The following is a 56,345-nucleotide window of genomic DNA, read 5'->3' on the forward strand; positions in this document are numbered from 1 at the left end:
ACCGACGCCCGGGTGCGCCTGGCGCATCACGGCGGCGGACTGAGGGAAAGTGATAAGCGTCACAGCTTGCACAGCGTCGTGTCCTGACCTCCACAGGTGGATGCCGCGCGGCGGGCCCCACTAGAGGAGGAACAATGGCTGAAGAGCAGCCGGTTTCACACGCTGCGCACCCGGAACAGGTGGACTTCCGGGACGTCCAGAGCTCGCCTGAGTTCCAGGAACTGCGCAAGCGCCAGCGCAGCTTTATTTTCCCCATGGCCGTGGTTTTCCTGGTCTGGTACTTCGCGTACGTCCTGCTGGCCGACTACGCCCACGAATTTATGTCGACTCCGGTGATCGGGAACATCAACATGGGCCTGATCCTCGGCCTGCTGCAGTTTGTGAGCACGTTCGGCATCACCATGTGGTACGTCAGCTACGCCAACCGCAAGATGGACCCCCTTGCGGCGGATCTCCGCCGTGACCTTGAGGCCCACGGAGTAAGCCGCCCGGAGGAGACGAAGTGAACAGCCTGCACATTTCCGCCGCCACTGATGTCACGGCCGAGTCCATTAAGGACACCGGCCTGCTCAACATGATCATCTTCGGTGTCTTCGTGGCAGTCACCCTCGTGGTGGTGCTCCGCGCGAGCCGCAACAACAAGACGGCGGCCGACTACTACGCCGCCGGCCGGTCCTTCACCGGACCGCAGAACGGCACCGCCATTGCCGGCGACTACCTCTCGGCGGCGTCCTTCCTCGGCATTGTCGGGGCCATCGCCGTGAACGGCTATGACGGCTTCCTGTACTCCATCGGCTTCCTCGTCGCCTGGCTCGTCGCCCTGCTGCTGGTTGCTGAAATGCTCCGCAACACCGGCAAGTTCACCATGGCCGACGTGCTCTCCTTCCGGCTCAAGCAGCGTCCGGTCCGCATTGCGGCAGCCATCACCACCCTGGCGGTCTGCTTCTTCTACCTTCTGGCGCAGATGGCCGGCGCAGGCGGGCTGGTCTCCCTGCTGATGGGCATCGACAGCAAGATCGGGCAGTCCCTGGTGATTACCGTCGTCGGCGCCCTGATGATCATTTATGTATTGATCGGCGGCATGAAGGGCACCACCTGGGTGCAGATCATCAAAGCCTTCCTGCTGATTGCAGGCGCAGCCATCATGACCGTCTGGGTCCTGGCCCTGCACAACTTCAACCTCTCGGACCTGCTGGGGGCAGCCGTCGAGACCACCGGCAATCCCGCCATCCTGGATCCGGGGCTGCAGTACGGCAAGTCGGACACCTCCAAGCTGGACTTCGTCTCCCTCGGACTGGCTTTGGTGCTGGGCACCGCCGCCCTGCCGCACGTGCTGATGCGTTTCTACACGGTTCCCACCGCCAAGGAAGCCCGCCGGTCCGTTGTCTGGGCCATCTGGCTGATCGGCATCTTCTACCTGTTCACCCTGGTCCTGGGCTACGGCGCCGCGGCACTGATCGGTTCCGAAGCCATCGCCAGCGCTCCCGGCGGAGTGAACTCGGCAGCACCGCTGCTCGCCTTCGCACTGGGCGGACCGGTGCTGCTGGGGCTGATTTCCGCCGTCGCCTTCGCCACCATCCTCGCGGTGGTCGCAGGCCTGACCATCACGGCAGCGGCGTCCTTCGCCCACGACATCTACGCCAACGTCATCCGTAAGGGTGAGGTGGACGCAGACGGAGAAGTGAAGGTAGCCCGCACCACGGTGGTGGTGATCGGCATCATCTCGATCCTGGGCGGCATCGGCGCACAGGGGCAGAACGTCGCCTTCCTGGTGGCCCTCGCCTTCGCAGTGGCAGCCAGTGCCAACCTGCCCACGATCGTGTACTCGCTCTACTGGCGGAAGTTCTCCACACAGGGTGCACTGTGGAGCATGTACGGCGGCCTCGCGTCGGCAATCCTGCTCATTGCGTTCTCGCCGGTGGTTTCCGGTGCGGAAACCTCGATGATCTCCGGGGTGGACTTCCACTGGTTCCCGCTCAACAACCCGGGCATCGTGTCCATCCCGCTGGCCTTCTTCCTGGGCTGGCTGGGCACCGTGCTGGATAAGAACACCGAATCCGCCATCAAGCAGGCGGAGATGGAAGTCCGGTCCCTGACCGGCGTCGGCGCCGAAAAGGCCGTCGACCACTAAGGGGCAGTAGCCTCAGCCAAGGCAGGTTCCGCTCAGGCGGAGCCTGCCTTTGCTGTTGCCGGGGTCCGGTCCGGGCGTACAGGGTCCGACGACGGCGGCGAGGGCAGCCCCGCACCCCGGCGCAGCAGGGGAGCAGCGCGCAGGGGAATGAGTTCGCCCATGGCCAGGTTGGTGTCACAGCGCTCCACCCCCGCAATGGCGAGGACCTGCTTGTTGATGCGGAACAGGTCTTCGGCGTCCGCAGCCACCACACGCAGCAGGATATCGGCGTCTCCGGTGAGGCCGTGGGCTTCGACAACCTCGGGCAGCCCGGCGAGGTCTTCGGTGATCCGCGCCAGGCTCGGCTGGTGGACATGGACATGCACAAACGCCATCAGGGGGTAGCCCAGGGCGGCAGCGCTGATCCGGCGCTCGAACGGCAGGAACGCCCCCTTGCGTTCCAGCCCGGCGAGCCGCGCCTGGACCGTATTGCGGGAGAGTCCGAGTGTCGCGGCCAGGGCCACCGCCGTACGTGTGGAATCCTCCGCCAGGGCAAGCAGGAGGCGAAGGTCGGTGGCGTCGAGGGGCTGCATAGTGCGCAACGCTAGCACGGCGTTAGAACCGTTTATAGGGCAGGATGCTCGGTCTTTGGAGGAATGGTTGTGCCAAGTGTTGAGTGTGAGTAGGGTCACATGTACCCGGGCAATGGAGCCCGGAGTCGGCCCCGCCACCCCTGGGGCCCAAACACGGAAGGATGCGTATCCAAGTGTCCCTGCATACCCCGGTGCGGCACCCGGAAAACTCCGGCAGTTTCCCCACCGACCCGTACGTACAGCTCGTCACTCCCGACGGCCTCCGCACCCCGGACCCCCTGTATGACCGCTGGATCGAGGACATCGACGGAGCCCGGCTGCAGGAGCTCTACATCGACATGGCTGTGATCCGCCGCATCGATACCGAAGCAACGGCCCTGCAGCGCCAGGGCGAGCTGGGGCTGTGGCCTCCGCTGCTCGGCCAGGAGGCCGCACAGATCGGCTCCGTGCGTTCCCTGCGTTCCTCCGACTTCGTTTTCCCCAGCTACCGGGAGAACGGCGTGGCCTACTGCCGCGGAGTGGAGCCCGGGGACCTGATGAAGGTCTGGCGCGGCAACGCCGGCGCCGGCTGGGATCCGTATCAGGTGAACATGGCACCCACACAGGTCATTATCGGCGCCCAGGCCCTGCACGCCGCCGGGTACGCCATGGGCATCACCCGCGACGGTACCGACGACGCCGTGATCAGCTACTTCGGCGACGGCGCCACCAGCCAGGGCGATGTCAACGAGGCCATGGTGTTTGCCGCGAGCTTCAACTCCCCGGTCATTTTCTTCTGCACGAACAACCAGTGGGCCATCTCCGAACCGGTGACCCTGCAGGCGCAGGTACCCATCGCCAACCGCGCCCCGGGCTTCGGCATTCCGTCCATCCGCGTGGACGGCAACGACGTACTTGCGGTCATGGCCGCCACCCGGGAGGCCCTGGACCGGGCCCGCTCCGGCAACGGACCGACCTTCATTGAAGCGGTTACCTATCGGATGGGTCCGCACACCACGGCCGATGATCCCACGCGCTACCGGGACTCCGCCGAACTGGAACGGTGGCGGTTAAAGGATCCGCTGACCCGGCTGCAGGCACTGCTGGTCTCTATGGATCTGTTCACCGAGGAGTTCGCCGCCGAAGCCGCCCGCCGCGCCGACGACGTGGCTGCCGAGCTGCGCGCCGCGTGCCTCGGGATGCCGGATCCGCTGCCTGCGGACGTTTTTGCCCATGTCTATTCCGAGCCCCACTCCTGGCTGGACCGCCAGCAGGAGCAGTACTCGCGCTATCTCAGCGGTTTCGCTGGCGAGGAGAACCGTTAATGACCAGCATGACTTTCGGGCGGGCAATCAATGCCGGCCTGCGCCGGGCGATGGAGCAGGATCCCCGCGTCCTCATTATGGGTGAGGACGTCGGCAAGCTCGGCGGCGTTTTCCGGATCACCGACGGACTCCAGAAGGACTTTGGTCCGCTGCGGGTGGTAGACACCCCGCTCGCCGAGTCCGGGATCATGGGTACAGCCGTGGGACTGGCGTTCCGCGGCTACCGCCCCGTAGTGGAGATCCAGTTCGACGGCTTCATCTACCCGGCGTTCGACCAGATTGTGTCCCAGGTGGCGAAGATGCACTACCGGTCCCGCGGAACGGTGAAGCTGCCGCTGACCATCAGGGTGCCCTTCGGCGGCGGCATCGGTTCCCCTGAACACCACTCCGAATCACCGGAAGCGTACTTCACCCACACCTCGGGGCTGCGCGTGATCAGCGTGTCCAACCCGCAGGATGCCTACACAATGATCCAGCAGGCCATCGCTTCCGATGATCCGGTGCTCTACTTCGAACCGAAGCGCCGCTACCACGTCAAGGGCGAGGTGGACGAAGCAGCGGCCCCGCAGCTTCCCATGGGCTCCGCGCGGGTGGTCAGCGAGGGGAGCGACGTGACCCTGGTGGCGTACGGACCGCTGGTTCCCACCGCACGCGACGCCGCCGTGGCTGCCTCGGATGAAGGCGTGTCCGTGGAAGTCATTGACCTGCGCTCCCTGGCACCGATCGACTTCGCCACGGTGGAGGCCTCCGTGCGGAAGACCGGCCGGCTGGTGATCACCCATGAAGCTGCCCAGTCCGGCGGCGTGGGAGCCGAGATCGCCGCGAGCATCACAGAACGCTGCTTCGAGTACCTGGAGCATGCACCGGTCCGGGTGACCGGCTTCGACATCCCGTATCCGCCCGCCCGGCTGGAATCCCATCACCTGCCGGACCTCGACCGCATCCTTGACGGTGTCGACTGCGTGCTGGACCGGCCCAGTTCCCTGGCCGGCGTCGTTTCCGGATCGGCGGCGAGCTGATGCTGCGCGAATTCCGCCTCCCGGACCTGGGGGAGGGGCTCACCGAGTCCGAGATCCTGAACTGGCACGTCGGCGTGGGGGACATCGTTGAGTTGAACCAGGTGATCGCCGATGTGGAGACCGCCAAGGCCGTGGTTGAACTGCCGTCGCCGTACGCCGGCATCGTGGCGCAGCTGCACGAACCGGCGGGGACCGTGGTGGAGGTCGGTTCTCCGATTGTGTCGTTCGAGGTCGCGGTGCCGGCCGGCGCAGACACGGGTGCGCCCGAGGCCGGCGCCGGACCCGTGTCTGCGAAACGGGAGCCGACTCTGGTGGGCTACGGAGCGGTACCCGACTCCGGGGGACGCCCGGCACGGCGGCGCCGCGGGCAGGCTCCCGCCGCGGATCCCGTCCCTGCCTCGGTCCCTGCTGTTGTGGCTACAGATTCCGCACCTGCAGCGGCGCCTGCACCCACGCCTGCACCGGTGCGTGAACGTCCGCGGTCCACTCCGCCGGTCCGCAAGCTGGCCCGGGATATGGGAGTGGATCTCACCCAGGTGCAGGGATCCGGTCCGGGCGGGATCGTGGTGCGTACCGACGTCGTCCGTGCTGCTTCACCGGCCGCCGAAACGATGCAAACGTCCGCACCTGACGCCGCTGCCGCGCCTGCCCCGCCGCCACCTGCGGGACGGGAGGAGCGGACAGCGATCTCCGGCATGCGGAAGCATACTGCCGCCGCCATGGTGGCCAGCGCCTTCACGGCTCCCCATGCCACGGTGTTCCTTACCGTGGATGTCACTCCCACCATGGAACTCCTGAAACGGCTCCGGCAGCAGCCGGCCTTCGAGGGCCTGAAGCTGTCCCCGCTGACACTGGCAGCCAAGGCAGTGTGCCTGGGGCTGCGACGCTTCCCGTCGCTGAATTCGCGGTGGGATGAGTCGGCGCGGGAAATCATCCGCTTCAACTATGTGAACCTCGGCATCGCCGCGGCGACCCCGCGCGGGCTGATGGTTCCCAATATCAAGGACGCCCAGGCGCTGAGCCTGAACGGCCTCGCTGCGGCCGTGACGGCGCTGGCGCAGACCGCGCGGGACGGGAAAACGCCGCCGGCGGACCTGACCGGCGGAACCATCTCCATCTCCAACGTGGGGGTGTTCGGCGTCGACGCCGGAACGCCCATCCTGAACCCGGGAGAAGCGGGCATCCTGGCGCTGGGAGCGGTTCGGCGGCAGCCCTGGGAGTACGACGGGGCCATCGCCCTTCGCTCGGTGATGACGCTGAGCCTCTCCTTCGACCACCGGCTGGTGGACGGCGAGCAGGGAGCCGGGTTCCTGAGTGAAGTGGGAGCGGTCCTGGCCGATCCCGCGCTGGCACTGGCCATGGCCTAAGCCGGCGTACTCCTCGGGGAAGGCCGGCTCAGGCCCGTCTTCCCCGGGGAGCAGTCAGGCCGGTCCCGGAACAACGCTCCGATAACGAAATCCCGGCAGCGGTTCACCGGCCCGGAGGGACTGTTAGCGTCGTCCGCATGAGAAAACGACATTTGCCAACCGTCGCTGCAGCCCTCGTCTCGGGTGTCCTTCTGGCCGGCTGTATGGGTCAGGACCAACAGACCCAGCAGGAGCCGGCAGCATCCGGGGAAGCCAGTGCAACTGCCGCTCCTGTTACCGGTACCTACACGGGGACGCAGACCTTCGAGCTGGGCACTCCGCCGGCGGAAGCAACGGAGATCGCCGTGGAGATCACCTGCCTGGATGCGGGCACCCTTACCCTGCCCAGCGGCGCGGAAGTCACGTGCCGGGATTCCAACGAGCAGATGACGACAGGCATCTGGTCGTTTCCACTGGTCCCGGGACAGCACACCGTCGAGGTTCAGGCGAGCGAGCCAGCCATCAGCTACGAAGTGAAAATCGCCTACACATAGTCAGCTGCCGCTGCCGCCCCGGAGAAATCCGGGGCGGCTCTCAGCGTGCTGCGGCCGGGACCGGCAGCACACAGCCCTAGCGAAGTTCGAGCTCAAGTTCCTTCACCACGGCACCGCGGGCATTGGCAAAGCCCTGCGTTTCGCCGATGACCGTAAAGCCGTACTTTTCCAGAATGCGGATGGAACTGACATTGTCCGCCACTGCCCGGGCGCGGATCGGCCGTTCGGCGAACTCCTCCAGGAACAGGCCCACCGCCGCGGTGGTAATGCCCTGCCCCCAGCGTGCCTTGTCGATCCAGTAGCTGATCTCGGGGATGTCGCCGTCCCGGTACGCCAGAATGCTGCCTGCTACCTCGCCGTCGGCCACAATGGTGCGCACCGTAACGGTCGGATCATTGAGGATGCTCTGCCAGTGATGGTCGAAGACGCCGCGGTCTGCTGGATTCTTGGCGCTGAACGCGGCCATATGGTTGGCGCTCGGGTCCAGCTGGTGGGAGAAGAACTCCTCCAGGTCGGCGGGAACTACGGCACGAAGCTCAATCACGGCAGGTCTTTCTGCTCGGGGGTGGAGTGCGGCCCGCCGGAAGGAACCGGCGGGCAGATAAGTTACTGGGCGTTCAAGGCCGCCCACGCCATTCTATCGAGCAGCGTACGCAGCCTTGCCGTTTCACGGGCGCTGATGCGGCCGTGGACGGTATGGGACGTGGAATTGATCAGGCCGAAGACCCCCTGCGCCCGGTGGCGCAGCAACGGAAGGTCGGAAGCGGAATGCAGGGCGGAAAGTGCATCCACCCAGACCTCCACGTACTGCCGCTGCAGGGAGCGTACCCGCCGCTCGTCGGTTTCGGGCAGGCTGCCCAGATCCCGGTCCTGGACCCGGATCACGTCCGCCTGCCGAAGTGCGAAGTCAACCTGGAATTCGACCAGGCCGCGCAGGGCTTTTTCCGGTGTCGCGGATTCGGCGACCACGGCCTTTCCGCCCTCCAGCAGGTCCTCGCTGACTCCGATCAACAGGGCGGACAGCACTGCCGGTTTGCCGCTGAAGTGCCGGTAGACCGCCGGTCCGCTGACCCCCGCTGCCGCCCCCAGCTCCTCAATGGAAACCCCGTTGTAGCCGCGCTCGGCAAACAGGGCTGCAGCGGCGTCGAGCATTACGGCCCGACGCGAAGCCTTCGCCTGGCTGCGTCCCGTCATCCGCACCGTTTCCGGAGCTGTTTCGTTTTTTGCTACGTCCATTCCCACCCTCCCGATTGGACTGCGCATATATATTCCCATTGTGGTGGACAGGTGAGTTAATAACCAATAACCTGACTTGGGTTAGGGGTTATTAACCCAGCTTAGTACGGGGTTATCCCTCGCTGCTGCTGCAGAAAGACGTCAATGGAGACACTGAAATCCGGGCTGGACACAGCCTCGGCCGCCTTTGCACAAAATACGGCTGCCCAGCAGGCGCTGGCACAGGAGCTGCGCGGACGGCTGGCGGAGGCCGCCGTGGGCGGACCGCTGCGCTCCCGCGAGCGGCACACCGCCCGTGGAAAGCTGCTGCCGCGGGAGCGGGTTGACCGGCTCCTGGACGAGGGCAGCCCGTTCCTCGAGGTGGCGCCGCTGGCCGCAGCGGATATGTACGACGGCGAGTGCCCCGGAGCGGGACTGATCGCCGGCATCGGCCTGGTGCAGGGCCGTCAGGTGATGATCCTGTCCAATGACGCCACGGTCAAGGGCGGCACCTACTATCCGATGACCGTTAAAAAGCACCTGCGGGCGCAGGAAATCGCCCTGGAAAACCGGCTGCCGTGCATTTACCTGGTGGACTCCGGCGGAGCTTTCCTGCCCCGGCAGGACGAGGTTTTTCCCGACCGGGAGCATTTCGGCAGGATTTTCTTCAATCAGGCGCAAATGTCCGCACGGAAAATTCCGCAGATTGCCGCCGTCCTGGGTTCCTGCACCGCCGGCGGCGCCTATGTCCCGGCCATGAGCGATGAAACGGTCATAGTGCGCAACCAGGGCACGATCTTCCTGGGCGGTCCGCCGCTGGTGAAGGCCGCCATCGGAGAGATCGTGACCGCGGAGGAACTCGGCGGCGGAGACGTCCATTCGCGCACCAGCGGCGTCACCGACCACCTGGCCGAAAACGATGCCCACGCCCTGGAAATAGTGCGCAGCATCGTGGAGACCTTTCCGCAGCAGGAACCGGCGGAGGACATTGCCGGGACCCGCGCGCCCGCCGAGGACCCGGAGGAAATCTATGGCGTGGTCCCCACTGATCTGCAGACGCCCTACGACGTCCGCGAACTCATCGCCCGCCTGGTGGACGCCAGCGAGTTCCATGAGTTCAAGAAGGAGTACGGCCCCACCCTGGTCACCGGTTTTGCGCGGCTGCACGGCCACCGGATCGGCATCGTCGCCAACAACGGCGTGCTGTTCAGCGAATCCGCGCTCAAGGGTGCGCACTTCATTGAACTGTGCGACCAGCGCGGCATCCCGCTGGTCTTCCTGCAGAACATCTCCGGGTTCATGGTGGGCCGGGACTACGAGGCCGGCGGCATCGCGAAGAACGGCGCCAAGATGGTGACCGCGGTGGCCACCTGCCGGGTACCCAAACTCACCGTCGTGGTGGGCGGGTCCTTCGGTGCCGGCAACTACTCCATGTGCGGCCGGGCGTACTCGCCGCGCTTTATGTGGATGTGGCCGGCGGCCCGGATCTCGGTGATGGGCGGCGCCCAGGCGTCCTCGGTGCTGGCCACGGTGAAGCGGGACCAGCTCGAGGGCCGCGGCGAGCAGTGGCCTGCCGAGGACGAGGAAGCCTTTAAGGCGCCCATCCGGGAAACCTACGAAACCCAGGGCAGCCCCTACTACTCCACGGCCCGACTCTGGGATGACGGCATCATCGACCCCCTCGATACCCGCACCGTCCTGGGCCTGGCCCTGGACGTCTGCGCCAACGCACCCCTGCCGGAGACCTCCTTCGGCCTGTTCCGGATGTGAGCGACCATGACTACGCAGCCCCCTAACGCCGCACCGCTTTTCGACACCGTGCTGGTCGCCAACCGCGGCGAAATCGCCTGCCGGGTGATCCGCACCCTGCGCACACTCGGGATCCGCTCGGTGGCGGTCTACAGCGACGACGACGCCGGCGCCCGCCACGTGCGTGAAGCCGACCTCGCGGTCCGGCTGGGCCCGGCGCCCGCCCGGGACAGCTACCTGTCCGTGGAGGCCGTGCTCGCGGCCTGCCACAGCACCGGGGCGCAGGCCGTGCATCCCGGGTACGGATTCCTGAGTGAAAACGCCGAGTTTGCCTCGGCCCTCGCGGACGCCGGAATCACCTTCATCGGCCCGCCCGTCCGTTCCCTCGATGTGATGGGGGACAAGATCCGGGCCAAGAACCATGTTCAGGCACACGGCGTGCCGGTGGTTCCCGGCATCGCGGAGCCGGGCCTGGACGATGCCCGGCTGCTGGCGGCAGCGGCCGACGTCGGCTATCCGATCCTGATCAAGCCCTCCGCCGGCGGCGGCGGCAAGGGCATGCAGGCCGTCCAGGTGCCCGGGGACCTGCCGGCGGCGCTGCAGACCGCGCGGCGGGTGGCTGCCTCGGCCTTCGGGGACGACACCCTGTTCCTGGAACGGCTGGTCTCCTCACCCCGGCACATCGAGGTGCAGATCCTCGCGGATACCCACGGGAACGTGGTCCATCTGGGGGAGCGGGAGTGTTCCCTGCAACGGCGGCACCAGAAAGTCATCGAGGAAGCACCCTCTGTGCTGCTGGACGCGGCCACCCGGGAGCGCATCGGGGAGGCAGCCTGCAACGCCGCCCGGTCCGTGGACTACACCGGCGCCGGAACCGTGGAGTTCCTGGTATCCGACGCCGCTCCGGACGAGTTCTTCTTTATGGAAATGAACACGCGCCTGCAGGTGGAACATCCGGTGACCGAAATGGTCACCGGAGTGGACCTGGTGGCGGAACAGCTCCGCATCGCCGCCGGCCATCCGCTGTCCCTCAAGCAGGAGGACGTCACCCTCACCGGGCATGCAGTGGAAGCCCGGATCTACGCAGAGGACCCGGAGCGGGACTTCCTGCCGACGTCGGGCTCGGTGCAGTGGCTGCAAGAACCCGGCGGCGAGGGCATCCGCGTGGACTCCTCCCTGCTGCCCGGCCTGGCCGTGTCCTCCAGCTACGACCCGATGCTGGCCAAGGTCATCGCCTGGGGACCGGACCGCGCCGCCGCGCTCGCCCGCCTGGACACGGCGCTCGCCGGTACTGCGGTGCTGGGCATCGGCATCAACGTGGAATACCTCCGGCTGCTGCTGGCCGATCCCGATGTCCGAGCGGGACGGCTGGACACCACCCTGATCGAGCGGCGGCTGCCCGGGCTGAAGTTCCGGTCCCCGCAGGCACCCGAGATCGCGGCCGCCGCCCTGCTCTATCTGCTGGGCCTGGCGGTCCCGGCGTCGGGGTCGCCCTGGCGGCGGGCGGACGGCTGGCGGATCGGCGGCAGCGGAGCGGAGGCAGGCAGCGGCAACGCCGGCGCGCCCCTGCACCTGGTGTTCGCCGCCCCGGCGTCCGACGGCGGCGACGTCGACGTGAGCGTGACGGGAACCGCACGGGACGCAACGGTACGGATCGGCGGGACGGTATACGCTGCCGGACTGACGGCCGGCGCCGACGCCCGGACCGGCGGACGCGTCAGCGTTTCCCTGGACGGGGTGCTGCACACCTTCACGGGAGCCGCCGAACCGGACACCGGCGCGTTCTGGCTGGCCGGAGGCAGCGCGGGGGAGCTGTTCACGGTGCGCCTGCGCCTGCGGAGCCGCCGCGAACAGCTGGACCGCCAGCTGGCCGCAGCCGGCCGCGAAGCCGGCGACGTGGACCCCGCGGTCCGCTCGCCGATGCCCGGCACCGTGGTCGCCGTGGCCGTGGCGGACGGTGACCGGGTACTCGCCGGTGCCCCGCTGCTCAGCGTGGAAGCCATGAAGATGGAACACCAGCTGCGCGCTCCGATGGCCGGCATCGTCTCCCTGAGTCTCCGCCCCGGGGATCTGGTCAAGGCCGACCAGGTCCTGGCCGTGCTCACACCGGAACCGGTATCCGGTTCCCTCCCGAACCCGCACGATGACCCGCCCGCACAGAACCAAGGAGCAGACCATGCCCGACTTTGACCTCAGCGAGGAATACCAGGACCTCTCGGACACCGTGCGGGACTTCGCCGACGAAGTCATTGCCCCCGTGTCCGCCCAGCACGACGCGGAGCACAGCTTCCCCTACAAGGTCATTGCCCAGATGGGGGAGATGGGACTGTTCGGCCTGCCCTTCCCGGAGGAGTACGGCGGCATGGGCGGGGACTACTTCGCCCTGGCCCTCGCGCTGGAGCAGATTGCCCGGGTGGACCAGTCCGTGGCCATCACCCTGGAAGCCGGAGTCTCCCTCGGCGCCATGCCCGTGTACCGGTTCGGCAATGAAGAGCAGAAGCAGCAGTGGCTGCCCCTGCTGGCCAGCGGCGAGGCGCTCGCAGGGTTCGGCCTGACCGAACGCGAGGCGGGGTCCGACGCCGGCGGCACCAAGACCACCGCGCGGCTGGAGGACGGGCAGTGGGTCATCAACGGCAGCAAGGAGTTCATCACCAACTCCGGCACCGACATCACCCGCCTGGTGACGGTCACCGCCGTGACGGATACCGTCACGGAGCCGGACGGTTCCGTCCGGAAGCTCATTTCCACCATCCTCGTGCCCACCGGAACACCGGGCTTCACGGCGGAAAAACCCTACAACAAGGTGGGCTGGAACGCCTCGGACACCCATCCGCTGACGCTGACCGACGTCCGGGTGCCCGAGGCGAACCTGCTGGGGGCCCGAGGCCGGGGCTTTGCGAACTTCCTGCAGATCCTGGACGAGGGGCGCATCGCCATTGCCGCCCTCGCCACCGGTGCCGCCCAGGGGTGCGTGGATGAATCCCTCCGCTACGCCAAGGAACGCGAGGCCTTCGGGGCGGCTATCGGCACCTACCAGTCGATCTCCTTCAAGATCGCCCGCATGCAGGCCCGGGCCCACACCGCCCGGCTGGCCTACTACGACGCGGCGTCCCGGATGCTTGCCGGCCGCCCGTTCAAGACCCAGGCGGCCATCGCCAAGATGGTGGCCGGCGAAGCAGCCATGGACAACGCCCGCGACGCCACGCAGATCTTCGGCGGCTACGGCTTCATCAACGACTTCCCCGTAGCCCGGCATTACCGCGATTCCAAGATCCTCGAAATCGGCGAAGGCACTACTGAGGTGCAGTTGATGCTGATTGCCCGCAGTATGGGCCTGTGACAACCGCCCATGTCTTTGCCGACCGACTGTGAACGGATAATCCCATGATCAATAAGGTGTACCCCGGTGCGGCCGAGGCCGTCGCCGACATTCCCGACGGCGCTTCCCTGGCTGTGGGCGGTTTCGGCCTCTGCGGCATACCGGTGGCGCTGATCGACGCGCTGCATGAGCAGGGCACCACGGACCTGGAAACGGTGAGCAACAACTGCGGCGTGGATGACTGGGGCCTCGGCCGCCTCCTGGCGGACCACCGGATCCGGCGCACCACCAGCTCCTACGTGGGCGAAAACAAGGAATTTGCCCGCCAGTTCCTGTCCGGGGAACTCGAAGTAGTGCTGACCCCGCAGGGCACCCTGGCCGAGAAGCTGCGTGCCGGGGGCGCCGGCATCCCGGCCTTCTTCACCCCGGCCGGGGTGGGCACCCAGGTGTCCGAGGGCGGCCTGCCACAGAAGTACGACGCCGAGGGCGGCGTGGCGCTGGCCTCCGAAGCCAAGGAGATCCGCAGCTTCTCCGGCGCTGACTATGTGCTGGAGGAATCTCTCACCCCCGACTTCGCCCTGGTCCATGCGGCAAAAGGGGACCGGCACGGAAACCTGGTCTTCCATGCCACCGCCATGAACTTCAATCCGCTCTGCGCCATGGCCGGGCGGATCACCATTGCAGAGGTCGAGGAACTGGTGGAACCCGGTGAACTGGACCCCGAACACATCCACGTTCCGGGGATCTTTGTCCAGCGGGTGGTGCTGGCCTCCGACGGTGAGAAGCGCATAGAGAAGCGGACCGTCACGGCCGCCGAAAGCAGAAGCACCAACGGAAGCAAGGAGTCCTGAGATGGCATTGACCCGCCAGGAACTGGCCGCCCGGGTAGCCCGCGAGCTGCAGGACGGCCAATACGTGAACCTCGGCATCGGCATGCCCACGCTGATTCCCAACTACATCCCCGAGGGCGTGGAAGTGGTGCTCCATTCCGAGAACGGAATCCTCGGCGTCGGGCCGTACCCCACCGAGGACCAGCTGGACCCGGACCTGATCAACGCCGGGAAGGAAACCGTCACCGTGAACAGCGGTGCGTCCTTCTTTGATTCCGGTGCCTCCTTCGGGATGGTGCGCGGCGGGCATGTGGACGTGGCGGTGCTGGGCGCCATGGAAGTGGCGGCCAACGGCGACCTGGCCAACTGGATGGTGCCCGGGAAGATGGTCAAGGGCATGGGCGGGGCCATGGACCTGGTGTTCGGAGCCAAGCGCGTGATTGTCATGATGGAGCATCTGGACCGGGCGGGACGGCCCAAGATCGTGCGGGAATGTTCCCTGCCGCTGACCGGAAAGGGCTGCGTGGACCTGATCGTCACCGACCTGGCCGTGATCGAGGTGGGGCCGGAGGGGCTGGTCCTGCGCGAGACCGCCCCCGGCGTCAGCGTCGAGGACGTGCTCGCCGGAACCGATGCGCCGCTGGAGGTTTCCCTTGACGTATGAGGAGCCCGGCGCCGGAACGGACGAGCCGGCGATGGCTCCCCGGGTCATTGAGCAGCGAGGCCTCTGGTACGAGGAGTTCCAGCCCGGGGCCGTCTACCGGCACCGGCCCGGACGCACCGTCACCGAGGCGGACAACGTCCTGTTCACCACCCTGACCATGAACACCCAGGGCCTGCACCTGGATGCCGCCTACAGTGAAGCCTCTGAGTTTGGGCAGCGGCTGGTGAACTCCATGTTCACCCTGGCCACCATGGTCGGCCAGTCGGTGGCGCAGCTGACGCAGGGCACCCTGGTGGCACAGCTGGGGCTGGGGGAGATTAGCTTTCCGCATCCCCTCTTCCACGGCGACACCCTCTATACCGAGACCGAAGTGGTGGATAGGAGGCTCTCCTCCTCCCGGCCCGGGCAGGGAATCGTCACGCTGGCCCATACCGGCAGAAACCAGCGCGGCGACGTCGTGGCCCGGTGCAGCCGGACGGCTTTGATGTGGACCGCGGAGGGATACGCCGCGCAGGAGGCAGGCACCGGGACACGGTAGGTTGGATCGGCAAGCAAACGGAAGATACCGAGGAGTACAGCCATGACCACCTTCCCCATGGGACCAGCACTGCTTTTCTGCCCGGGGGACCGGCCGGAGCGCTTCGGCAAGGCGGCGGAGCGGGCGGATGCCGTCATCCTCGATCTGGAGGATGCCGTTGCTCCCCGGGACAAGGAAGCGGCCCGGAAGAACCTCATCGCCGCGGAGCTGGATCCCGAACGCACCATCGTCCGGGTCAACCCCCTCGGGACCGAGGACTTTGAGCTCGATCTGGCAGCCCTGGCACAGACGCCGTACCGTACCGTGATGCTCGCCAAGACAGAGGACGGACCCGCCGTCGCCCGGGCGCTCGCCGGCTTCACCGTCGTCGCGCTGCTGGAAACGGCGCTGGGCGTGGTTCGGGCTGCGGAAATTGCCTCCACGGAGAACGTGGCGGCCCTGATGTGGGGCGCCGAGGACCTGCTGGCCTCGCTCGGCGGAGAATCCAGCCGCCACCAGGACGGGACCTACCGCAGCGTTGCCGTGCAGGCCCGGTCCACGGTGCTGCTGGCCGCCGGCGCCTTCGGCAAGGGAGCCATCGACTCGATCTACGGCAACATCCCGGATACCGAGGGACTGGAAGTCGAAGCGCGCGACGCCGTCGCGTCCGGTTTCGCGGCCAAGGCCTGCATCCATCCCGGTCAGGTCGCTGCCGTGCGCGCTGCCTATGCGCCGGACCCGGCTGATGTCACCTACGCCGAGCAGGTGCTGGCCGAGGCCCGGCACCACGGGGGAGTGTTTAACTTCCGCGGGCAGATGATCGACGGTCCGCTGCTGAAGCAGGCCGAGCAGACGCTGCGCCGCGCGCAGGGCTGACTTCCGGGGCTGCCTTTATTGCCGCCGGGGAATCATCCGCCCGTGACGGCCGCTACTCTTTCATCATGCGCATAGTCACAGCGGGAGCCCACGGAAGAATCGCACGCGAACTCGGACGTCTGCTCGCGGCCGACGGACACGACGTTGCCGGCCTGATCCGCAACCCGGACCAGGCGGCGGATCTGGAGGCGGACGGCGTCGCACCGGTGGTGCTGGACCTGGAGAACAGCACCCTGGAGGACGTCGTGCAGGTGCTCACCGGTGCGGACGCGGCCGTCTTTGCCGCCGGCGCCGGACCGGGAAGCGGCGCCGCGCGCAAGGACACCGTGGACCGGGCCGCCGCCGTGCTGCTGGCGGACGCCGCCGAACAGGCGGGTGCAGGCCGGTTCCTGCAGGTTTCCTCCGGGGGCCTGGACGCCGTCCGCGGCGGTGCCCGTCCGGAGTCAATGGACGAGGTGATGTACGCCTACCTGGTGGCCAAGCTCGCCGCCGAAGAAGACCTGATGGCGCGCAGCCAGTTGGACTGGACGATTGTCCGCCCGGGCATCCTGACCAACGATGCACCCGAGGGCAGAGTGGAACTCGCGCCGGAGGTGGAGCGCGCAACCATCCCGCGCGCCGACGTCGCCGCCGTACTGGCCGAGCTGCTGAAAACCGGCAACGGCGTGCACCAGGCCCTGGGCCTGGTCTCCGGGACCACTCCCATCCCCGAGGCTGTGCAGGCACTGCCGGCAGCCGGCTAGTTCCGGACACGCCGCCGGTCCGGCACTGCCCGCCGCTGCCCGGCTGCGGGATACTGGAGGCATGCCTTCCGAACCGATCTCCTCTGACCACGACTACGTCCGCGCCCGCCGGCCTGGTGCGGACCACCTGCCCCGGCGCGTGGTCCTGCTCGGCTCCACCGGATCGATCGGGACGCAGGCCATCGACGTCGCCGACGATGCGCCGGAGCGGTTCCGCATCGTGGCGCTGGCCGCAGGAGGCTCCAACCCGGAGTTGCTGGCACGCCAGGCCGTACACACCCGGGCCGAAGCGGTAGGCTGCGCAGCCATCGACCTGCCCACCCTGCACCGGCACATCTCCGACGCAGCCGCTGCGGCCGGGATCACCGGATATGCCCCTGAACTGTTTGTCGGGAAGTCCGCAGCTACCGCTATTGCCGCCTGGACCGAAGCCGACGTGGTCCTCAACGGCATCACCGGATCGATCGGACTCGAACCCACGCTGGCTGCCCTGGCTGCCGGGCACCTGCTGGCCCTGGCGAACAAGGAATCCCTGATCGTCGGCGGGGAGCTGGTGAAGCGTGCTGCGGCTCCCGGGCAGCTCGTTCCCGTGGACTCCGAACACTCGGCGCTGGCACAGGCGCTGCGCTCGGGCACGCATGCCGAAGTGGACCGGCTCGTCGTCACTGCGTCCGGCGGCCCGTTCCGCGGACGAAAGCGCTCCGAGCTGGCCGATGTCACGCCCGAGCAGGCGCTGGCGCACCCCACCTGGAACATGGGCCGCGTGATCACCACCAACTCGGCCAGCATGGTCAACAAGGCCCTCGAAGTCATCGAGGCGCACCTGCTCTTCGACATCCCGCTGGACCGGATCGACGTCGTCGTCCATCCGCAGTCCATGGTGCATTCCATGGTCCAGTTCGTGGACGGCTCCACCCTTGCCCAGGTCTCCCCGCCGGACATGCGGCTCCCGATTGCCTTGGGCATGGGCTGGCCGCACCGCGTCCCCGGCGCCGCACAGCCCTGCGACTGGACCCGGGCCACGGAATGGACCTTCGAACCCCTGGATGAGGAAGCCTTCCCCGCCGTCGCCCTGGCCAAGCAGGCAGCCGCTGCCGGCGGCACGAAGATGGCCGTCTACAACGCCGCCAACGAGGAAGCCGTGGATGCGTTCCACGACGGACTCATCAGATTCACAGACATCGTTGATACGATCGCCGCCGTACTTGACCAGGCCCCGGACTCGGGGCCGCTCACGCTCCAGTCGCTGCTGGCGGCCGAAGAGTGGGCACGTGCCGCCGCGCGGAAGCGTTGCGGACGATGACCTGCCCCGCAGCTGCAGTTGAAATGAAGGAAGCCCGTTGACCATTCTGCTTTTCATTCTTGGTGTGCTGTTTGTGGCGGTCGGCATCGCTGCCTCCATCGCCCTGCACGAGGTAGGCCACCTGCTGCCGGCCAAGGCCTTCAAGGTGCGGGTCACCCAGTACATGATCGGGTTCGGACCCACCGTCTTCTCCCGGACCCGGGGCGAAACCGAATACGGGTTCAAGGCACTGCCCCTGGGCGGCTACGTGTCCATGGTCGGGATGTTCCCGCCCAATAAGGAGCACGACGGCGAGGTACGCCGCTCCAGCACCGGGATGTTCCAGCAGCTCGCCGCCGAAGCGCGGCAGGCCGAGACCGACCGCCTGGTCGAGGGCGACGAGGACCGGGTCTTCTATCGGCTTCCCGTGTACAAACGCATCATCATCATGCTCGGCGGGCCGTTCATGAACCTGCTGATCGGCGTCGTGCTTTTTGCGGTCCTGCTCATGGGCTTCGGCACCGCCCAGAGCACCACCACGCTGGCCGAGGTCAACAAGTGCGTGATCACCGCGGAGCAGCAGGCCTCCACGGGCCAGACCGACTGCACGGAGGCCGATCCGGCCGCACCCGCGTATGAGGCCGGCCTGCTTCCCGGTGACACCATCACGAAGTTCGACGGCCGGGACGTGACCTCCTGGGAAGAGCTGACGGGCTGGATCCGTGAGGCGGCGGGCAAGACGGTTCCCCTCACCTACGAGCGGGACGGCGTGGAGGCCTCGACCAGCATCACGCCGCTGCTCACCGAACGCCCGGTGGTGGGCGACGACGGCGCGGCCAAGACCGACGCCGACGGAAACTACCTCACGCAGGAAGTGGGCTTCATCGGCGTCGGCGCCGAGCAGGAACTGGTGAACCAGCCGGCCAGCGCCGTGCTGCCGACCGTGGGGGACAACCTGGTCAACATTGCCGGCGTGGTGGTCAACCTTCCCCAGCGGCTGGTCGACGTTGCCCAGGCGGCGTTCTCCTCCGAGCCCCGGGACCCGAACGGACCCATGAGCGTGGTGGGCGTAGGCCGCATCGCCGGGGAAATCTCCGCGGAGGAAGCCATTCCGCTGACGGACCGGGTGGCAACGCTGATCGGCCTGGTTGCCAGCGTCAACCTCGCACTGTTCGTCTTCAACCTCATTCCGCTGCTGCCCCTGGACGGCGGACACGTTGCCGGGGCCCTGTGGGAGGGACTGCGGCGCCGCGTGGCGAAGCTGTTCCACCGCCCGGACCCGGGCCCCTTCGACATGGCGAAACTGCTTCCGCTGACGTACGCCGTGGCGGTGCTGCTCATGGGGATGGGTGCGCTGCTGATCTACGCGGACATCGTGAAGCCGGTCAGCCTGTTCAACTAGGGTTGCGGGTGCTTCCGACTGTCCCCGGTGCTTTCGGGCGTGGTTCCGTTACGGTGCCCGGAACGGCGGCAACGAAATCCCTTGCTCGCAGAGCTCGCCGGGATATTAAAGCCGCCTTATCCGGGCACCTTGCACGGGTGCGGTCCCGGATGCCCGCCTAATCAGGGGCATGCACGGTTGCTTCCCTCTTAGGCCTAGTCGGGCGCCTGCGCGGCGCAGTCCCCGGGTACCCGCCTAGCCCAATGTTCGGCGTGGCAGGATGGCAGGCATGATCTCCGGGGGAGAAGCAGAGACAACGACCTTCCGTACGAGGATGCCGGCACGGTACCGGCTGATCGTGGGGGTGCTGGGCTTCGCCGCCGCGGGCGGGACCGTCCTCGCCACGCTGGATGCCGGACCGGTGCCGGTTGTGGTGGGCCTGCTGATGGCCGTGGCCTTCGCCGCCGTCGTGCAGATGGCGGCCCGGATCCGGGTGGGGCCCGAAAGCGTCCAGATCCGCGTCGCCGCGGTGTTCGCCACCGAGATTCCGTTTCGGGACATAAGACGCGCCTCAGCAGGACCGGTCACTGGGCTGGGAGAGGGGATGGGACTCCGGATTCTCCCGGACGCCACAGGCTACCTGGTGGGCGGACCGTCAGTTCGGATCGAATGCGGGCGGAGCGCCGTGCTGGTGTCCTGCCGCGAACCCGAACGGCTCCTGTCCTGCCTGGCCCGTCAGGGCGTACCCACTCCGTAGGCATCCCGGCCAGCACCCGCTGCCCGGATGCTCCAGGCGGGGGAAACAGCAGAGGGTCCCACCGGCTGGGACAGGTGGGCACTCCTGGGGTCCCATCCACCACAGCAGCACCACGTGGTGGGATGCTGTGTCGGCCCGGGTGCTGCAGACAGGGGAAACAGCAGAGGGTCCCACCGGCTGGGACAGGTGCGCACTCCTGGGGTCCCATCCACCACAGCAGCACCACGTGGTGGGATGCTGTGCTGTGCGCGGTCGGCACGCCGCACGGTTGCAATCGAAATTGAACCCATATCTGGTTGCAATCTGATTTGCATACGCTTACGGTTGCAAGATGTTCGTCCTCACAATCGACCAACGCAACAGCCAGGGCAGCGGAGACAAGGTGCCACAGCTCCTCTCGTCCCTGGCGGACCTGCCGATGCTGCTGGCCTTCGAGCGGTCGGTAGGCGATGAAGTCCAGGGTGTCTGCGACTCGGCCCAGACCGCCGTCGACGCCGTACTCCAGGTTCTGCGGGACGGGAACTGGTATGTGGGGGTGGGCGTCGGGCCCGTCCATGAACCGCTGCCGCTCAGTCCCCGGGAAGCAGGGGGTCCCGCCTTCGTCGCGGCACGGCAGGCAGTGGACCGGGCCAAGAAAAGCGGCGACCGGCCGCCCATCGCGGTGGAGGGATCGCCGGGCGCTACCGACGCGGAAGCGGTCCTGGTCCTGCTTGGACGTCTGATTGCCGAACGGACGGACGCCGAATGGCGGATTCTGCAACACGTCGACCCCGGTAAATGGGGCTCCCAGACGGCAGCCGCCCGTAAGCTCGGCATCAGCTCACAGGCGGTGAGCAAGGCGGCCCGGCGGGCCGGCTGGCAGGAGGAATGGGCCGCACGGCCGGCTGCGGCGGTACTGCTGGAGCGTGCGGATGACCTCGCACGCGGACAGGGAAGCGGACAGGGAAACAGTTCAACGAAGGACGGATAAATGACGATTGTGTGGGTCGTGACCGGACTCCTGGCCGCCGCGCTGCTCGGCTGGCCGGTGACCGCCGGCGTGCTGCGCCTGGCCAGTGCCGTCCAGAACCCGCCGCCCCCGCCACCGACTGCCGTTCTGCGCGGCGGTCTGGCCATCGGCATGCTGGAGCGCCTCGCCGTCGCCGCCGCCGTCCTGGCCGATGAACCGGTGGCCATTGCGTACGTCGTCGCCGTGAAAGGCCTGGGCCGGTACGCCGAACTCAAGGAAACCCCGGCTGCGGCAGAGCGCTTCATCATCGGCACCCTGGCCTCAATGCTGTGGGCGGTGGCGGTAGCCGTTCCCGTCCGGCTGCTCCTGTTGTAATCAACGGCGCCCGGGCCGGGCTTACGGCAGCAGTCCGGGCATCCCGTAGGCTTGGAGGCATGAGTATTTTTGCAGTTGAGTATGTCTACGACGCCGATTCAGCCGAACTCCGCGACCAGCACCGTCCCGCGCACCGCCAGTGGCTGCAACAGCTCGTGGACGAGGGGCATGTCCTGTCGGCGGGAGCCTTCGTGGACGGCGCGGGTGCGCTGCTCCTGTTCGTCGCAGAGGATGAAGCCGGCCTGCTCGCTCTGCTGAAGCAGGATCCGTTCGCCGTCGTCGGCGCCATCTCCGGCATGAAGACCACAGCCTGGAAGCCGGCCCTCGGAGCGTTCTCCGACCTCGCGTAACCGTACGTTCTAAGCCCACAGTGATATTCACCCGCCTCCAGCAGTCTCTGCCCGGGCCGGGGTGATAATAGGAAGGGCGCGTTTCATTAGCGCGCGCTTCACAGCCTAATACCTGCCGTTTCGGCACATGGAGGACGTTTTGACCTCGGTCAACCTTGGAATGCCAGCTGCACCGCCGCCCACGCTTGCGCCCCGGCGCAAGACCCGCCAGATCAAAGTGGGATCCGTTGGAGTTGGCTCGGACTCGCCGATCAGCGTTCAGTCCATGACCACCACCCCCACCACGGACATTAACGCCACACTGCAGCAGATTGCCGAACTGACGGCGTCCGGCTGCGACATTGTGCGCGTAGCCTGCCCCAGTGCCGACGATGCCGCCGCGCTGCCGATCATCGCGAAGAAGTCCCAGATCCCCGTGATCGCGGACATCCACTTCCAGCCGAAGTATGTCTTTGCCGCGATCGACGCCGGCTGTGCAGCCGTGCGGGTGAACCCCGGAAACATCCGCAAGTTCGATGACCAGGTCAAGCAGATCGCCAATGAGGCGAAGGCCGCCGGCGTCTCCATCCGCATCGGCGTCAACGCCGGTTCCCTGGACCCGCGCCTGCTGGCCAAGTACGGCAAGGCAACGCCGGAGGCGCTGGTCGAATCCGCCGTCTGGGAAGCCTCCCTCTTCGAGGAGCACGACTTCCACGACTTCAAGATCTCCGTGAAGCACAATGACCCGGTAGTCATGGTGCGCGCGTACGAGCTGCTGGCCGAACGCGGCGACTGGCCGCTGCACCTGGGCGTGACCGAAGCCGGTCCGGCCTTCCAGGGCACCATCAAGTCCGCCACGGCCTTCGGCGCACTGCTGTCCAAGGGCATCGGCGACACCATCCGGGTTTCCCTCTCCGCCCCTCCCGTGGAGGAAATCAAGGTGGGAAACCAGATCCTGCAGTCGCTGAACCTGCGGCCCCGCAAGCTGGAAATCGTCTCCTGCCCGTCCTGCGGCCGCGCCCAGGTGGACGTGTACACGCTCGCCGAGCAGGTCACTGCAGGTCTCGAAGGCATGACGATCCCGCTGCGCGTTGCCGTGATGGGCTGCGTAGTAAACGGACCCGGTGAAGCACGCGAAGCGGACCTGGGTGTAGCCTCCGGTAACGGCAAGGGCCAGATCTTTGTCAAGGGCGAAGTTATCAAGACTGTCCCCGAAGACCAGATTGTGGAGACCCTCATCGAAGAAGCGATGAGGATCGCAGAAGACATGGGAGAACCCGATGGCGAGGATGCTGGGACGGGTGGCCCCATGGTTACCGTCAGCTAAGTCGAATATCCGCAGCGCCGCCTCGAGCGCGGCGCTGCGGATCCTGGGCGACGACGACACCGTCGCGCTCTGGGACCTGGCCGCCGCTGATCCGGTGGCCAACATTTTTATGCTGTCCCATCTGGAGGCCGCCCGGACGGCGGCGCCCACCTCGGCGGGCGGACGGATTGTCGGAGTGTTCGACGGCGGCACCCTCACCGGTGCCTGCTGGTCCGGAGTGAACGTGGTGCCGGTTAACCTCGACGCAGGCAGCGGCCCGGAGGTCGGACGGTACCTGGCCCGGTCGCGGACCCGGTTCTCCTCCATCTTCGGTCCCGCGGAGGCAGTGCTCTCACTCTGGTCCGAGCTTCGGGACGTGTCACCTCAGCCCTTCGATATCCGCCCCGAGCAGCCGTTGATGCAGATGGCGGGCCCCTCCGCTGTTCCGCCGGCGCCCGGGCTGCGTCCTGCCCGCCTCGACGAACTGGATGTGCTGCTGCCGGCCTGCACCGCCATGTTCGAGGAAGAAGTGGGGTACTCGCCGGTGTCCAACGGTGACCGGCACTACCGGCAGCGGGTGAAGGGCCTGATTGAGCGCCGTCAGTCGCTGGTGGACTTCGACGCCGCCGGGCGGGTGGTGTTCAAAGCCGAACTCGGCACGGTCTCCGCGCAGGCTGCACAGATCCAAGGGGTGTGGATGAACCCTGAATACCGCGGACAGGGACTGAGCCGGTCCTACATGTCCGCCGTTGTTGCCGCCGCCCTGGAGGTGGCCCCGCTCGTCAGCCTGTACGTGAACTCCTATAACGCACCCGCCCGCGCCACCTACGAGGCCGTCGGCTTCGAGCAGGTGGGCACCTTCGCGACCATCCTGTTCTAGCCCTCCGCAGCGTCCGGTCCTGCCGGACCCCGGGGAACATTCGCGGCGTCGGGCGGACCTGTTCGTCGCCGGGCACGCAATGCCGTAGGCTCTGGGGCACGCACTGGGCACGGGGGAGCAAAGTGTAATGTCGACCGGCAGCGCACCGGCCGCCCCTGTACCGCTGCGAAGGAGCGGGCAGGGACCCTGTCCGCCAACGTCGATGTTGGGGGATCACCATGGCTACTTTCACCACCGGGACAGGTTCTGCACAGCGGAGCACCGGAAACCGGCAGCGGGCAGGAGCTGCGGGCATCGGCCTGGCACTGGCCCTGGTTCTCACCGGATGCGGGGGAGACGACGAGCCGGCCGCTCAGGACAGCACAAGCTCGAAGCCGTCGCCGTCGGCCTCCGAATCGGCCTCCAAGTCCGCCAAGCCGTCGCCGTCGGCCTCAAAGTCCGCCTCCAAGTCCGGCAAGCCGTCGCCGTCGTCAGCGGCGTCCAAGGGCAGCGGCGCAGCCGGGGGCGGGGCAGTCAGCGGCACCGAGCTGGCAGCCGCCCTGACCGAGATGAACCTCGACCTGGACATGGGTGGCACGGTGCTGGAAGAGGCCCAGCTGAAGCAGAGCACGGCGCAGAGCGTGGAAGCCATGACGGGTGTCGAGTACAGCCCCTGCAACCCCACGGAGGGTACAGACCCAACGAGGGCCGTGCGCGAGGCCAGCATGGGCGCCATGGTCATTGACGGCAATCTCCCAGGAACGCCGGACAGCATTTCCGTCCTGAGCTGGCCTGATGAAGGGCCTGTAGCCGACGAAATCGAGGTCAGCAAGCGCCAGCTTGAGTCCTGCCCCGAGTACAGCCTGACCGCCAACGGACGGACGGTTTCCTCGGTTACTGAAGCGCTCGACATGCCTGCCGTCGGCGACGCCTCGCAGGCATACGTCACCCGCCAGAGCATCGACGGCGTCACGCAGACATCGGTGATACTGACCGCCTGGTCCGGGACGAACTCAGTGCAGATCACCCTTTACGAGGCCGACCCGCAGGAAAGCGTCCGCTACGTCACGCCGATCCTCGAAGATGTCCTGGACCGGATCGGGAACTAACGCCGGTTTAGGGTGAGCTGGGCCACGCCGCTAGGATGCTCAGTGAACTTCCTACCCGGAAGCCGTGGCACTCGCCCGCCGGCAAAGTACTTGTCGCTGCGGAGGTTGAGGCCAGCGCAAAACACGCACATTTGGGGGACCAGTGAAGAAAACCATCAAGACGAGCGCCCTGCTGATAGCCGGCGCCTTTGTCCTTTCGGGCTGCGGCGGCGGGGATGCGGAATCCGGCGAGTCTTCCGCACTGGCAGTCGGGCAGGACCAGTATTCGGCAGACGAGCTCGAAGCGGCGCTGGAAGCGGTCAAGGAGGACGGGATCCTGACGGGTGCCGTCGAAAACGATGCGATGCTGCGCCCGCAGTTCGAGAAACCGTCCTACACGGATATCACCATCTCGCCGGAACAGTGTGCGGCGCTGCTCTCGTCCACCTTCGACCGCAAGCTCCAAGACGGCAACCTGGCCTTCGGGGGGCTCAATGACTCGGATGTGCTGACGCTGGTCAGCTATGAAGATGCCTCCGTTCTGGAAGAGCAGGTCGAGGGCAGCGGGCAGGCGCTGACGGACTGTGCGGAACTGCAGATGAACAACGGCACAGGGCAGATCACCGCTGCCCTGGAGAAAATTGACGCCACTTCGGAGGCGCCGACCACGCAGGCCTACCTGACGACGATCGGCCAGCCCTCGAGCGGAGAGGCTGTCCACGTCATCGGAATCTCGGGCACCGTCCAGGTCAGTGCCACCCTGTTCGACCCGGCGGACGTGGATGCGGCCGTCGCCGACGGCGAGGAAGCCGTCAACGCCGTGCTCACCGAGCTGGAACAGCAGTAACCTGTCCGGTCCCGCGCGGGCAAAAGGGCCGGACCTGCAGGTGCAGGTCCGGCCCCGTTTTCGTGTGAAGCCAGTCACAGCGGTAGGATCCACAGTGAACTTCCTATCCGGAAGCCACGGCACCATTTCGGCGGTCATACATCACCGTGTTCGAGTGGACTGCAATACATCCAACATTGGGGGAAAAATGAAGAACACCATGAAAGCCAGTGCACTCCTCGTGGCAGGCGTCTTTGTCCTTTCGGGCTGCGGCAGCTCCGAAGGGAAGTCGGAATCCGCATCGGCTGAAACCAAGTCCGCATCAGCAACGCCCACCCCCACGCTGGCGGTCGGCCAGGAGCAGTACACCGCGGACGAGCTCGAAGACGCGCTCACAGCCGTGAAGGAGGCCGAAGGCCTCACCGGCCAGATTGCCAACGATGCGATGGTGCGTCCCGAACTCGGAGCTGCGGAGGATGCCTTGGCAGGAATCGCTGTCACCCCGGAGGCGTGCGGAGAGCTCCTAACGAACGGGCTGGGCGAAAAGCTGAACGACGGTGTCTTCGGCATCATGCAGCTCAGCGCCACCGACACGGTGACGATCATCAGCTACACGGATGAATCGTTCATCGAGGAACAGATCAAATCGAATAACCAGCAGTTGGAAGACTGCAGCACGTTCACGATGGAAGCGAACGGGCAGTCCCTGGCTGCCTCCGGCAAGGAGGTCGAGGCAACCACCGACGCCCCGACCACGCAGGCGGTCGAAGTAATGACCAGCATGGGCGGCGACGAAACAACGGCGCTCCAGATCGCCGCGCTTTCCGGCACGACCAACATCACGGTCGCCGTCCAGGACCCGGCGGACACGGCAGCGGCCGTGGCCGATGCCGAGGAGATCATCAACGCGGTACTTGCCGAGCTGGAAAAGAAGTAACCGGTTCCCTCCCGCTGTACCCTCGACCGGGGCCGGACCTGCAGGTGCAGGTCCGGCCCCGCCGTCGTCGTACGCCTGTGCGGCAACGACAGCGGAGCGCGTTAGATTAGTAGGGCATACATTCTTGAGAGATGCAGCCGAATGGCTGCAGAAACGGATTCCCAGCGTGGTCCTTCGACTTTCCACCCTTTTCCTGCGCACCCTGCGCGAAGACCCGGCCGACGCCGACGTCGCCAGCCACCGGCTTCTGGTCCGGGCCGGCTACATCCGCCGCGCCGCACCGGGCATCTACTCCTGGCTTCCGCTGGGCCTCCGGGTGCTGGGCAAGGTCGAGAACATCATCCGCGAGGAAATGGCCGCCATCGGCGCCCAGGAAGTGCACTTCCCGGCGCTGCTGCCGCGTGAGCCGTACGAGACCTCCAACCGCTGGACCGAATACGGCGAGAACCTGTTCCGCCTGCAGGACCGCAAGGGCGCGGACTACCTGCTGGCACCGACCCACGAGGAAATGTTCACCCTCCTGGTCAAGGACCTGTACAACTCCTACAAGGACCTCCCGGTGTCCCTGTTCCAGATCCAGACCAAGTACCGCGACGAAGCACGGCCGCGCGCCGGGCTGCTCCGCGGCCGCGAATTCATCATGAAGGACTCCTACTCCTTCGACATGGATGACGAAGGCCTGGACGCCAGCTACCAGGCGCACCGCGGGGCCTACCTGCGCATCTTCGAGCGCCTGGGCCTGGAGATCGTCGTCGTTTCGGCAGTCTCGGGCGCCATGGGCGGGTCCAAGAGCGAGGAATTCCTGCACCCGATGGCGGTCGGCGAAGACACCTACGTACGTTCCGCCGGCGGTTACGCGGCCAACGTTGAAGCTGTCACCACCGTGGATCCGGCCGAGATCGACTACACCGGTGCCCCCGAGGCCCGCGTAGTGGACACTCCCGACACCCCCACCATTGAAACGCTCGTGAACGACGTCAACGCCCGCTTCCCGCGCGAATCCGGGAAATGGTCTGCTGCCGACACCCTGAAGAACGTGGTCCTCGCCGTCACCCTGCCCACCGGGGAACGGCGCATCGTGGTGGTCGGCGTTCCGGGTGACCGCGCCGTCGACCTCAAGCGCATCGAAGCCAACATCAGCTCCCACGTAGGAATGGGCGGCGAGCTGGCCGTCGACGCTGCCACGGACGACGACCTCAAGAAGCACCCCGGCCTGGTCAAGGGTTACATCGGTCCGGGCCTCAGCCCGGCCGAGCCCGTCCTGGGCACCGAATCCGCCACCGGCCTGCTGTACCTGGTGGATCCCCGCGTGGTCACCGGCACCAGCTGGATCACCGGCGCCAACGAATCCGGCAAGCACGTCATCGGCCTCATCGCCGGCCGCGATTTCACCTGGGACGGCACCATCGAGGCTGTCGAGGTCCGCGAAGGTGACGAAGCGCCGGACGGCTCCGGGCCGCTTGAAGCCGCCCGCGGCATCGAAATGGGCCACATCTTCCAGCTCGGCCGCAAGTACGCCGATGCCCTGGGGCTGAAGGTCCTGGACCGCAACGGCAAGCTGGCCACCGTGACCATGGGGTCCTACGGCGTCGGCGTCACCCGTGCGGTTGCCGCCCTCGCCGAATCCCACCACGACGACAAGGGGATCATCTGGCCCCGCGCCGTGGCCCCGGCCGACGTCCACGTGGTCGCCACCGGCCGCGGCACCGAGATTTTCGACGCCGCTGCCCAGCTGTCCGAGGAACTCGAAGCCGCGGGACTGGAAGTTATCTATGACGACCGGCCCAAGGTGTCCCCGGGCGTGAAGTTCGGCGACGCCGAACTGATCGGTGTCCCCACCATCCTCGTGGTGGGCCGCGGACTCGCGGACGGCGTCGTGGAAATCAAGGACCGTGCCACCGGTAACGCCGAGAACGTTCCCCTCGCCGAAGCGGTGGAGTACGTGCGCCGCGCAGCCGCGCTCTAACCCCAGTGGTCTCCGGTCTCGAGGAGGTCACGCTTGCCACCATCGCGCTTGTGGTGGTGGCAGGCCTGGCTGCCGGTTGGGTGGATGCCGTGGTGGGCGGCGGCGGGCTGATCCAGCTCCCCGCACTGCTCCTCGTCCCGGGGATCAGCCCGGTCCAGGCCCTGGCGACCAACAAGATGGGCTCGATTTTCGGCACCACCACCAGTGCCGTGACGTATTACCGGCGAGCCCATCCGGACCTGCGGACGGCGCTGCCGATGGCCGGCGTCGCCCTGGCTGGGAGCTTTGGCGGTGCAGTCCTTGCGACGTTGCTGCCGTCCTCGGTCTTCAAGCCCATCATCGTGGTGGCCCTCGTGGCCGTGGCGGTGTTCACCGCCACCAAGCCCACCGTGGGAGAGCTGACGAAGCTGCGCCACACCGGCAGCCGGCACTACGGCACCGCGGGCGGCATCGGCCTGGTGATCGGGTTCTATGACGGACTGATCGGCCCCGGAACCGGCTCGTTCCTGATCATCGCCATGGTGACCCTGCTCGGCTACAACTTCCTCGCAGCCAGCGCCAAGGCCAAGATCGTCAACATGGCCACCAACCTTGGAGCCCTGGCCTTTTTCCTGCCGAACGGGTCCCTGCTCTGGGGGCTGGGCCTGGTGCTCGGGTTCGCCAATATGATCGGCGGCTATCTCGGTGCCCGGATGGCAGTGAAGCAGGGCAGCAAATTCATCCGGATAGTTTTCCTGGTGGTCGTTGCCGCACTGATCGTCAAGCTCGGCCACGACGTCTGGGTGGAGAACATCCGCGGCTAGGCTGCAGGCAGTTCCTCCACGGGAGGGATGCCCGGATGCCGCCGGCCGGTCAGTGCCGATGCGACCCAGACCGAGCGCTGCGCATCCCCGTGCCGGCCGTCGCGCACGTAGTCGAGCGCGTTCGTGACCTCCCGCAGGATGCTCCAGTCCAAAGCTGCGCTCCGGTCCAGTCCGGCAGCGGTGCATAGGCCGTCCAGCCGTGCCAGCAGGGCTTCCTCCGGCGCCGACGGATCCAGATCCTGCAGCCGGTTCCACAGCATCGGCGCCACGGCGTACTCGGCCTCGCCGAAGACCGCCTGCGGATCGATCGCCGCGTAGTCGCCGGGGATCCCGGGACGGGCCAGGATGTTGGCAAAGTGCAGGTCCGCGTGCACCAGAACATCCCGGGCGGACCGCCGTCCCACCGCGCCGCGGGTCTGGCAGACCTGAAGCGCCGCTTCCAGCAGCCAGCGCTCAAAAGGGCGTCCGAGCGCGTCCCACTCCGCGGGCAGTTCATCCGAGAGCTGTTCGGCGTGCGCGGCCAGGGACGGGATGGCCGCCCAGTGCGGGGAATCGGACTCCGGCAGGCTGAGGCGGCGAACCAGTGAACCCCAGATCCGCACGGCATCCGCCATCTCCACTGTCAGCAGCGTGCGGTCGGGATCGAGGCGTTCCAGGACCAGGCAGGTTCCCGCCGCGTCCCGGTCCAGCAGCCGCACGGCAGCCTTTCCCTCCCACAGTGCGAGGGCCGCCGTCTCGGTGGCGGCTTCGGGGTGAGGGAACGGGCATTTGAGGACGGCGGGGGTTCCGTCCGGGAAGCGCACGGGGAGCACGAGGGCACCGTGTCCGTGCCAGGGCGCCGCGCCGGGCGGGTCGGCAACCAAACCGAAAGCCGCCAGACTGGCGTCGACCAGCTCCGGCAGCTCCGCCAGCCAGCTCCGGCCGCCGCGGATGCCGAGATAGCGGCGGCGCAGGGCCTCGGGTACGACGACGGCGGGTGCCATGCATTTCTCCTAGGCGGTTGCAGTTACGGTTGCGGCGACGGTGCACACGGGCGGGTCCGGCCGGCGCCCCGGCGGATCAGTTCCACGGCAGGTCGTCCGGGACGGCATCCAGCCCGGGGGCTGCGGGAACGGCGTCCGCCTGCAGATACAGTTCCCCGGTGACGGCGGCAAGCCGGTCTATGGCCCAGCTGCGGAGGCTGCCCTCGGACAGCGCCACCAGGTCAGCGTAGACCGCCGGGAACCGCTGTTCCAGTGCGGGAAGGCCTGCAGCGGGATCGCGCAGGAAACCTGCATCCAGGCGGTAGGCCGCAACGGGAGCCACGGCCGGCAGGCACAGATCGGACAGGTAGCCCACCGCATCCGTGCCCCGGGACTGGTGCTCGGCGATGCGCTTACCCCATTCTTCCCGCAGCGCTGCCCCGGGGGGATCCTGCGCCAGGGCCACCTCATAGGCGTAGGCGGCGCCGAACTCCGCGTCGATCGCGGCTTTCAGGGCCGCGGCTGCGTCAGGCGCGGCTTCGGTGTCCGGGCACTTAGGCGCGTCACGTCCGGCGGCGGGCCCGGCGTCGTCGTTGCCGGAATCGGCCGGAACCGCACTGCTTCCGCCCGGACCCGCCGCACCGGCCGCACCGGGCGCGGCCGGATCGGCCTGAGCGCCGGCACGCGCTGCCCATACCTGCTGCGCAGCACCGGCCGCGGCAAGCAGACGAGCCGTGCCGGGATCGGCCCGCCATGCGGCCCGGAGGTTGGCGTCCGCCGAAGCGGTCAAGGCCTGCGCATACTTCTCCGGGGTCCGGGGATCCGCCGCAGCCGGGGTCGGGAGGGTGCCGTCCCCGCCCGTCCCGGTGCGGTTCCCGGGGCTGCCCGAGGGCTCATTGGAGCGCCGTCCGTGCCCGGTATCCGTCAGGAGTGCCGCCTGGGTCCGCAGTCCCTCTGCCTGTTCCCGGAGCTCGGACGCCAGGGGATCTTCCGCCTCGCCCGCCAGGGCCAGCGCCTCTGCTGCCAGGTTCCGGGCGTTGTCCCGCGCCTCGGCCAGGGCGGTCTCGGAGAAGGTCCGGCCGCGGTCCGCTGCATCCCCGGTCCCGGCCACCAATCCGAGGCTCAGGACTACGGCACCGAGTGCGAGGAACAACACAAGACGCCGCGCGCCGGCGCCCAGGCGCCGCCACCGGCGGGCACTTCCGGGCTCGGGTCCGGGGTTTTCTAAAGGCGCGTCCACAACAGTCGATGATGTCACGAACGTGCTCCCATCTGCATCGATGCCTCAAGGGCCCGGGAATGTCGGTAGTCTAGGAAGACAACAACATCTAGTGGGAGGCAGCATGGCGGTTCGGCCCAACCCCAAAAAAGACACGTCGTCGGATTACCGCAGGAACGCGATGCGTGCGGAAGTAGCCGCGGAAACGCAGCGGCTGAAGAATTACCTGGCCCCCACGGTAGAGATGCAGGACCTGTTCCTGGAAGACATCGAGATCAAGCTGGCCGGTGCCCACCGCACCGTCCACGTCATTGTCGACCTTCCCGAGGACCAGCCCGGAGGGGTCAGCCTGGATAGGATTTCGGCCGCGGCCCAGGTGATTTCCGAGGCGATGGACAATGACCCGGGCGACGACGGACGTCCCTACAACCTCGAGGTTTCATCCCCCGGGGTTTCCCGTCCCCTTACCGAGCCGCGCCACTGGCGCCGCAATACGGGCCGCATGGTGTCCGTTTCCGTGGAGCACGGGGACGACGTGATGGGGCGGCTCGTCTCCGTCGAAGATGACGGCATTACGTTAATACCGGAACTCCCGGTCAAGAAAGGGATGAAAGCCAAGCAGGGGGACCCGGTCCGCCTGCCGTTCGGCAACATCCGCAAGGGGCGCGTGGAAGTTGAATTCGCCCACCTTGAAGACGACCCGGCAGGCGAGGACGCCCCGGATGATGAAACCACAGCTGAGGAGGCCTAGATGGAAATAGATATGAGTGCGCTGAGGCTGCTGGAACGCGAACGGGAGATCCCCCTGGATCTGCTCGTTCCGACCATTGAGCAGGCCCTGCTGGTTGCCTACCACAAGACCAACGGCGCGCAGGATCAGGCCAGGGCGGAACTGGACCGGAAAACCGGCCACGTCACCATCTGGGCCGCAGAGCTCGACGACGACGGCGCCACGGTGGGGGAGTTCGACGACACTCCCGCAGGCTTCGGCCGGATCGCCGCCAGCACCGCCCGGCAGATCATCCTGCAGCGCCTGCGCGACGTCGAGGATGACAACATCCTCGGCGAATTCAAGGGCCGCGAAGGCGAACTGGTCTCCGGCCAGATCCAGCAGGGCAACAACCCGCACATGATCCAGGTGAACCTGGGTTCGGTGGAGGCACTGCTGCCCCCGCCCGAACAGGTCCCGGGGGAGAAATACCTCCACGGTTCCCGTCTGCGCGCCTTCGTCGTGGACGTGCGCCGCGGCTTCAAGGGCCCGTCCATCACGCTCTCGCGGTCCCACCCGGGCCTCGTGCGCAAGCTCTTCGAACTGGAAGTTCCGGAAATTGCGGACGGCAGCGTGGAAATCGTTGCCCTGGCCCGCGAAGCCGGCCACCGGTCCAAGATTGCGGTCAAGGCCAACATCCCGGGCATTAACGCCAAGGGTGCCTGCATCGGCGAGATGGGTTCCCGTGTACGGGCGGTCATGAATGAACTGCATGACGAGAAGATCGACATTGTCGACTTCAGCGAGGACCCGGCGACTTTCATCGCCAACTCCCTCTCGCCGTCGCGCGTGAACTCGGTGACCATCACGGACGAGGATCTGCGGTCCGCCCGCGTTGTGGTCCCGGACTACCAGCTCTCGCTGGCCATCGGCAAGGAAGGGCAGAACGCCCGTCTGGCTGCCAAGCTCACCGGCTGGCGGATCGACATCGTTTCCGACGCGAAGGCCTCTTAGGCCGGCGGTGCCGGGAACGGATGCGGCGCCGGACAAGAAAGGCGCTAGAATGTATAAGGCCGGGTCACCCTCCGCCTCCCGTTCAGCCGCTTCCGGCGCTGCCCTGGGATACCGGGTATCCAGGCACGTTCCCCAGCGGACGTGCGTCGGATGCAGGAAAAGGGATGATCAAGCTGTTCTGCTGCGGTTGGTCCGTGTCAGCATGGAAGGCGGCAACGCCGTCCGTGTCGACGAGGACCGCCGAATGCCTGGAAGGGGTGCCTGGTTGCACCCCGACACGGCATGCCTGAGATTGGCAGTGAAACGTTCGGGTTTTCAGAGGGCCTTTCGGGGTTCCGTGGAAATATCGGACGTCGAGCGTTGGTTCAAGGCCCTTGGGGACGTTCCGACCGGGAACGGACCCAAAACCGTCCAACCTGAAAGCGGGTCAGAAATCTGATGGAAACCCGATGAGTACCCAGCGATGAGTACTTTGTTGTGCTCTGTGATGGGCCCCGCTGCAACTGCAGTGGAAGCCCGCAGCAAATAGACGGTTCGTACCTGGCTCGGTGCGGACCGAGACAGGAGAAATGTGGCCAAGGTCCGCGTACACGAGCTTGCTAAAGAGCTCGGCATTACCTCGAAGGATGCAGTTGCAAAACTGCAGGAACTGGGCGAATTCGTCCGTTCCGCCTCATCAACTATTGAGGCCCCGGTAGTCAAGAAGCTTCGAGGCGCCTTCCCGGCGTCTGAAAACAAGGCTGCCGCCCCGGCAGCCCCTGCCAAGGCCGACGCTCCGGCGTCCCGCCCGGCAGCACCGTCCCCCAAGCCCGGCTCAGCGAAGCCTGCCCCGGCAGCTCCCGCGCAGCCTGCCGCACCGGCGCCTTCCGCTCCCGCTGAGGCAGCTCCGGCGCCTTCCGCTCCCGCAGAAGCCGCTCCCGCAGAAGCCGCTCCGGCAACTCCCGCTCCGGAAGCACCGGCAACTCCGGCTCCGGCCGCGGAGCCGGCAGCAGCCGAGGCGGACACCGCCAAGGCACCCGCTTCTTCGGCTCCCCGTCCCGGTGCTCCGCGCCCCGGTGCCGGCGGCCCCCGTCCGGGCAACAATCCTTTCGCAACTTCCCAGGGCATGCCGCGTCCCCGCGGCCGCGGGGAAGGCGAACGGGGCTCCGGCGCACCGCGTCCGGGCAACAACCCGTTCGCTACCTCGCAGGGCATGCCGCGTCCGGGTGGACGCCGCGATGAGGCCGAACGCTCCGGTACGCCGGGTGCAGCAGGCCCCCGTCCCGCAGCCGGTGCCGGTGGACCCCGTCCGGGCGCACCGCGTCCGGGTGCACCGCGTCCCGGTGCTCCCCGTCCGGGTGCACCGCGTCCCGGTGCTCCCCGTCCGGCAGGAGCAGGCGCCGGCGGCGCACGCCCCACACCGGGCATGATGCCCAACCGCACCGAGCGTCCGGCAGCTCCGGGACGTCCGGGTGCAGCAGGACCGCGCCGCGGACCGGGCGGAGCCCCGGGTACCGGCGGCGGCGGCGCACCTGTCGGCGGCGGCTTCGGCAAGGGCGGCCGCGGACGCGGCGGCACTGCCGGTGCCTTCGGCAAGGGCGGCGCAGGCCGCGGCAAGCAGCGCAAGTCGAAGCGGGCAAAGCGGCAGGAACTGGAGCAGATGTCAGCTCCGTCGCTGGGCGGCGTTTCGGTACCCCGCGGCGACGGCAACACTGTTGTCCGTCTGCGCCGCGGCGCGTCCATCACGGACTTCGCTGACAAGATTGAGGCAAACCCGGCAGCACTGGTGACCGTACTGTTCCACCTCGGTGAAATGGCAACGGCCACGCAGTCCCTGGATGAAGGCACCTTCGACATCCTGGGCGCTGAACTGGGTTACAAGATCCAGGTTGTCTCGCCGGAAGACGAAGAGCGTGAACTGCTGAGCACGTTCGACATCGACTTCGAGGCAGAACTTGAAGCCGAAGGCGACGACGACCTCGAGGCACGTCCTCCGGTAGTCACCGTCATGGGTCACGTTGACCACGGTAAGACCCGCCTGCTGGATGCCATCCGTAACTCGAACGTTGTCGAGGGCGAGCACGGCGGCATCACCCAGCACATCGGTGCCTACCAGATCGACTTCGATCACGAGGGCATCGAGCGGGCCGTCACCTTCATCGATACTCCGGGCCACGAGGCGTTCACCGCCATGCGTGCCCGTGGTGCGAAGGTCACCGACATTGCAGTCCTGGTTGTTGCAGCCGACGACGGCGTTATGCCGCAGACGGTGGAAGCACTCAACCACGCACAGGCAGCCAATGTGCCGATCGTGGTGGCAGTGAACAAGATCGATAAGGAAGGCGCCAACCCGGAGAAGGTCCGCGGCCAGCTGACCGAATACGGACTGGTTCCCGAGGAATACGGTGGCGACACCATGTTCGTTGAGGTCTCTGCCCGCCAGAACCTCAACATTGACGCCCTGCTCGAGGCCGTGCTGCTCACCGCAGACGCTGCCCTGGACATGCGCGCCAACCCGAACAAGGACGCCCGCGGTATCGCGATCGAAGCCAACCTGGACAAGGGCCGCGGTGCAGTTGCCACCGTGCTGGTCCAGTCCGGCACGCTGAAGGTCGGCGACACGATCGTGGCGGGAACGGCCCACGGCCGCGTCCGTGCCATGTTCGACGAGAACGGCGACAACGTCACCGAAGCCGGACCGTCGCGTCCGGTCCAGGTGCTCGGCCTGTCCAACGTTCCCCGCGCCGGCGACACGTTCTTCGTCACCGACGACGAGCGCACCGCCCGCCAGATCGCTGAAAAGCGTGAAGCTGCGGACCGCAACGCGGCCCTGGCCAAGCGCCGCAAGCGCATCAGCCTCGAGGACTTCGACCAGGCCGTTGCCGACGGCAAGGTTGACACTCTTAACCTCATCCTCAAGGGTGACGTTTCCGGTGCCGTTGAAGCCCTGGAAGACTCGCTGCTCAAGATCGACGTCGGCGAAGGCGTGCAGCTGCGCGTCATCCACCGCGGCGTCGGTGCCATCACGCAGAACGACGTCAACCTGGCGACGGTGGACAACGCCGTCATCATCGGCTTCAACGTCAAGCCGGCTGAGCGCGTTGCCGACCTGGCAGAGCGCGAAGGCGTCGACATGCGCTTCTACTCCGTCATCTACGCAGCAATTGATGACATTGAGCTTGCACTGAAGGGCATGCTCAAGCCCGAGTACGAAGAGGTCCAGCTCGGCACCGCCGAGGTCCGCGAAGTCTTCCGCTCCTCCAAGTTCGGAAACATCGCCGGCTCGATCGTCCGCTCCGGTGTCATCCGGCGCAACGCCAAGGCACGGGTCACCCGCGACGGCAAGGTCATCGGTGACAACCTCACCGTTGAGTCGCTCAAGCGGTTCAAGGACGACGCCACCGAGGTCCGCACGGACTTCGAGTGTGGTATCGGTCTGGGCTCGTTCAACGACGTCAACCAGGGCGACATCATCGAGACCTTCGAGATGCGCGAGAAGCCGCGCGTCTAATCCGTGGCCGCAGGCCGCCGGGAGATCCGGCGGCCTGCGGGTACTTTGTTTTCCAGTCTTAGTAAGGAGAGGTAATGGCAGATCCAGCACGCGCTGCGAAACTCGCTGACCGTATCAAGGTAGTAGTTGCCCAGGCGCTTGAGCGGCGGATCAAGGATCCCCGGCTGGGATTCGTGACCATCACCGATGCGCGGGTCACCAACGATCTGCAGCACGCCACTTTGTACTACACGGTGTTCGGCGACGAGGAACAGCAGGCAGATACCAAGGCCGCCCTGGAGTCCGCACGCGGAATCCTGCGCGCCGAGGTGGGCAAGAACATCACCGTCCGCCTGACGCCCACGCTCGAATTCGTTGCCGACGAGATCCCGGTCAACGCCGGACACCTCGAGGAACTGATCCGGGCAGCCAAACAGCGCGACGCCGAACTGGCAGCGCTGAAGGAAGGCGCCACCTACGCCGGCGACGCCGATCCGTACCGCAAGGATGAAGAGGACTTCGACGAAGACCTTGACTCCGAGGCACCGGTCAACTCCGACGCCAAGTAGTTTCCAGACGCTTTTCAAAAAGGAGCGGCTCCCCGCGGAGCCGCTCCTTTTTTGCTGCCCCGGTCCGCTTAGGCAGGATGCCCGGGGAGCGGCAGCCGGCGCACGCCCTCCAGCAGCTCCGCCCGGTCCCCGCAGAGTGCAATCCGGATCCAGCCCTCACCGATGGAGCCGAACGCCGTCCCCGGGGCCACGGCCACCGATTCCTCCTTGAGGAACCTGTTGGTCCAGGCGCGGACGTTTCCTCCGGTGACGGAAGACATGTCCGCCCAAAGGTAGAAGGCGCCCCGGGCCGTAAGATAGGGGATTCCCTTCCCGTCGAGGACGGCGCAGGCAGCGTCCCGGTTAGCCCGGTAATGGGCGGAAGCGTTGGCCACGTAGTCCTGCGGACCGGTCAGGGCAGCCAGCGCCGCATACTGCGACGGCGACGCCACGCAGGACACGATGGACTCCATCACCGTGCTCGCCACCTGTTCCAGTCCTGCCGGCATCACCAGTGCACCGATGCGCAGGCCGGTCAGCCCGTAGGTCTTGGACAGTGTGAGGGAGGTGATGACGCGTTCGCCGGCGTCGCCGTCGAACGTCAGGGGGCTGACGTGGGGCACATCGAAGGTGAAGGCCTCGTAGCATTCGTCCGACACGATCCACAGGTCATGCCGCCGTGCCAGCTCCACCAGCGACCGGGTGAGTTCGCGGCTGAACACGGCACCCAGCGGGTTGGAGGGGGAATTGAGCAGCAGTACCCGGGTGCGCGGCGTCAGCAGCGCCTCGATGTCTTCGATCCGCGGCTGGAATCCGTTGTCCGGGTAGAGCGGGTATTCCACCGGCACTGCGTGCAGCAGCTTCGCGGTCATCGCGAACGTCGGATAGCCCGGATTGGGCACCAGGACCTCGTCACCGGCATCCAGGAGCAGGCTCAGGGCCAGATGCAGACCCTGCTGCGCCCCGGACGTGATGAACACCCGCTCGGGAGATATGTCCATTCCGGACGCTGCCCCGGCATGCCGTGCAAACGCAGCGCGCAGGGGAGCGATGCCGGCGTTGGGGGTGTAGCCGGTTTCATCCCGGTCCAGCGTGGCCCGCGCCGCCTCAAGAATATGGGGCGGGGTGGGGAACCCCGGTTCGCCGATGCTCAGGACAACGGCATCCGGCGTGGCCCACGCCGCCTGGGTGATTTCACGGATCTGGTTGGCCGGGACGTTCCGGACGTGGGGTGAGAGCTGTGCCATATCCGAATGCTATGCCACCACCGGACACCCGGGGTGCGGCTCCGGCGCCTCGCCCCGCAACATATACTGAAAGGCGTGAATTCAGGGCAGGTCCGTTCAGGACTGATTATTGTGGACAAGCCGCAGGGATGGACGAGCCACGATGTGGTCGGACGCATGCGGAGGCTGGCGGGCACCCGGAAGGTCGGACATGCAGGCACCCTGGATCCGATGGCTACCGGAGTGCTGGTGGTGGGCATCAACAAGGCAACCCGCCTGCTGACCTACATTGTCGGCACCACCAAGACCTACGAGGCCACCATCCGGCTCGGCCAGTCGACCGTCACGGACGACGCCGAGGGCGAAGTCACATCCGAGACCATTGCGGCCGCCGTGACGGACGACGAAATCCGCGCTGCGGTGGCGGACCTGACCGGCGACATCCAGCAGGTTCCCAGCAGCGTCAGTGCGATCAAGGTCAACGGCGAACGTTCCTACGCCAAGGTCCGGGCCGGGGGAGAAGTGAACCTGCCCGCCCGGCCGGTCACCGTCTCCCGCTTCGAGGTCCACGACATCCGGCGGGAAAACGGCGGCAAGGTCCGCGACGTCGACGTCACCGTCGACTGCTCCTCCGGCACCTACATCCGGGCCCTCGCCCGTGACCTCGGGGCCGCGCTGGGCGTCGGCGGGCACCTGACCGCCCTGCGCCGCACCTGCGTGGGACCGTTCAGCCTGGAGCAGGCCTCCACACTGGACGAGCTGGCCGAGGACCTGCGGGTCCTGGACCTCGACGACGCCGCCGCAGACCTGTTCCCGGTCCGCAGCCTCTCCGCCGCCGAGGCCGAGGATCTTTCGCACGGCCGCCGGATCACTGCCGCCGGCGACGGACAGCCCGGACCGGTGGCCGCCGTGGACCCGGACGGCCGGGTGGTGGGCCTGCTGGAGGAGAAGGGCGGGCAGGCCAAGGCGCTGCTGGTCTTTACTCCCGGAAACGAGAAAGCCTAAATGGCAGTGGACCCGCTGTTCCTCGTCGGTTCCCTGGTCTGCCTGGTCTCCGTGGTGCTGTGCATCGGCGCCGCGGTACTTAAGCAGGGACCCAACGACCTCACCATCCTGTCCGCGGCCGCCGTCGAACTGTTCCTGCTGGTCTACGGGGCAGCGTCCCTGCTCCGCCTCGCCGGCGGCCAGGGCATCGCCGGAGCAGCGTGGGAGTTCTGGGGCTATCTGCTGACGGCGCTGATCATTCCGGTCGGCGCTGTCTGGTGGTCCCTCATGGACCGGAGCCGATGGAGCAACATTGTGCTTTCCGCCGTGGGAATCACCGTATTTGTCATGCTGTTCCGGATGGAACAGATCTGGGACGGAGCAACTCTTCTATGAACCGCAGCAGCAACTCCAACGACCCCGGAGCCGTGTCCCCGCCGTCCGGGCGCAATGCAGGTCCCGGCCGGCTGCTGGTAGCGGTCTACGCCATCTTCGCGCTGGCAGCGACGGCACGGGCGGCCTTCCAGATCCTCACCAAGTTCGACCATGCTCCGATTGCCTACCTGCTTTCCGCCTTCGCAGCCGTCGTCTACATCGTGGCCACCGTCGGCCTGGCCCGGTCCGGCGCCACCGCGTATCGGGTCTCGGTCGCGGCGGTGGGCGTGGAAATGGCCGGCGTGCTGGCTGTCGGAATCTTCGGCCTGATCGACCCCGCCGCACTGCCCGACGACACGGTCTGGTCCGGCTTCGGCAGCGGCTACGGCTATGTCCCGCTGGTCCTGCCGATCATCGGGCTGTGGTGGCTTTACCGGCACCGCGCAGACGCGCGCCGCTGAAATAAGTATGCTTACCTGTTTCGCGGAACTGCGTGAGACGATGGCAGGAACAACTACCGTTCCCACTCCGTCAAGGGAGAACCATGAGCAACGCAGAGCCAACACCGGGAGACCGGAACAGCCCTTCCGGCGACGTGCCGGGAACCTCCGCCCCGCGAACCGGGGGAACTCCGTCGCCGGCCGCTTCGACGCCTGACGCCCGGTCGTCCCGGACAACGCCGGGACGGCAGTCCGGGCGCAAGCAGGCAAAGCCCGGCAGGCAGCCCAAGGCCGCCAAGCCCTTCAAGAGCAGCGACGACTGGGGTGTCTTCCGCGCCGTCGTCATCGGCGTGGGCATCCTGGTGGCAGGCTTCGGCCTCTACAACCTCATCACCGGAACGGCCGGCCTGCCGGAAGTTTCCGGGGGAGAGGTGAATCCCACGCTGGAAAGCCAGTACCGGTTCTTCGCCGCCATGATGGTGGGCGTGGGTGCCGCGTTCGTGGCGATCGCCGTGAAGTTCCAGTGGGCAAACATGCTGTGGCTTGTCTGCCTGATGGTGTTCCTGGGCGGGATCGGCAGGGTGCTCTCCTGGGCGTTCTCCGGAACCCCGCACTTCACCTTCATTGTGCTGATGATCGTTGAACTCGCCTTCCCGCCGGCGCTGCTGGTCTGGCACCGGTTCATCGCCAAGACTTCTGACATGCGCCGCGAGTTCAGCCAGCAGGCAGGCGGCGGTGCCGGTGATCCCGGGATTGCGGGCGGTTCCCGGTAAGCGCCGCTGATCGGACATAATGGATAGGTCCCGGCGCGGCGGAAGCAGCCCGGGAGCCTGGATCAGCCGATCGACCGGCACTGAAAATGCTGTTAAGGAGCCTGTGTGTACTACTGGAATGACCTGGCGGAGATTCCTGCCGATATCGGTCCGACAGTAATCACCATCGGCAACTTCGACGGAGTGCACCTGGGACACCAGCATGTGCTCAACCGGCTGGTGAAAGTGGCGCGGGCCCAGGACGCGGCCGCCGTGGCCATCTCCTTCGACCCCCACCCGGCGCAGGTGCACCGGCCCGAAAGCGCACCCGAACTGATCATGGGCGCCAAGGACCGCGTACAGGCCCTGGCGGACACCGGGCTGGACGGCCTGCTCATGATGCATTACACCCTGGACCTGGCCTCCCTGACCGCAGAGGAATTTGTCCGGCGGGTCCTGGTGGAGGCACTGCACGCCCGGACCGTCGTCATCGGCCACGACGTCCGCTTCGGCAAGGGCAACGCAGGGGACCTGGACACCATGCGCGAACTCGGCCGGGAACTGGGCTTCGCCGTCGAGGCCGTGGAGGACTTCGGTGCCCTTCCCGACGGCCCGGCCTCCGGACGCCGGTGTTCGTCCACCTGGATCCGCGAGGCCCTCCGCGAGGGCGATGTCCGCACCGCCGCCCGCCTGCTGGGACGCACCCACCGGATGCGCGGTGAAGTGGTGCACGGCGCCGCACGCGGACGGCAGCTGGGGTTCCCCACCGCCAACCTCGCCCCCGAGTCCTCCGGCCTCATTCCCGCCGACGGCATCTACGCCGGCTGGCTGGTGGACCAAACCGGGACCCGATGGCCGGCCGCCGTGTCGGTGGGCTCCAACCCGACCTTCGAGGGAGTGAGCCGGCAGGTGGAGGCGCACGTGATCGACCGTCCCGACGAGGAAATCGGGGACTTCAATCTCTACGGCCAGCACGTGATCGTGGAGTTCGTGGACCGGCTGCGCGGCATGATCGCCTACACCGGACCGGAAGCCCTGGTTGAGCAGATGCGGCTCGACGTCGAACGCACCCGCGAGGTCCTTTCGACAGAAAGCGGCACGGGCAGGTAAACTGGATTCAAATTCGGCTGCGGTCCGTGGCGGCTGAATTTCTTTATGTTCCGGGGCCTGTGCCCCAGGGGTTCGCCCCAGGAGCAGAAAGATTCCCGGCAGCGAAGTGCTGACTCGGGCCTCACGGCACAACTCTAGGAGTTACATTGGCACTCGATCCCGCCGTCAAGCAGGAGATCATTCGGGAATTCGCTCGGGCTGAAGGGGACACCGGTTCCCCCGAGGTTCAGGTTGCTGTGCTTTCACGGCGCATCCTCGACCTGACCGAGCACCTGAAGACCCACAAGCACGACCACCACACCCGCCGCGGCCTGATGGCCATGGTTGGTCGCCGTCGTCGCATGCTGACCTACCTGCGCGAGACCGACATCGCCCGCTACCGTGCGCTCATCGAGCGCCTCGGCCTGCGTCGATAGTCTTTGTGGAAGGCGGCACCTGTGCACTGCACGGGGAGCCGCCTTTTGCGCAGGCAGGCATGGACACCGGGAAAGCCGGAAGCGCACCTGTCTGATTCGGGTCTCCGCTCCAGGGGACCTGCGAAGGTAGTAAAGAAGTAATGCAGTAAAGAAGCACACATCACAGGAGTCAGCCAGCATCGCAGCATTCGCGGTCCTCGGTAGTGGTCTCCGGGAGATTCTGCCCGAGGACCTCGATCGAAGACCGGGTGTTGAACGTGCGGCCCGTGCCGCACGGCAAGAAGTTCGAACGGTGCTGGGTGCCTCCGCCCACAGAAGAAACGGAGGTGACTCTCATATGGAGGGTCCCGAAATTCAGTTCTCAGAAGCCGTTATTGACAACGGCAAATACGGCAAGCGCGTCATCCGGTTCGAAACCGGCCGCCTCGCCCAGCAGGCAGCCGGCTCCGCGATGGTCTACATTGACGAAGACACCGCACTGCTCTCGGCCACCTCGGCCGGCAAGTCCCCGCGCGAAGGCTTCGACTTCTTCCCGCTGACCGTGGACGTCGAGGAGCGTATGTACGCTGCCGGCCGCATCCCGGGCTCGTTCTTCCGCCGCGAAGGCCGCCCGTCCACCGAGGCCATCCTGGCCTGCCGCCTGATGGACCGCCCGCTGCGCCCCGCCTTCGTGAAGGGCCTGCGCAACGAGGTTCAGATCGTGGTCACCATCCTGGCGATCAACCCCGACGTCCTTTACGACGTTGTTGCGATCAACGCTTCCTCCATGTCCACCCAGCTGAGCGGCCTGCCGTTCTCCGGCCCGATCGGCGGCGTCCGCGTTGCCCTGGTCGACGGCCAGTGGGTTGCCTTCCCGAAGCACTCCGAGCTCGAGCGCGCCGTGTTCTCCATGGTGGTAGCCGGCCGCATTGCCGGTGACGACGTCGCCATCATGATGGTGGAAGCCGAAGCCACGGACAACGCCTGGACCCTCATCAAGGAAGAGGGCGCCACCGCCCCGACCGAAGAGGTTGTTGCAGAAGGCCTGGAAGCGGCGAAGCCGTTCATCAAGGTTCTGTGCGACGCCCAGTCGGACCTGGCTGCCCGCGCCGCCAAGCCCACCGTCGAGTTCCCGATCTTCCTGGACTACCAGGACGACGTGTACGAGGCCGTTGAAGCCGCAGCCGGCGAGAAGCTGGCCAAGGTCTTCTCGATCGCCGACAAGCAGGAGCGCGACGCTGCTGCCGACGAGCTGAAGAACGAAGTCAAGGCCGCACTGGCCGAGAAGTTCGAAGGCCGCGAAGGCGAAGTCTCCGCTGCTTTCCGTTCCGTCACCAAGCAGGTTGTGCGCCAGCGCATCCTCAAGGAGCAGGTCCGCATCGACGGCCGCGGCCTGACGGACATCCGCCAGCTCACCGCCGAGGTAGAGGTTCTGCCCCGCGTGCACGGTTCGGCCATCTTCGAGCGCGGCGAAACCCAGATCATGGGTGTCACCACGCTGAACATGCTGAAGATGGAACAGCAGATCGACTCGCTGTCGCCGGTAACGCGCAAGCGCTACATGCACAACTACAACTTCCCGCCGTACTCCACCGGTGAGACCGGCCGCGTGGGTTCGCCCAAGCGCCGCGAAATCGGCCACGGTGCCCTTGCCGAGCGCGCACTGATGCCGGTGCTGCCCACGCGTGAAGAATTCCCGTACGCCATCCGCCAGGTCTCCGAAGCCCTGAGCTCCAACGGCTCCACCTCCATGGGTTCGGTCTGCGCCTCGACGCTGTCCATGCTCAATGCCGGTGTGCCGCTGCGCGCTCCGGTGGCAGGCATCGCCATGGGCCTGGTCTCCGACCAGGTTGACGGCGAAACCCGCTACGCAGCCCTGACCGATATCCTCGGCGCCGAAGATGCCTTCGGCGACATGGACTTCAAGGTTGCCGGTACCTCCGAGTTCGTCACGGCCATCCAGCTGGACACCAAGCTCGACGGTATCCCCGCCTCCGTGCTGGCAGCAGCACTGAAGCAGGCCCGCGAAGCCCGCCTCCACATCCTCGACGTGATGCAGGCCGCGATCGACGCACCGGACGAGCTCTCCGAGTTCGCGCCGCGCATCATCTCGGTCAAGATCCCCGTGGACAAGATCGGCGAGGTCATCGGCCCGAAGGGCAAGATGATCAACCAGATCCAGGAGGACACCGGCGCTGACATCTCCATCGAAGATGACGGCACCGTCCTCATCGGCGCAACCGACGGCGGCTCCGCCGAGGCTGCCCGCTCGGCGATCAACGCGATCGCCAACCCGCAGGTCCCCGAGATCGGCGAGCGTTACCTCGGTACGGTAGTCAAGACCACCACCTTCGGTGCCTTTGTCTCCCTGACCCCGGGCAAGGACGGCCTGCTGCACATCTCCGAGCTGCGTAAGCTCGCCGGCGGCAAGCGCGTAGACAACGTCGACGACGTCGTCTCCGTAGGCCAGAAGGTCCAGGTCGAAATCACCAAGATCGATGACCGTGGAAAGCTTTCGCTCTCCCCGGTGGTTGCTGAAGACGCCGAAGGCGAAGAAGCAGCAGAAACCGAGTCTGCAGAGTAAATGCCGGAAAACTCCGATGGAAACCGTCCCGTGTCCCCTTCCTCACCGAAGGGGCACGGGACGGTTGTCCAGCTTCCGCTGACCACCTTGTCCTCCGACCCGACCCTCGTTGTCGGCACTCCGGGAGGCGCCGTCGTGCGCCGTTCGGTATTGCCCGGCGGCGTCCGGGTCCTGACGGAGGAAATGCCCGGCCAGCGCAGCACGGCCATCGGATTCTGGGTTGGTGTCGGCTCGCGGGATGAAGCCGCGGGCCGGCACGGCTCCACACACTTCCTTGAGCACCTGCTGTTCAAGGGCACCAGCCGCCGCTCGGCGCTGGATATTGCCTCGGCATTTGACGAGGTGGGCGGTGAGTCCAACGCGGCCACCGCCAAGGAAAGCACCTGCTACTACGCACGGGTGCTGGACACCGATCTGCCGATGGCCATCGACGTCATCACCGACATGGTGACGTCCGCCGTCCTGGACCCGGAGGAACTGGAACAGGAACGCGACGTCATCCTGGAAGAGATCGCCATGGACAATGACGATCCGGCCGATCTCTGCCACGAAAAGTTTTCCGAGGCGGTCCTCGGGGACCACGCCCTCGGCCGTCCCATCGGCGGCACCCCCGACGCCATCCGCAGCGTGTCCCGCGAAGCGGTCCTCGACCACTACCGGCGCTACTACCGGCCTGAAGAGCTGGTGGTCACCGCCGCCGGGGGACTGGACCACGAGGAAGTCTGCGCACTGGTGCTGCAGGCACTGGAGGCCGCCGGCTGGACGCTGGACCCGGAAGCAACGCCCGCACCGCGGCGCGAGACCGCCCCGGCCGTGATTTCCGGTACCGCCGGCGTACAGGTCATCAACCGTCCCGTGGAGCAGGCCAACATCGTGATGGGCTGCCCCTCGCTGACCGCCACGGATGACCGCCGCTTCGCGATGAGCGTGCTGAACACCATCCTCGGCGGTGGCATGTCCTCCCGCCTGTTCCAGGAGATCCGCGAGAAGCGCGGCCTGGTCTATTCCACCTACTCGTTCTCGGCGTCGTACGCCGACGCCGGCTACTTCGGTATGTACGCGGGCTGCTCGCCGGCCAAGACCCGTCAGGTCATCGACCTGCTCGGCAGCGAACTCGAGCGCCTGGCCGCGGACGGCGTGGAGCCGGCCGAGTTGGCCAAGGCCCTGGGCCAGATCTCCGGCGGCATGGTGCTCGGGCTGGAGGACTCCGGTTCCCGGATGTCCCGCCTGGGCCGTGCCGAACTGGTCAGCGGCGAGTTCATCGACATCGACGAGTCCCTGCGGCGGATCCATTCCGTCACCGCCGAACAGGTGCAGGAACTGGCTGCGGAACTTGCTGCGGCACCCCGCACCATCACCGTGGTGGGCCCGTTCGAGTCGGCCGCCGAACTGGGCTTCTAACCCTTAACCGCAAAGGCACACCCGGGACGGATCTCGTCCCCGGTGTGCCTTTGCGGTTACTGCGGGCTTTACCCGCCGGGCTTTACCCGCCGGCGAACGGCGGCAGGATATCCACGACGTCGTCCCGCTGCAGCAGCAGGTCCGGATTCCGGGCAGCGGTTTCGTTGACCAGGAACGTGCTGCGCGCAATCACCGTGGCCAGGGCCGGGGCCCCGGTAGCGGGGGAGGGATACCGCACGGACAGTTTCTCCGTCAGTTCAGCCAGCGTCAGCGGCCCCTCGTCCAGGTGTTCTTCTTCTATGCCGGCTGCTGCCTTCGCAGCGCCGAAGTATCGGATCAGCACTTAGCCGCCTATCGCGCTCATGGTTCGGTCGGGCTGGACATAGTCGGCGTCGCCGAGCCCGGTGTGGCCCATGCCGTGGGCCTTGGGCTTGCCCCACATGGCTTCCTGCCAGCGGCGGACGACGGCGTCGTCATCCACTCCGCTGCGCAGCAGGTCCCGGAGATCGGTTTCCTCGTGGGAGAAGAGGCAGCTGCGCACCTTTCCTTCCGCCGTGATCCGGGTGCGGACGCATTCGGCGCAGAACGGCTCGGTGACGGAGGCAATGATGCCCACCGTTCCGACCACCGTTGCCGGATCGGCGTTCCGGCGCACCTCCCACCGCTGGGCCGGGGCGCCGCCGCGCTCCCGGGGATCCGGCGTCAGCACGAAGTCCCGTTCCAGCAGTGTCCGCATTTCCAGGGCAGTGATCATCCCGTCCCGGGTCCAGCCATGGTCGGCGTCCAGCGGCATCTGCTCGATGAACCGCAGTTCGAAGCCGCGGCTGACCGCCCACTCCAGCAGGTCAGGGGCCTCGGCGTCGTTGATGCCGCGCATCAGCACGGCGTTGATCTTTACCAGGCCCAGGCCCACGCGGGCGGCTTCCTCGATGCCGCGCAGCACCCGGTCCAGGAACGGGCGGCGGGTGAGCTGGGCGAAGGTGTCCGGATGCAGGGAATCCATAGACACGTTGATCCGGGTCAGCCCCGCGTCCTTCAGCGCCTGGGCCTTCTTGTCCAGGCCGAGGCCGTTGGTGGTCAGCGAAATGGGCAGGTCCGGGTGATTCGCACGGATGCCCGCCACGATCTCCACCAGGTCCGCACGCACCAGCGGCTCACCGCCGGTCAGCCGTAGTTCGCGCACGCCCAACCGGTCCACGCCAAGGCGGACCAGGCGGACGATTTCGTCCCGGGCGAGCACCTTGTCCCGCGCCAGCCAGTCGAGGCCTTCCGCGGGCATGCAGTAGGTGCAGCGCAGATTGCATTTGTCCGTGAGGGAAAGCCGCATGTCGGTGGCCTTCCGGCCGTACCGGTCCAGCAGGCCGTCCGCCGGCGTGAGCGCAAGCGCAGACGCGGGAGGGGGCAGGGGAGCGGTTGAAGTGCTGCTTCCCACCGGCGCTTGGTGGGCGCTGATGTCTGATGTACTGGGGGAAGGGCTGATTACAGGCATTCCCAGCTGAGTTCCCATCCCTCGAGGTTACGCCCTTTCACAGTTAGGCTCTATAAATGCGCTTTGTCCACCGGGCTCCCCGGGCCCTGGCAGCGTGTGCAGTGATGATTCTCACTGCTTCCGCGGCCGCCTGCACGTCCCCCGGGCCCGCCGGTACCGCGAACGGAGGCGGGGCCGGGATTACGGTCTTTGCAGCTTCCTCACTCACGGACGTGGTGGAAAACCTCGATGCGGCGTACGACGGCGGCGGGCGGCTGCGCGTCAACGTGGGCTCCAGCAGCCAGCTCGTGGCGCAGTTGGAGTCCGGGGCGGAAGCAGACGTGGTGATTACCGCCGACCTCGAGGCGCTGGAACCCCTGCGGAACGGGCTGGACCGTGAGACGGTGCTGGCTAGCAACCCCCTCGTGCTGGCCCTGGCCGCGGGCAACCCGGCCGGGATCACAGTGTTACGCAATGTTGCGGCCGACGGCGTCCGGGCCGCCCTGTGCGCGCCCTCTGTCCCGTGCGGCCGCGCGACGGAGCGGGTGCTGAAGGCGGCGGGCCTGTCCGTTCCGGCACCGAGCCTGGAGGACAGCGCCCGCTCGGTGCTGACCAAGGTTTCCAGCGGCCAGGCTGACGCGGGGTTTGTCTACCGGACCGATGCCCTGGCCGCCGCACAGGCCGGCGTAACCTACCTGCCGCTGGAGGATCCCGAACCGAACCGGTATCCGGCAGCACTGACCCAGCAGGGAGCCGGCCGCGCGGAGGCAGCAGCATTCTATGAGTGGCTCACGGGTCCCGAAGCGGCAGCCATCCTCGCGGAGGCCGGGTTCGGACCGGCGGATCCCGGCAGCACCCCGGAAGCCACGGACCCCGCCCCAGGCAGCACCCCGGGGAGCACCGATGCCCCGTAGGACGTCCGAAACCCTCCGGGCCGCAGCCCCCGGAAGCCCGTCCGCGATGAGCCGGGAAGCGCGTGCCACCACCCCCGGCTGGCTGTGGATACCGGCCGGACTTGCCCTGCTCCTGTGCGCCGGGCCGGTTGCCGCCCTGCTGCTCAACGTCCCCTGGACCTCGCTGCCGGAACTGCTGGGAACGGACAGCGCCCGAACGGCGCTGGGACTCTCCCTCGCCACCTCCGCCGGGTCTACGCTGCTCTGTGTCCTGCTGGGGCTCCCGCTGGCCGTGCTGCTCAGCAAGCTTGAGGGTCCCTGGATCCAGCTGATGCGCGGCATCCTGCTGATCCCGCTGGTGCTCTCGCCGGTGGTCTCCGGCATCGCCCTGCTGTACTTCTGGGGCCGGGAGGGGATTGCCGGGAAGCTGCTGGGTGCCGTGGGCGTGGACGTGGGGTACTCACCCGCCGCCGTCGTTATTGTCCAGGTATTTGTCTCCCTGCCGTTCTTCGTGGTCGCGTCGCTGAACAGCCTGTCCGCGGTGGACCGTGACCTGGAGATGGCCGCTGCCACCTCCGGCGCCGGTCCCACCGCGATCCTGCGCCACATCACCCTGCCGCTGGCGCTTCCCGGCATTGTCGCCGGGACCCTGCTGGCCTTCGCCCGTTCGCTGGGCGAGTACGGAGCCACCATCACGTTTGCCGGCAGCATCGAGGGAAGCACCAGGACCCTGCCGTTGCAGATCGAGCTGAGCCTGAACTCCAACCAGCCCCAGGCAGCCCTGGGCATCTGCCTGCTGCTTATTGCCCTGTACCTGATGGTCCTGCTGCTGGCCCGGATCGCCACCGGACGGCTGCTGCCGCGATGAGCAGCCAGGACCCGACCCGCCGCCGGTCCGCCGGCGGACCCCCGCGCCCGAACCGGCGGTGGGCCGCTGCCGCAGGGCTGGTCGCCGCCGGACTGGGCGTGGCTGCCGGCGAGCTGCTTGCCGCCATCGTCAGCCCGTCGCTTTCCCCGGTGTCCGGAGTCGGCTCGGTAGTCATCGACGCGGTTCCGGGTCCGGTCAAGGATGCCGCCATCGCCCTCTTCGGCACGGCCGACAAAGCCGCACTGCTGGTCGGCATGGGACTGGTCATTGGCCTGGCTGCGGTGGCCGCCGGGGTTCTGGAACTGCGCCGCCCGCCGGCCGGAGCCGCTGTCCTGGGACTCTTCGGGGCAGCCGGCCTCGCAGCGGTCCTCTCCCGCCAGCAGTTCTCGGTGCTGGCCGTCCTGCCGCCGGTGGCGGCCGCCGTGATCGCCGTCCTGGTCCTGCGTGCGCTCACCGCGCGGGTCCGGAACCTGGCTGCGGCGCAGACGGACGACGACGCCGCAGTGCGCCGGCGCACGGTAATAACCTCCGTGGGCGGGGGAGCGGCGGTGGCCCTGCTCGGTGCCGCCCTCGCCGGCATAGCCCGCGGCGGGCAGGTTGGCGTCACTGCCCTGCGGGAGACGGTGCGCCTTCCCGTGCCGGCCCGCCCGGCTGCGGCACTGCCGGCCGGTGCCGGGCTCGCCGTCGACGGGCTGGCGCCGCTGGTGACCCCCGCCGCGGATTTTTACCGGATCGACACCGCCCTCAGCGTGCCGCTGATCGATCCGGCGGACTGGCGGCTGCGGGTCACCGGCATGGTGGAGCGTGAGGTGGAGCTGAGCTACGCCGAGCTGCTCGCAGCGCCGCTGCAGGAAAGCTACGTCACGCTCGCCTGCGTTTCCAATGAGGTGGGCGGGGACCTGATCGGCAACGCCCGCTGGCTGGGCCTGCCCGTGCGGGAACTGCTGGCCCGGGCCGGTGTCCGGCCCGGCGCGGACATGGTGCTTTCCACGAGCCGGGACGGCTGGAGCGCCTCCACACCCCTGGAGGCGCTCACCGATGACCGCGATTCGCTGCTGGCCGTGGGGATGAACGGGGAACCGCTGCCCCTGGAACACGGATTCCCTGTCCGGCTGGTGGTGCCCGGACTGTACGGCTACGTTTCCGCGACCAAGTGGGTCACCGAGCTGCGGGTCACCCGGTTCGCGGACGAGACCGCCTACTGGACGGACCGGGGGTGGGGCGAGCGCGGCCCGATCAAGCTCTCCTCACGCATCGACGTGCCCGGAAGGTCACCGGTGACGGCAGGAACCGTCACGGTGGCCGGGACGGCGTGGGCGCAGCACACCGGCATCAGCGCCGTTCAGGTGCGCGTGGACGACGGCGGCTGGCAGGACGCGGAACTGGCTCCCGGCATCTCGGCGGACACCTGGCGGCAGTACCGCATTTCGGTGGACCTGGCACCGGGGGAGCACAACATCACCGTCCGGGCGGTAGACGCCAACGGTGTTCGGCAAGCGGAAGAAAAACGGCCGGTGCTTCCCGACGGAGCCACCGGACTGCATAGAATTCGGGTGACGGCGCGCTGAGGTCCTTCTTCCGCCTGCCCCCGCCCGTCCACGTCCCAAGGAGGAACATGTCCGCATCTCCGGCACCGCAGAGTGTCCCGGCATCGGCAGCTGCGCCTGGTCCTGCCGCCGGACGGCGGGAGGTGGCGGCGCACCGTGAAGCCGTCGAAGACCTCCTGCGGACCTGGTTCCTGGCGCATCCGCCCGCCCACGAGAGCATTGCGCTTGGCGAGGCTGCCGGACGGCTCCTCGCGGCCGACGTCCGGGCGCCGGGGAACCTGCCGCCCTTCACCAACTCGCAGATGGACGGCTACGCGGTGCGCACCGCCGACCTCGCTGCCGGGAGCCGGCCGGACGGCATCCCCGGTTCGGTCCGGCTGGCCGCAGCCGCGCCGATTCCCGCCGGTTCGGCACCGCCGCCGCTGCTTCCCGGAACAGCCGCGCCCGTGATGACGGGGGCCATGCTGCCCGAGGGGGCCGACGCCGTCGTACCGATCGAAGCCTGCACCCCGGACTACTTCGTTCCCGCCGGCTTCCTTCCCGCCGACGGCACCGGAAGCACCGTGGAGGTCCCTGCGGAAACCCCGTCGGGGCAGTTTGTCCGCAGGGCGGGCAGCGACATTTCCGCCGGCGCCCCCGCCCTCCCCGCAGGCTCCGTGCTGGGTCCGCTGCAGCTGGGCCTGCTGGCCGCCCTCGGCCTGGACCGCGTCACCGTCCGGGCCCGGCCGCGGGTGCTGCTGCTGACCACCGGAGACGAGGTCGTGGAACCGGGCCGGCCGCTGGGACCGGGCCAGATCCACGATGCGAACACCACCCTGCTCCGCAGTTCGCTGGAGGAGGCGGGGGCGCAGGTGCTCCGGTCCCGGATCCTGGCCGACTCGCCGCAGGAATTCACCGCCCGGCTCCGCGCCGACATCGCCGCGGACGCCCCGGACCTGGTCCTGAGCTCCGGCGGCATCAGCAAGGGCGCCTACGAGGTGGTGCGCCAGGGTCTCGCGGCCGCCGATGTCGCGTTCCTGTCCGTAGCCATGCAGCCGGGCGGGCCGCAGGGCATCGGCACGGTGGAGGGCGTCCCGTTCCTCGGGTTCCCCGGCAATCCCGTCAGCTCGCTGGTGTCCTTCGAGATGTTCCTCCGCCCGGCACTGACTGCGGTCACCGGGGCACCGCGGCCCCGGACCGAGGTGCAGGCCCGCCTGACCGCGCCGCTGGGCAGTCCCGCCGGCAAACACCAGGTACGCCGGGGGCGGTACACCGCCGGAACGGTGGAACCCGTGGGCGGACCGGGGTCCCACCTGCTCCACGCGCTGGCCGCCTCCAATGCCCTGATTCCCGTGCCCGTGGGCACCGAGCGCCTCGAGGCAGGCGCAGAAGTGACAGTATTACTACTGGAATAACCCAACAGCGTCCTGCCCGGACGCCGTGCCCTGAAAGGACCCTCCCGTGAGCGCCGAACCCGAAGACCTCCACCCCGCCGGACTGACCCACGTCCGCGAGGACGGCTCCGCGCACATGGTGGATGTCTCCGCCAAGACCGAAACCACGCGGCAGGCCACCGCCTCCGCCGTGCTGCGCAGCACCGCCGAGGTGGTCCGCCTGATCGCCGACGGCGGCCTGCCGAAGGGGGATGCGCTGGCCGTGGCCAGGGTCGCCGGAATCATGGCCGCGAAGCAGACCTCCAACCTCATCCCGCTGTGCCATCCGCTGCCGATCACGAAGGTCACCGTGGACTTCACCCCCCGCGAGGGCGACGTCCTGATTGAGGCCACGGTGAAAACCAAGGCACTCACCGGCGTCGAAATGGAAGCGCTGACCGCCGCTTCCGTTGCCGCTCTGACCCTCTACGACATGATCAAGGCCGTGGACAAGCACGCCCGCATCACGGACATCATGGTGCTCGCCAAATCCGGCGGCAAGAGCGGAGACTGGACGCTGTGAGCGCTCAGACGCCCCGCCGGACGGCCGGGGTCCTGATCGCCTCCACCCGTGCCGCTGCCGGCACCTACCAGGACGAATGCGGGCCGCTCATTGCGGACTGGCTGTATGCCCTGGGCTACGACATTGTGCTGGCCGAAGTGGTGCCCGACGGCGTGGAAGTCGCCGCGTCGCTGCAGCGCATCCTCGCCCTGGAACCGTCGGTGCTGCTGACCAGCGGAGGCACCGGGCTGAGTCCGGACGACGTCACGCCGGAGTCCACCGAACCCCTCCTGGACCGCCAGGTGCCCGGAGTCATGGAAGCCCTGCGTGCCAAGGGCATGGCATCCACGCCCATGGCCGCCATCAGCCGCGGGTTCGCCGGCACCGCGGGCCGGACGTTCGTGGTCAACCTGCCCGGTTCCCCGGGCGCCGTCGCGGACGGACTTGCCGTACTGGAACCGATCATCGGCCACATCTGCGGCCAACTGGAAGGAAAACGTGAACACTAGCGAAGTCATCCTTGCCGCTGTCTCGGCAGAACCGCTGAGCAGCACCGAGGCCGAACGCGCCGCCTGGTCGCCGGACTGCGGCGCCGTGGTGCTTTTCAGCGGCATTGTACGCAACCACGACGACGGCAAGTCCGTCACCGCCCTCGGCTACAGCGCGCACCCCACGGCCGCGGCCGTGCTCAGCGAAGTGGCCGCCGGGATTGCCGCCAAATACGACGGCATCCGGATCTGGGTTGCCCACCGCACCGGAGACCTTCAGATCGGTGACGCCGCCCTTGTTGCCGCAGTGGCCTCGGCGCACCGGGGGACCGCGTTCGCAGCCTGCACCGACCTGGTGGACACCGTCAAGGCGAACGTACCGATCTGGAAAGAGCAAGGCTTTACGGACGGCAGCACCGAATGGGTGGGCGTCAGCGACCGGCCCTGACCGGTAATCTGGAGCATATGAGCGAAAAACTTGCCGTAGCGGTCCTCGGTGCCGCAGGCCGGATGGGATCCGAGGCTGTTGCCGCCGTCGAGGCCGCCGAGGACATGGAACTGGTGGCCGCACTGGGCCGGACCGATCCGCTGGAAACCCTGGTCTCCGCCGGAGCCCGGTACGTGGTGGACCTGACCGTGCCGGACAGCACCGAGGCGAACGTACGCTTCGCCGTCGAACACGGAATGCACGCCGTCGTGGGGACCACCGGCTGGGACGCCGAACGGCTGGGCCGGCTCGCGGACCTGCTGGAAACCTCCCCGGGCACCGGTGTGCTCATTGCCCCGAACTTCGCGCTCGGCTCCGTGCTGGCCTCGGCTTTCGCTGCGAAGGCCGCCCGCTACTTTGAATCGGTGGAACTGATCGAACTCCACCACCCGGACAAGGTGGACGCCCCCTCCGGGACCGCCGTGCGGACCGCACAGCTGATTGCGGCCGCCCGTGCGGAGGCCGGCGTCGCAGCGTCGCCGGACGCCACCGCCACGGCGCTGGACGGCGCCCGGGGCGCGGAGGTGGACGGAGTGCACGTGCATTCGGTCCGCCTGCGCGGCCTGGTGGCCCACCAGGAAGTGCTCCTGGGCGGACCCGGCGAGCAGCTGACCATCCGGCATGATTCCTTCGACCGCGCCTCGTTCATGCCCGGCGTCCTGCTGGGCCTGCGGCAGGTCGCCGGCCACCCCGGACTGACCGTCGGACTCGACGGCTACCTCAACCTGAACGACTAAGGAACACGTTGTCTTTCTTCGCGGGCCTATTCGCCAACCGCGCCAAGCTCGGCGTAGCCCTGGTGACGCTGCTGCTGTTCTTCTATCTCGCGGTCTCCGCCCAGCGCGGCTGGGTGCTGCTGACCTCCCCCGAGCTGTCGGCGAAACTAATGGGTGCGGCCTATCTCGTGCTGCCCGTGGTGGGCGCCTGGGCGCTCATCCGCGAACTGATGTTCGGCGCCCGGACCGAGCAGATGGGCCGCATCCTGGCCGCGGAAGGCCGGCTGCCGGTTGATGACCTGCCGCGGACCCCCGCCGGACGGATTGTGCGCGAAGCCGCGGACGCCCAGTTCCCCCGGTACAAAGCGGAAACCGAGGCCGAGCCGGAGGACTGGCGCAGCTGGTTCCGGCTGTCCTGCGCCTACGACGCCGCGGGGGACCGTACCCGGGCGCGGCGGACCATGCGGCAGGCCGGCAGGCTCTTTGCCGGGAGCAGCCGTCCGGGGAGCCGGCCCGACGCCTAGCGTTTCTGCCCGGCGGGGGCCACGCCGCGTCCGGCTTTGCCGCGGGCCAGCCGCGAGGCGCCGGAGGTGACCAATTCCAGCGGACCCCGGGCCTCGATGCGCTGGAACAGGATGGCCAGCACCACGAAAAACGTCACCTGGATCCAGTACACCGGCAGCGGTTCCAGCGGCGGGCTCTGCAGGTCCACCATCGTCATGACCCACACATGCAGGCTGTAGAGGGTCAGCGTCATGGCACCGGCCGCGGACAGCGGCAGCAGCAGGAGCGGCCGGGCACGCGTCAGCAGCAGGCACACCCCGAGGACGGCGGCAGCAGTGCCTGCCGTGTGCAGCATGTCCAGGCTGGTGTTGGAATGCGGCCCGGCCAATGCCAGCCACCACCAGGACCCGGTCTGCTCCACCGAGCTGAGGTTGACCTCCATCATCCGCGCCAGCGGCCACCGCTGCCCGGATTCGGTGGCGGTGAGGGCGTCCAGTCCGCCCAGCTCGCCCAGCAGATAGGAAGAGATGAACTTGGCGGACACCGCGGCAAAGACTCCGGCGACAAGCAGCCCC

At 67.4% G+C, this 56,345-nt stretch carries 58 protein-coding genes (1 of these 58 running past the window's edge); 49 read left to right on the forward strand and 9 right to left on the reverse strand.

All coding sequences use genetic code 11. The annotated features are described in order from the left end of the window. The first annotated feature begins 134 nt into the window (after positions 1-134). Both N2K95_RS05320 and N2K95_RS05325 read left to right on the forward strand, forming a co-directional pair. Positions 135-506, forward strand: coding sequence for a DUF485 domain-containing protein (locus N2K95_RS05320; RefSeq protein ID WP_255793412.1), 372 nt, complete (start codon positions 135-137; stop codon positions 504-506). Positions 507-574: 68 nt separating this feature from the next. Beyond that, a complete protein-coding gene (locus tag N2K95_RS05325; protein ID WP_255793557.1) occupies positions 575-2,131 on the forward strand; it encodes a solute symporter family protein in 1,557 nt (518 codons plus the stop codon). Between the two features lie 32 nt (positions 2,132-2,163). On the opposite strand, the gene N2K95_RS05330 is transcribed toward N2K95_RS05325, so the two are convergent. Further along, entirely contained in the window at positions 2,164-2,703 is a 540-nt protein-coding gene (locus N2K95_RS05330) for an Lrp/AsnC family transcriptional regulator (RefSeq protein WP_260653239.1), read from the reverse strand. A 161-nt stretch (positions 2,704-2,864) separates the two neighbouring features. Here N2K95_RS05330 and pdhA point away from each other — a divergent pair, with 161 nt between their 5' ends. The 4 genes from pdhA to N2K95_RS05350 all read left to right on the forward strand — a co-directional run bounded on the left by pdhA (position 2,865) and on the right by N2K95_RS05350 (position 6,926). After that, entirely contained in the window at positions 2,865-4,007 is a 1,143-nt protein-coding gene (gene pdhA, locus N2K95_RS05335; protein ID WP_260653240.1) for a pyruvate dehydrogenase (acetyl-transferring) E1 component subunit alpha, read from the forward strand. Further along, the gene (locus N2K95_RS05340) at positions 4,007-5,026 is read left to right on the forward strand and encodes an alpha-ketoacid dehydrogenase subunit beta (RefSeq protein WP_260653241.1); all 1,020 of its coding nucleotides are present in this window, start codon (positions 4,007-4,009) and stop codon (positions 5,024-5,026) included. The genes pdhA and N2K95_RS05340 overlap by 1 nt, the downstream gene beginning before the upstream one ends. After that, on the forward strand, positions 5,026-6,393 hold the full coding sequence (locus N2K95_RS05345; RefSeq protein ID WP_260653242.1) for a dihydrolipoamide acetyltransferase family protein: 1,368 nt from the start codon (positions 5,026-5,028) through the stop codon (positions 6,391-6,393). Before N2K95_RS05340 ends, N2K95_RS05345 begins: the two co-directional genes overlap by 1 nt. Before the next feature lie 203 nt (positions 6,394-6,596). After that, complete coding sequence (locus N2K95_RS05350) at positions 6,597-6,926, forward strand: hypothetical protein (RefSeq protein ID WP_260653243.1); 330 nt, start codon at positions 6,597-6,599, stop codon at positions 6,924-6,926. A 76-nt stretch (positions 6,927-7,002) separates the two neighbouring features. Here N2K95_RS05350 and N2K95_RS05355 read toward each other — a convergent pair whose 3' ends face one another. Further along, positions 7,003-7,470, reverse strand: a complete 468-nt coding sequence (locus tag N2K95_RS05355) for a GNAT family N-acetyltransferase (protein ID WP_255793417.1) — start codon at positions 7,468-7,470, stop codon at positions 7,003-7,005. A 62-nt stretch (positions 7,471-7,532) separates the two neighbouring features. Continuing rightward, positions 7,533-8,162, reverse strand: a complete 630-nt coding sequence (locus N2K95_RS05360; protein ID WP_260653244.1) for a TetR/AcrR family transcriptional regulator — start codon at positions 8,160-8,162, stop codon at positions 7,533-7,535. Positions 8,163-8,306: 144 nt separating this feature from the next. Between N2K95_RS05360 and N2K95_RS05365 the strand changes: the two genes are divergently transcribed. The 21 genes from N2K95_RS05365 (at position 8,307) to N2K95_RS05465 (ending at position 29,697) form a co-directional block, all read left to right on the forward strand. Further along, the gene (locus tag N2K95_RS05365; RefSeq protein ID WP_260653245.1) at positions 8,307-9,911 is read left to right on the forward strand and encodes a carboxyl transferase domain-containing protein; all 1,605 of its coding nucleotides are present in this window, start codon (positions 8,307-8,309) and stop codon (positions 9,909-9,911) included. 6 nt (positions 9,912-9,917) lie between these two features. Then, positions 9,918-12,080, forward strand: coding sequence for an acetyl/propionyl/methylcrotonyl-CoA carboxylase subunit alpha (locus tag N2K95_RS05370; protein WP_260653246.1), 2,163 nt, complete (start codon positions 9,918-9,920; stop codon positions 12,078-12,080). After that, positions 12,067-13,230 (forward strand): acyl-CoA dehydrogenase family protein, encoded by a 1,164-nt coding sequence (locus tag N2K95_RS05375; RefSeq protein WP_255793421.1) that lies wholly within the window; start codon positions 12,067-12,069, stop codon positions 13,228-13,230. Before N2K95_RS05370 ends, N2K95_RS05375 begins: the two co-directional genes overlap by 14 nt. Positions 13,231-13,274: 44 nt before the next feature. Then, complete coding sequence (locus N2K95_RS05380) at positions 13,275-14,060, forward strand: CoA transferase subunit A (protein WP_255793422.1); 786 nt, start codon at positions 13,275-13,277, stop codon at positions 14,058-14,060. 1 nt (position 14,061) lies between these two features. After that, the gene (locus N2K95_RS05385; RefSeq protein WP_260653247.1) at positions 14,062-14,703 is read left to right on the forward strand and encodes a CoA transferase subunit B; all 642 of its coding nucleotides are present in this window, start codon (positions 14,062-14,064) and stop codon (positions 14,701-14,703) included. A gap of 31 nt (positions 14,704-14,734) precedes the next feature. Beyond that, a complete protein-coding gene (locus tag N2K95_RS05390; protein WP_260653732.1) occupies positions 14,735-15,241 on the forward strand; it encodes a MaoC family dehydratase in 507 nt (168 codons plus the stop codon). Between the two features lie 42 nt (positions 15,242-15,283). Beyond that, positions 15,284-16,096 carry an HpcH/HpaI aldolase/citrate lyase family protein gene (locus tag N2K95_RS05395; RefSeq protein ID WP_260653248.1) on the forward strand — a complete coding sequence of 271 codons (813 nt, stop codon included), beginning with the start codon at positions 15,284-15,286 and terminating at the stop codon, positions 16,094-16,096. A 65-nt stretch (positions 16,097-16,161) separates the two neighbouring features. Continuing rightward, positions 16,162-16,839, forward strand: coding sequence for an NAD(P)-binding oxidoreductase (locus N2K95_RS05400; protein ID WP_260653249.1), 678 nt, complete (start codon positions 16,162-16,164; stop codon positions 16,837-16,839). A gap of 61 nt (positions 16,840-16,900) precedes the next feature. Next, positions 16,901-18,142 (forward strand): 1-deoxy-D-xylulose-5-phosphate reductoisomerase, encoded by a 1,242-nt coding sequence (gene dxr / locus N2K95_RS05405; protein ID WP_255793426.1) that lies wholly within the window; start codon positions 16,901-16,903, stop codon positions 18,140-18,142. Positions 18,143-18,179: 37 nt separating this feature from the next. Further along, on the forward strand, positions 18,180-19,523 hold the full coding sequence (locus N2K95_RS05410; protein ID WP_260653250.1) for a M50 family metallopeptidase: 1,344 nt from the start codon (positions 18,180-18,182) through the stop codon (positions 19,521-19,523). A 268-nt stretch (positions 19,524-19,791) separates the two neighbouring features. Further along, entirely contained in the window at positions 19,792-20,259 is a 468-nt protein-coding gene (locus N2K95_RS05415; protein ID WP_260653251.1) for a hypothetical protein, read from the forward strand. Positions 20,260-20,590: 331 nt separating this feature from the next. Beyond that, entirely contained in the window at positions 20,591-21,229 is a 639-nt protein-coding gene (locus tag N2K95_RS05420; RefSeq protein WP_260653252.1) for a MarR family transcriptional regulator, read from the forward strand. Next, positions 21,230-21,583: a hypothetical protein gene (locus tag N2K95_RS05425; RefSeq protein WP_260653253.1), complete on the forward strand. Its 354-nt coding sequence runs from the start codon at positions 21,230-21,232 to the stop codon at positions 21,581-21,583. A 59-nt stretch (positions 21,584-21,642) separates the two neighbouring features. Further along, positions 21,643-21,933 (forward strand): YciI family protein, encoded by a 291-nt coding sequence (locus N2K95_RS05430; protein ID WP_260653254.1) that lies wholly within the window; start codon positions 21,643-21,645, stop codon positions 21,931-21,933. A gap of 139 nt (positions 21,934-22,072) precedes the next feature. Then, a complete protein-coding gene (ispG, locus tag N2K95_RS05435; RefSeq protein WP_229953274.1) occupies positions 22,073-23,239 on the forward strand; it encodes a flavodoxin-dependent (E)-4-hydroxy-3-methylbut-2-enyl-diphosphate synthase in 1,167 nt (388 codons plus the stop codon). After that, positions 23,214-24,098 carry a GNAT family N-acetyltransferase gene (locus N2K95_RS05440; RefSeq protein ID WP_313771184.1) on the forward strand — a complete coding sequence of 295 codons (885 nt, stop codon included), beginning with the start codon at positions 23,214-23,216 and terminating at the stop codon, positions 24,096-24,098. Before ispG ends, N2K95_RS05440 begins: the two co-directional genes overlap by 26 nt. A 218-nt stretch (positions 24,099-24,316) precedes the next feature. Beyond that, the gene (locus N2K95_RS05445) at positions 24,317-25,186 is read left to right on the forward strand and encodes a hypothetical protein (protein WP_260653255.1); all 870 of its coding nucleotides are present in this window, start codon (positions 24,317-24,319) and stop codon (positions 25,184-25,186) included. Positions 25,187-25,328: 142 nt separating this feature from the next. Continuing rightward, the gene (locus tag N2K95_RS05450; protein ID WP_260653256.1) at positions 25,329-26,012 is read left to right on the forward strand and encodes a hypothetical protein; all 684 of its coding nucleotides are present in this window, start codon (positions 25,329-25,331) and stop codon (positions 26,010-26,012) included. A gap of 199 nt (positions 26,013-26,211) precedes the next feature. Continuing rightward, positions 26,212-26,928, forward strand: a complete 717-nt coding sequence (locus tag N2K95_RS05455; protein WP_260653257.1) for a hypothetical protein — start codon at positions 26,212-26,214, stop codon at positions 26,926-26,928. 166 nt (positions 26,929-27,094) lie between these two features. Further along, positions 27,095-28,894, forward strand: a complete 1,800-nt coding sequence (locus N2K95_RS05460; RefSeq protein ID WP_260653734.1) for a proline--tRNA ligase — start codon at positions 27,095-27,097, stop codon at positions 28,892-28,894. A 5-nt stretch (positions 28,895-28,899) separates the two neighbouring features. After that, positions 28,900-29,697, forward strand: a complete 798-nt coding sequence (locus tag N2K95_RS05465; RefSeq protein WP_260653258.1) for a sulfite exporter TauE/SafE family protein — start codon at positions 28,900-28,902, stop codon at positions 29,695-29,697. Here N2K95_RS05465 and N2K95_RS05470 read toward each other — a convergent pair. Together N2K95_RS05470 and N2K95_RS16260 are read right to left on the reverse strand one after the other, a co-directional pair. Continuing rightward, positions 29,694-30,680 (reverse strand): aminoglycoside phosphotransferase family protein, encoded by a 987-nt coding sequence (locus tag N2K95_RS05470; RefSeq protein WP_260653259.1) that lies wholly within the window; start codon positions 30,678-30,680, stop codon positions 29,694-29,696. The two genes, N2K95_RS05465 and N2K95_RS05470, sit on opposite strands and share 4 nt — an antisense overlap. 76 nt (positions 30,681-30,756) lie before the next feature. Then, positions 30,757-31,917 carry a DUF4439 domain-containing protein gene (locus N2K95_RS16260; protein ID WP_313771185.1) on the reverse strand — a complete coding sequence of 387 codons (1,161 nt, stop codon included), beginning with the start codon at positions 31,915-31,917 and terminating at the stop codon, positions 30,757-30,759. Positions 31,918-32,002: 85 nt separating this feature from the next. Between N2K95_RS16260 and N2K95_RS05480 the strand changes: the two genes are divergently transcribed. From N2K95_RS05480 to rbfA, 5 genes are all read left to right on the forward strand, one after another. Then, positions 32,003-32,629 (forward strand): ribosome maturation factor RimP, encoded by a 627-nt coding sequence (locus N2K95_RS05480; RefSeq protein WP_255793438.1) that lies wholly within the window; start codon positions 32,003-32,005, stop codon positions 32,627-32,629. After that, positions 32,630-33,601, forward strand: a complete 972-nt coding sequence (gene nusA, locus N2K95_RS05485; RefSeq protein WP_255793439.1) for a transcription termination factor NusA — start codon at positions 32,630-32,632, stop codon at positions 33,599-33,601. A 49-nt stretch (positions 33,602-33,650) separates the two neighbouring features. Further along, the gene (locus tag N2K95_RS05490) at positions 33,651-34,040 is read left to right on the forward strand and encodes a YlxR family protein (RefSeq protein ID WP_260653260.1); all 390 of its coding nucleotides are present in this window, start codon (positions 33,651-33,653) and stop codon (positions 34,038-34,040) included. Positions 34,041-34,172: 132 nt separating this feature from the next. Next, entirely contained in the window at positions 34,173-37,091 is a 2,919-nt protein-coding gene (gene infB / locus N2K95_RS05495) for a translation initiation factor IF-2 (RefSeq protein ID WP_260653261.1), read from the forward strand. A 74-nt stretch (positions 37,092-37,165) separates the two neighbouring features. Next, positions 37,166-37,639, forward strand: a complete 474-nt coding sequence (gene rbfA, locus N2K95_RS05500) for a 30S ribosome-binding factor RbfA (protein WP_255793442.1) — start codon at positions 37,166-37,168, stop codon at positions 37,637-37,639. A gap of 68 nt (positions 37,640-37,707) precedes the next feature. Here rbfA and N2K95_RS05505 read toward each other — a convergent pair whose 3' ends face one another. Further along, the gene (locus tag N2K95_RS05505; protein ID WP_260653262.1) at positions 37,708-38,865 is read right to left on the reverse strand and encodes a pyridoxal phosphate-dependent aminotransferase; all 1,158 of its coding nucleotides are present in this window, start codon (positions 38,863-38,865) and stop codon (positions 37,708-37,710) included. Between the two features lie 156 nt (positions 38,866-39,021). Here N2K95_RS05505 and truB point away from each other — a divergent pair, with 156 nt between their 5' ends. The 8 genes from truB to N2K95_RS05545 all read left to right on the forward strand — a co-directional run bounded on the left by truB (position 39,022) and on the right by N2K95_RS05545 (position 46,885). Next, positions 39,022-39,849, forward strand: coding sequence for a tRNA pseudouridine(55) synthase TruB (gene truB, locus N2K95_RS05510; RefSeq protein WP_260653736.1), 828 nt, complete (start codon positions 39,022-39,024; stop codon positions 39,847-39,849). Next, a complete protein-coding gene (locus tag N2K95_RS05515; protein ID WP_255793445.1) occupies positions 39,850-40,224 on the forward strand; it encodes a hypothetical protein in 375 nt (124 codons plus the stop codon). Then, entirely contained in the window at positions 40,221-40,664 is a 444-nt protein-coding gene (locus tag N2K95_RS05520; RefSeq protein WP_260653263.1) for a hypothetical protein, read from the forward strand. Before N2K95_RS05515 ends, N2K95_RS05520 begins: the two co-directional genes overlap by 4 nt. A gap of 83 nt (positions 40,665-40,747) precedes the next feature. Beyond that, positions 40,748-41,416 carry a DUF4345 domain-containing protein gene (locus N2K95_RS05525; protein ID WP_255793447.1) on the forward strand — a complete coding sequence of 223 codons (669 nt, stop codon included), beginning with the start codon at positions 40,748-40,750 and terminating at the stop codon, positions 41,414-41,416. A 105-nt stretch (positions 41,417-41,521) separates the two neighbouring features. Further along, positions 41,522-42,505, forward strand: coding sequence for a bifunctional riboflavin kinase/FAD synthetase (locus N2K95_RS05530; protein WP_260653264.1), 984 nt, complete (start codon positions 41,522-41,524; stop codon positions 42,503-42,505). A gap of 146 nt (positions 42,506-42,651) precedes the next feature. Continuing rightward, the gene (gene rpsO, locus N2K95_RS05535) at positions 42,652-42,921 is read left to right on the forward strand and encodes a 30S ribosomal protein S15 (protein WP_227904415.1); all 270 of its coding nucleotides are present in this window, start codon (positions 42,652-42,654) and stop codon (positions 42,919-42,921) included. 337 nt (positions 42,922-43,258) lie between these two features. Further along, positions 43,259-45,484 (forward strand): polyribonucleotide nucleotidyltransferase, encoded by a 2,226-nt coding sequence (locus N2K95_RS05540; protein ID WP_255793449.1) that lies wholly within the window; start codon positions 43,259-43,261, stop codon positions 45,482-45,484. Continuing rightward, on the forward strand, positions 45,485-46,885 hold the full coding sequence (locus N2K95_RS05545) for a M16 family metallopeptidase (RefSeq protein WP_407080119.1): 1,401 nt from the start codon (positions 45,485-45,487) through the stop codon (positions 46,883-46,885). 82 nt (positions 46,886-46,967) lie between these two features. Here the strand turns inward: N2K95_RS05545 and N2K95_RS05550 are convergent, their stop codons facing one another. Together N2K95_RS05550 and moaA are read right to left on the reverse strand one after the other, a co-directional pair. Then, complete coding sequence (locus N2K95_RS05550) at positions 46,968-47,228, reverse strand: MoaD/ThiS family protein (protein WP_260653265.1); 261 nt, start codon at positions 47,226-47,228, stop codon at positions 46,968-46,970. Continuing rightward, a complete protein-coding gene (gene moaA / locus N2K95_RS05555) occupies positions 47,229-48,392 on the reverse strand; it encodes a GTP 3',8-cyclase MoaA (RefSeq protein WP_407080120.1) in 1,164 nt (387 codons plus the stop codon). It lies immediately after the preceding gene. Between the two features lie 38 nt (positions 48,393-48,430). Here moaA and modA point away from each other — a divergent pair, with 38 nt between their 5' ends. The 9 genes from modA to N2K95_RS05600 all read left to right on the forward strand — a co-directional run bounded on the left by modA (position 48,431) and on the right by N2K95_RS05600 (position 55,790). Continuing rightward, complete coding sequence (gene modA, locus N2K95_RS05560; protein ID WP_260653266.1) at positions 48,431-49,267, forward strand: molybdate ABC transporter substrate-binding protein; 837 nt, start codon at positions 48,431-48,433, stop codon at positions 49,265-49,267. After that, positions 49,257-50,114, forward strand: a complete 858-nt coding sequence (locus N2K95_RS05565; RefSeq protein WP_260653267.1) for a molybdate ABC transporter permease subunit — start codon at positions 49,257-49,259, stop codon at positions 50,112-50,114. Before modA ends, N2K95_RS05565 begins: the two co-directional genes overlap by 11 nt. Further along, positions 50,111-51,682 (forward strand): molybdopterin-dependent oxidoreductase, encoded by a 1,572-nt coding sequence (locus N2K95_RS05570; RefSeq protein ID WP_260653268.1) that lies wholly within the window; start codon positions 50,111-50,113, stop codon positions 51,680-51,682. Before N2K95_RS05565 ends, N2K95_RS05570 begins: the two co-directional genes overlap by 4 nt. Positions 51,683-51,729: 47 nt before the next feature. Next, positions 51,730-53,055 carry a molybdopterin molybdotransferase MoeA gene (locus N2K95_RS05575; RefSeq protein WP_260653269.1) on the forward strand — a complete coding sequence of 442 codons (1,326 nt, stop codon included), beginning with the start codon at positions 51,730-51,732 and terminating at the stop codon, positions 53,053-53,055. Positions 53,056-53,170: 115 nt separating this feature from the next. Further along, positions 53,171-53,596, forward strand: coding sequence for a cyclic pyranopterin monophosphate synthase MoaC (moaC, locus tag N2K95_RS05580; RefSeq protein ID WP_260653740.1), 426 nt, complete (start codon positions 53,171-53,173; stop codon positions 53,594-53,596). Next, positions 53,584-54,084, forward strand: a complete 501-nt coding sequence (locus tag N2K95_RS05585; RefSeq protein ID WP_407080139.1) for a MogA/MoaB family molybdenum cofactor biosynthesis protein — start codon at positions 53,584-53,586, stop codon at positions 54,082-54,084. The genes moaC and N2K95_RS05585 overlap by 13 nt, the downstream gene beginning before the upstream one ends. Continuing rightward, complete coding sequence (locus N2K95_RS05590) at positions 54,074-54,511, forward strand: molybdenum cofactor biosynthesis protein MoaE (protein ID WP_260653271.1); 438 nt, start codon at positions 54,074-54,076, stop codon at positions 54,509-54,511. Before N2K95_RS05585 ends, N2K95_RS05590 begins: the two co-directional genes overlap by 11 nt. 17 nt (positions 54,512-54,528) lie before the next feature. Then, complete coding sequence (dapB, locus tag N2K95_RS05595; protein WP_260653272.1) at positions 54,529-55,287, forward strand: 4-hydroxy-tetrahydrodipicolinate reductase; 759 nt, start codon at positions 54,529-54,531, stop codon at positions 55,285-55,287. Between the two features lie 8 nt (positions 55,288-55,295). Beyond that, positions 55,296-55,790: a hypothetical protein gene (locus N2K95_RS05600; protein ID WP_260653273.1), complete on the forward strand. Its 495-nt coding sequence runs from the start codon at positions 55,296-55,298 to the stop codon at positions 55,788-55,790. Here the strand turns inward: N2K95_RS05600 and N2K95_RS05605 are convergent. Next, on the reverse strand, positions 55,787-56,345 hold the 3' end of the coding sequence (locus N2K95_RS05605) for a DUF1624 domain-containing protein (RefSeq protein ID WP_260653274.1). Its footprint extends 629 nt past the window's final position; only the last 559 of its 1,188 coding nucleotides appear in the window; its start codon lies off the right edge, out of view; it ends in the stop codon at positions 55,787-55,789. The two genes, N2K95_RS05600 and N2K95_RS05605, sit on opposite strands and share 4 nt — an antisense overlap.

The sequence above is a fragment of the Arthrobacter zhaoxinii genome (assembly GCF_025244925.1).
In the GTDB taxonomy this organism is placed as follows: domain Bacteria; phylum Actinomycetota; class Actinomycetes; order Actinomycetales; family Micrococcaceae; genus Arthrobacter_B; species Arthrobacter_B zhaoxinii.

Coding starts and splice junctions, on each gene's coding strand:
- N2K95_RS05320 (WP_255793412.1), top strand. CDS start 135: ATGGCTGAAGAGCAGCCGGTTTCACACGCTGCGCACCCGGAACAGGTG.
- N2K95_RS05325 (WP_255793557.1), top strand. CDS start 575: ATGATCATCTTCGGTGTCTTCGTGGCAGTCACCCTCGTGGTGGTGCTC.
- N2K95_RS05330 (WP_260653239.1), bottom strand. CDS start 2,703: ATGCAGCCCCTCGACGCCACCGACCTTCGCCTCCTGCTTGCCCTGGCG.
- pdhA (WP_260653240.1), top strand. CDS start 2,865: ATGCGTATCCAAGTGTCCCTGCATACCCCGGTGCGGCACCCGGAAAAC.
- N2K95_RS05340 (WP_260653241.1), top strand. CDS start 4,007: ATGACCAGCATGACTTTCGGGCGGGCAATCAATGCCGGCCTGCGCCGG.
- N2K95_RS05345 (WP_260653242.1), top strand. CDS start 5,026: ATGCTGCGCGAATTCCGCCTCCCGGACCTGGGGGAGGGGCTCACCGAG.
- N2K95_RS05350 (WP_260653243.1), top strand. CDS start 6,597: ATGGGTCAGGACCAACAGACCCAGCAGGAGCCGGCAGCATCCGGGGAA.
- N2K95_RS05360 (WP_260653244.1), bottom strand. CDS start 8,162: ATGGACGTAGCAAAAAACGAAACAGCTCCGGAAACGGTGCGGATGACG.
- N2K95_RS05365 (WP_260653245.1), top strand. CDS start 8,307: ATGGAGACACTGAAATCCGGGCTGGACACAGCCTCGGCCGCCTTTGCA.
- N2K95_RS05370 (WP_260653246.1), top strand. CDS start 9,918: ATGACTACGCAGCCCCCTAACGCCGCACCGCTTTTCGACACCGTGCTG.
- N2K95_RS05375 (WP_255793421.1), top strand. CDS start 12,067: ATGCCCGACTTTGACCTCAGCGAGGAATACCAGGACCTCTCGGACACC.
- N2K95_RS05380 (WP_255793422.1), top strand. CDS start 13,275: ATGATCAATAAGGTGTACCCCGGTGCGGCCGAGGCCGTCGCCGACATT.
- N2K95_RS05385 (WP_260653247.1), top strand. CDS start 14,062: ATGGCATTGACCCGCCAGGAACTGGCCGCCCGGGTAGCCCGCGAGCTG.
- N2K95_RS05390 (WP_260653732.1), top strand. CDS start 14,735: ATGGCTCCCCGGGTCATTGAGCAGCGAGGCCTCTGGTACGAGGAGTTC.
- N2K95_RS05395 (WP_260653248.1), top strand. CDS start 15,284: ATGACCACCTTCCCCATGGGACCAGCACTGCTTTTCTGCCCGGGGGAC.
- N2K95_RS05400 (WP_260653249.1), top strand. CDS start 16,162: ATGCGCATAGTCACAGCGGGAGCCCACGGAAGAATCGCACGCGAACTC.
- dxr (WP_255793426.1), top strand. CDS start 16,901: ATGCCTTCCGAACCGATCTCCTCTGACCACGACTACGTCCGCGCCCGC.
- N2K95_RS05415 (WP_260653251.1), top strand. CDS start 19,792: ATGATCTCCGGGGGAGAAGCAGAGACAACGACCTTCCGTACGAGGATG.
- N2K95_RS05420 (WP_260653252.1), top strand. CDS start 20,591: ATGTTCGTCCTCACAATCGACCAACGCAACAGCCAGGGCAGCGGAGAC.
- N2K95_RS05425 (WP_260653253.1), top strand. CDS start 21,230: ATGACGATTGTGTGGGTCGTGACCGGACTCCTGGCCGCCGCGCTGCTC.
- N2K95_RS05430 (WP_260653254.1), top strand. CDS start 21,643: ATGAGTATTTTTGCAGTTGAGTATGTCTACGACGCCGATTCAGCCGAA.
- N2K95_RS05445 (WP_260653255.1), top strand. CDS start 24,317: ATGGCTACTTTCACCACCGGGACAGGTTCTGCACAGCGGAGCACCGGA.
- N2K95_RS05455 (WP_260653257.1), top strand. CDS start 26,212: ATGAAAGCCAGTGCACTCCTCGTGGCAGGCGTCTTTGTCCTTTCGGGC.
- N2K95_RS05470 (WP_260653259.1), bottom strand. CDS start 30,680: ATGGCACCCGCCGTCGTCGTACCCGAGGCCCTGCGCCGCCGCTATCTC.
- N2K95_RS05480 (WP_255793438.1), top strand. CDS start 32,003: ATGGCGGTTCGGCCCAACCCCAAAAAAGACACGTCGTCGGATTACCGC.
- nusA (WP_255793439.1), top strand. CDS start 32,630: ATGGAAATAGATATGAGTGCGCTGAGGCTGCTGGAACGCGAACGGGAG.
- N2K95_RS05490 (WP_260653260.1), top strand. CDS start 33,651: ATGTATAAGGCCGGGTCACCCTCCGCCTCCCGTTCAGCCGCTTCCGGC.
- rbfA (WP_255793442.1), top strand. CDS start 37,166: ATGGCAGATCCAGCACGCGCTGCGAAACTCGCTGACCGTATCAAGGTA.
- N2K95_RS05505 (WP_260653262.1), bottom strand. CDS start 38,865: ATGGCACAGCTCTCACCCCACGTCCGGAACGTCCCGGCCAACCAGATC.
- truB (WP_260653736.1), top strand. CDS start 39,022: ATGCGGAGGCTGGCGGGCACCCGGAAGGTCGGACATGCAGGCACCCTG.
- N2K95_RS05515 (WP_255793445.1), top strand. CDS start 39,850: ATGGCAGTGGACCCGCTGTTCCTCGTCGGTTCCCTGGTCTGCCTGGTC.
- N2K95_RS05520 (WP_260653263.1), top strand. CDS start 40,221: ATGAACCGCAGCAGCAACTCCAACGACCCCGGAGCCGTGTCCCCGCCG.
- N2K95_RS05525 (WP_255793447.1), top strand. CDS start 40,748: ATGAGCAACGCAGAGCCAACACCGGGAGACCGGAACAGCCCTTCCGGC.
- N2K95_RS05540 (WP_255793449.1), top strand. CDS start 43,259: ATGGAGGGTCCCGAAATTCAGTTCTCAGAAGCCGTTATTGACAACGGC.
- N2K95_RS05545 (WP_407080119.1), top strand. CDS start 45,485: ATGCCGGAAAACTCCGATGGAAACCGTCCCGTGTCCCCTTCCTCACCG.
- moaA (WP_407080120.1), bottom strand. CDS start 48,392: ATGGGAACTCAGCTGGGAATGCCTGTAATCAGCCCTTCCCCCAGTACA.
- modA (WP_260653266.1), top strand. CDS start 48,431: ATGCGCTTTGTCCACCGGGCTCCCCGGGCCCTGGCAGCGTGTGCAGTG.
- N2K95_RS05565 (WP_260653267.1), top strand. CDS start 49,257: ATGCCCCGTAGGACGTCCGAAACCCTCCGGGCCGCAGCCCCCGGAAGC.
- N2K95_RS05570 (WP_260653268.1), top strand. CDS start 50,111: ATGAGCAGCCAGGACCCGACCCGCCGCCGGTCCGCCGGCGGACCCCCG.
- N2K95_RS05575 (WP_260653269.1), top strand. CDS start 51,730: ATGTCCGCATCTCCGGCACCGCAGAGTGTCCCGGCATCGGCAGCTGCG.
- moaC (WP_260653740.1), top strand. CDS start 53,171: ATGGTGGATGTCTCCGCCAAGACCGAAACCACGCGGCAGGCCACCGCC.
- dapB (WP_260653272.1), top strand. CDS start 54,529: ATGAGCGAAAAACTTGCCGTAGCGGTCCTCGGTGCCGCAGGCCGGATG.